Annotated in this window: 52 protein-coding genes (1 of these 52 running past the window's edge); 17 read left to right on the top strand and 35 right to left on the bottom strand. The window is 65.5% G+C overall.

The window, feature by feature from the left end; translation table 11 throughout:
- Positions 1–310 precede the first annotated feature (310 nt).
- Together AC25Y4_RS13310 and AC25Y4_RS13315 are read right to left on the bottom strand one after the other, a co-directional pair.
- Positions 311–1294, bottom strand: coding sequence for an alpha/beta hydrolase (locus AC25Y4_RS13310; RefSeq protein ID WP_488120909.1), 984 nt, complete (start codon positions 1292–1294; stop codon positions 311–313).
- Between the two features lie 220 nt (positions 1295–1514).
- A complete protein-coding gene (locus tag AC25Y4_RS13315) occupies positions 1515–2063 on the bottom strand; it encodes a YbhB/YbcL family Raf kinase inhibitor-like protein (RefSeq protein WP_488120910.1) in 549 nt (182 codons plus the stop codon).
- A gap of 100 nt (positions 2064–2163) precedes the next feature.
- On the opposite strand from AC25Y4_RS13315, the gene trhO reads away from it, so the two are divergent.
- Positions 2164–3075, top strand: a complete 912-nt coding sequence (gene trhO / locus AC25Y4_RS13320; protein ID WP_488120911.1) for an oxygen-dependent tRNA uridine(34) hydroxylase TrhO — start codon at positions 2164–2166, stop codon at positions 3073–3075.
- On the opposite strand, the gene AC25Y4_RS13325 is transcribed toward trhO, so the two are convergent.
- Positions 3048–4481: an LssY C-terminal domain-containing protein gene (locus AC25Y4_RS13325; RefSeq protein WP_488120912.1), complete on the bottom strand. Its 1434-nt coding sequence runs from the start codon at positions 4479–4481 to the stop codon at positions 3048–3050. The two genes, trhO and AC25Y4_RS13325, sit on opposite strands and share 28 nt — an antisense overlap.
- 53 nt (positions 4482–4534) lie before the next feature.
- Here AC25Y4_RS13325 and AC25Y4_RS13330 point away from each other — a divergent pair, with 53 nt between their 5' ends.
- Genes AC25Y4_RS13330 through AC25Y4_RS13340 form a run of 3 tightly spaced genes read left to right on the top strand, consistent with a single transcriptional unit; the run spans position 4535 to position 7562 of the window.
- Positions 4535–5800, top strand: a complete 1266-nt coding sequence (locus AC25Y4_RS13330; RefSeq protein ID WP_488120913.1) for a cysteine desulfurase-like protein — start codon at positions 4535–4537, stop codon at positions 5798–5800.
- Between the two features lie 29 nt (positions 5801–5829).
- The gene (locus tag AC25Y4_RS13335; RefSeq protein ID WP_488120914.1) at positions 5830–6732 is read left to right on the top strand and encodes an ATP-binding cassette domain-containing protein; all 903 of its coding nucleotides are present in this window, start codon (positions 5830–5832) and stop codon (positions 6730–6732) included.
- Positions 6729–7562 carry an ABC transporter permease gene (locus tag AC25Y4_RS13340; protein ID WP_488120915.1) on the top strand — a complete coding sequence of 278 codons (834 nt, stop codon included), beginning with the start codon at positions 6729–6731 and terminating at the stop codon, positions 7560–7562. Before AC25Y4_RS13335 ends, AC25Y4_RS13340 begins: the two co-directional genes overlap by 4 nt.
- Before the next feature lie 98 nt (positions 7563–7660).
- On the opposite strand, the gene AC25Y4_RS13345 is transcribed toward AC25Y4_RS13340, so the two are convergent.
- A complete protein-coding gene (locus tag AC25Y4_RS13345) occupies positions 7661–8755 on the bottom strand; it encodes a S1C family serine protease (protein ID WP_488120916.1) in 1095 nt (364 codons plus the stop codon).
- 406 nt (positions 8756–9161) lie between these two features.
- On the opposite strand from AC25Y4_RS13345, the gene AC25Y4_RS13350 reads away from it, so the two are divergent.
- Complete coding sequence (locus AC25Y4_RS13350; protein ID WP_488120917.1) at positions 9162–10181, top strand: MDR family oxidoreductase; 1020 nt, start codon at positions 9162–9164, stop codon at positions 10179–10181.
- A gap of 50 nt (positions 10182–10231) precedes the next feature.
- Here the strand turns inward: AC25Y4_RS13350 and AC25Y4_RS13355 are convergent, their stop codons facing one another.
- The 12 genes from AC25Y4_RS13355 to hemE all read right to left on the bottom strand — a co-directional run bounded on the left by AC25Y4_RS13355 (position 10232) and on the right by hemE (position 21549).
- A complete protein-coding gene (locus AC25Y4_RS13355) occupies positions 10232–11164 on the bottom strand; it encodes a hypothetical protein (RefSeq protein WP_488120918.1) in 933 nt (310 codons plus the stop codon).
- A 112-nt stretch (positions 11165–11276) separates the two neighbouring features.
- Positions 11277–12599: a glutamate-1-semialdehyde 2,1-aminomutase gene (hemL, locus tag AC25Y4_RS13360; RefSeq protein WP_488120919.1), complete on the bottom strand. Its 1323-nt coding sequence runs from the start codon at positions 12597–12599 to the stop codon at positions 11277–11279.
- Positions 12596–13585 (bottom strand): porphobilinogen synthase, encoded by a 990-nt coding sequence (hemB, locus tag AC25Y4_RS13365; protein ID WP_488120920.1) that lies wholly within the window; start codon positions 13583–13585, stop codon positions 12596–12598. Before hemB ends, hemL begins: the two co-directional genes overlap by 4 nt.
- A 34-nt stretch (positions 13586–13619) precedes the next feature.
- Positions 13620–14399 carry a uroporphyrinogen-III synthase gene (locus AC25Y4_RS13370; protein WP_488120921.1) on the bottom strand — a complete coding sequence of 260 codons (780 nt, stop codon included), beginning with the start codon at positions 14397–14399 and terminating at the stop codon, positions 13620–13622.
- Positions 14396–15304, bottom strand: a complete 909-nt coding sequence (gene hemC, locus AC25Y4_RS13375) for a hydroxymethylbilane synthase (RefSeq protein WP_488121251.1) — start codon at positions 15302–15304, stop codon at positions 14396–14398. Before hemC ends, AC25Y4_RS13370 begins: the two co-directional genes overlap by 4 nt.
- Positions 15305–15351: 47 nt before the next feature.
- Positions 15352–16467, bottom strand: coding sequence for a ferrochelatase (locus tag AC25Y4_RS13380; RefSeq protein WP_488120922.1), 1116 nt, complete (start codon positions 16465–16467; stop codon positions 15352–15354).
- Positions 16467–17225 carry a hydrogen peroxide-dependent heme synthase gene (gene hemQ / locus AC25Y4_RS13385; RefSeq protein WP_488120923.1) on the bottom strand — a complete coding sequence of 253 codons (759 nt, stop codon included), beginning with the start codon at positions 17223–17225 and terminating at the stop codon, positions 16467–16469. Before hemQ ends, AC25Y4_RS13380 begins: the two co-directional genes overlap by 1 nt.
- A 169-nt stretch (positions 17226–17394) precedes the next feature.
- Positions 17395–17826 carry a hypothetical protein gene (locus AC25Y4_RS13390; protein ID WP_488120924.1) on the bottom strand — a complete coding sequence of 144 codons (432 nt, stop codon included), beginning with the start codon at positions 17824–17826 and terminating at the stop codon, positions 17395–17397.
- Positions 17816–18232, bottom strand: coding sequence for a phage holin family protein (locus AC25Y4_RS13395; RefSeq protein WP_488120925.1), 417 nt, complete (start codon positions 18230–18232; stop codon positions 17816–17818). Before AC25Y4_RS13395 ends, AC25Y4_RS13390 begins: the two co-directional genes overlap by 11 nt.
- A 39-nt stretch (positions 18233–18271) precedes the next feature.
- Complete coding sequence (locus AC25Y4_RS13400; protein ID WP_488120926.1) at positions 18272–18772, bottom strand: hypothetical protein; 501 nt, start codon at positions 18770–18772, stop codon at positions 18272–18274.
- 108 nt (positions 18773–18880) lie between these two features.
- Positions 18881–20386, bottom strand: coding sequence for a protoporphyrinogen oxidase (hemG, locus tag AC25Y4_RS13405; protein ID WP_488120927.1), 1506 nt, complete (start codon positions 20384–20386; stop codon positions 18881–18883).
- Positions 20386–21549 carry a uroporphyrinogen decarboxylase gene (gene hemE / locus AC25Y4_RS13410; protein ID WP_488120928.1) on the bottom strand — a complete coding sequence of 388 codons (1164 nt, stop codon included), beginning with the start codon at positions 21547–21549 and terminating at the stop codon, positions 20386–20388. The genes hemG and hemE overlap by 1 nt, the downstream gene beginning before the upstream one ends.
- A 134-nt stretch (positions 21550–21683) precedes the next feature.
- On the opposite strand from hemE, the gene AC25Y4_RS13415 reads away from it, so the two are divergent.
- From AC25Y4_RS13415 to AC25Y4_RS13430, 4 genes are all read left to right on the top strand, one after another.
- Positions 21684–23300: a glutamyl-tRNA reductase gene (locus AC25Y4_RS13415; RefSeq protein ID WP_488120929.1), complete on the top strand. Its 1617-nt coding sequence runs from the start codon at positions 21684–21686 to the stop codon at positions 23298–23300.
- Positions 23297–23920, top strand: coding sequence for a GNAT family N-acetyltransferase (locus AC25Y4_RS13420; RefSeq protein WP_488120930.1), 624 nt, complete (start codon positions 23297–23299; stop codon positions 23918–23920). The genes AC25Y4_RS13415 and AC25Y4_RS13420 overlap by 4 nt, the downstream gene beginning before the upstream one ends.
- Positions 23921–24147: 227 nt before the next feature.
- The gene (locus AC25Y4_RS13425; RefSeq protein ID WP_488120931.1) at positions 24148–25599 is read left to right on the top strand and encodes an HNH endonuclease signature motif containing protein; all 1452 of its coding nucleotides are present in this window, start codon (positions 24148–24150) and stop codon (positions 25597–25599) included.
- Positions 25600–25647: 48 nt separating this feature from the next.
- A complete protein-coding gene (locus tag AC25Y4_RS13430) occupies positions 25648–26694 on the top strand; it encodes a zinc-dependent alcohol dehydrogenase family protein (RefSeq protein WP_488120932.1) in 1047 nt (348 codons plus the stop codon).
- Positions 26695–26825: 131 nt separating this feature from the next.
- On the opposite strand, the gene AC25Y4_RS13435 is transcribed toward AC25Y4_RS13430, so the two are convergent.
- Positions 26826–27740 (bottom strand): serine hydrolase, encoded by a 915-nt coding sequence (locus tag AC25Y4_RS13435; protein ID WP_488120933.1) that lies wholly within the window; start codon positions 27738–27740, stop codon positions 26826–26828.
- Positions 27741–27853: 113 nt separating this feature from the next.
- Positions 27854–29818, bottom strand: coding sequence for a M13 family metallopeptidase (locus AC25Y4_RS13440; protein WP_488120934.1), 1965 nt, complete (start codon positions 29816–29818; stop codon positions 27854–27856).
- A gap of 70 nt (positions 29819–29888) precedes the next feature.
- Between AC25Y4_RS13440 and AC25Y4_RS13445 the strand changes: the two genes are divergently transcribed.
- Together AC25Y4_RS13445 and AC25Y4_RS13450 are read left to right on the top strand one after the other, a co-directional pair.
- Entirely contained in the window at positions 29889–30284 is a 396-nt protein-coding gene (locus AC25Y4_RS13445; RefSeq protein ID WP_488121252.1) for a YccF domain-containing protein, read from the top strand.
- Positions 30285–30459: 175 nt separating this feature from the next.
- Positions 30460–31740, top strand: coding sequence for an MATE family efflux transporter (locus tag AC25Y4_RS13450; RefSeq protein WP_488120935.1), 1281 nt, complete (start codon positions 30460–30462; stop codon positions 31738–31740).
- Positions 31741–31757: 17 nt separating this feature from the next.
- Here AC25Y4_RS13450 and AC25Y4_RS13455 read toward each other — a convergent pair whose 3' ends face one another.
- Positions 31758–32894 carry a LacI family DNA-binding transcriptional regulator gene (locus AC25Y4_RS13455; protein WP_488120936.1) on the bottom strand — a complete coding sequence of 379 codons (1137 nt, stop codon included), beginning with the start codon at positions 32892–32894 and terminating at the stop codon, positions 31758–31760.
- 101 nt (positions 32895–32995) lie between these two features.
- On the opposite strand from AC25Y4_RS13455, the gene AC25Y4_RS13460 reads away from it, so the two are divergent.
- The 3 genes from AC25Y4_RS13460 to AC25Y4_RS13470 all read left to right on the top strand — a co-directional run bounded on the left by AC25Y4_RS13460 (position 32996) and on the right by AC25Y4_RS13470 (position 35888).
- Positions 32996–34354, top strand: coding sequence for an MFS transporter (locus tag AC25Y4_RS13460; RefSeq protein ID WP_488120937.1), 1359 nt, complete (start codon positions 32996–32998; stop codon positions 34352–34354).
- A 77-nt stretch (positions 34355–34431) separates the two neighbouring features.
- Entirely contained in the window at positions 34432–35127 is a 696-nt protein-coding gene (nucS, locus tag AC25Y4_RS13465) for an endonuclease NucS (protein WP_488120938.1), read from the top strand.
- Positions 35128–35219: 92 nt separating this feature from the next.
- Positions 35220–35888: an HAD hydrolase-like protein gene (locus AC25Y4_RS13470; RefSeq protein ID WP_488120939.1), complete on the top strand. Its 669-nt coding sequence runs from the start codon at positions 35220–35222 to the stop codon at positions 35886–35888.
- Between the two features lie 81 nt (positions 35889–35969).
- Here AC25Y4_RS13470 and AC25Y4_RS13475 read toward each other — a convergent pair whose 3' ends face one another.
- On the bottom strand, positions 35970–36317 hold the full coding sequence (locus AC25Y4_RS13475) for a hypothetical protein (protein ID WP_488120940.1): 348 nt from the start codon (positions 36315–36317) through the stop codon (positions 35970–35972).
- Between the two features lie 268 nt (positions 36318–36585).
- Here AC25Y4_RS13475 and AC25Y4_RS13480 point away from each other — a divergent pair, with 268 nt between their 5' ends.
- Positions 36586–37968: an FAD-binding oxidoreductase gene (locus AC25Y4_RS13480; protein WP_488120941.1), complete on the top strand. Its 1383-nt coding sequence runs from the start codon at positions 36586–36588 to the stop codon at positions 37966–37968.
- A gap of 51 nt (positions 37969–38019) precedes the next feature.
- Here the strand turns inward: AC25Y4_RS13480 and AC25Y4_RS13485 are convergent, their stop codons facing one another.
- The 6 genes from AC25Y4_RS13485 to AC25Y4_RS13510 all read right to left on the bottom strand — a co-directional run bounded on the left by AC25Y4_RS13485 (position 38020) and on the right by AC25Y4_RS13510 (position 44816).
- Positions 38020–39036 carry an N-acetylglucosamine kinase gene (locus tag AC25Y4_RS13485; protein ID WP_488120942.1) on the bottom strand — a complete coding sequence of 339 codons (1017 nt, stop codon included), beginning with the start codon at positions 39034–39036 and terminating at the stop codon, positions 38020–38022.
- Positions 39024–40298 carry a 6-phospho-beta-glucosidase gene (locus tag AC25Y4_RS13490; RefSeq protein WP_488120943.1) on the bottom strand — a complete coding sequence of 425 codons (1275 nt, stop codon included), beginning with the start codon at positions 40296–40298 and terminating at the stop codon, positions 39024–39026. Before AC25Y4_RS13490 ends, AC25Y4_RS13485 begins: the two co-directional genes overlap by 13 nt.
- Positions 40299–40302: 4 nt before the next feature.
- A complete protein-coding gene (locus AC25Y4_RS13495) occupies positions 40303–41127 on the bottom strand; it encodes a carbohydrate ABC transporter permease (protein ID WP_488120944.1) in 825 nt (274 codons plus the stop codon).
- Positions 41127–42203 (bottom strand): carbohydrate ABC transporter permease, encoded by a 1077-nt coding sequence (locus AC25Y4_RS13500; RefSeq protein WP_488120945.1) that lies wholly within the window; start codon positions 42201–42203, stop codon positions 41127–41129. Before AC25Y4_RS13500 ends, AC25Y4_RS13495 begins: the two co-directional genes overlap by 1 nt.
- Before the next feature lies 1 nt (position 42204).
- Positions 42205–43551: an extracellular solute-binding protein gene (locus AC25Y4_RS13505; protein WP_488120946.1), complete on the bottom strand. Its 1347-nt coding sequence runs from the start codon at positions 43549–43551 to the stop codon at positions 42205–42207.
- 62 nt (positions 43552–43613) lie between these two features.
- Positions 43614–44816 carry an ROK family transcriptional regulator gene (locus tag AC25Y4_RS13510; RefSeq protein WP_488120947.1) on the bottom strand — a complete coding sequence of 401 codons (1203 nt, stop codon included), beginning with the start codon at positions 44814–44816 and terminating at the stop codon, positions 43614–43616.
- A 140-nt stretch (positions 44817–44956) separates the two neighbouring features.
- Between AC25Y4_RS13510 and AC25Y4_RS13515 the strand changes: the two genes are divergently transcribed.
- On the top strand, positions 44957–45970 hold the full coding sequence (locus tag AC25Y4_RS13515; RefSeq protein ID WP_488120948.1) for a DUF2804 domain-containing protein: 1014 nt from the start codon (positions 44957–44959) through the stop codon (positions 45968–45970).
- A gap of 28 nt (positions 45971–45998) precedes the next feature.
- Here AC25Y4_RS13515 and AC25Y4_RS13520 read toward each other — a convergent pair whose 3' ends face one another.
- Positions 45999–47111, bottom strand: a complete 1113-nt coding sequence (locus AC25Y4_RS13520) for a serine hydrolase domain-containing protein (protein WP_488120949.1) — start codon at positions 47109–47111, stop codon at positions 45999–46001.
- Between the two features lie 89 nt (positions 47112–47200).
- Between AC25Y4_RS13520 and AC25Y4_RS13525 the strand changes: the two genes are divergently transcribed.
- Positions 47201–47857, top strand: a complete 657-nt coding sequence (locus AC25Y4_RS13525; RefSeq protein ID WP_488120950.1) for an NUDIX domain-containing protein — start codon at positions 47201–47203, stop codon at positions 47855–47857.
- Position 47858: 1 nt separating this feature from the next.
- Here the strand turns inward: AC25Y4_RS13525 and AC25Y4_RS13530 are convergent, their stop codons facing one another.
- The 8 genes from AC25Y4_RS13530 to AC25Y4_RS13565 all read right to left on the bottom strand — a co-directional run.
- A complete protein-coding gene (locus AC25Y4_RS13530; RefSeq protein WP_488120951.1) occupies positions 47859–49181 on the bottom strand; it encodes an FAD-binding protein in 1323 nt (440 codons plus the stop codon).
- Between the two features lie 107 nt (positions 49182–49288).
- Complete coding sequence (arfA, locus tag AC25Y4_RS13535; RefSeq protein ID WP_488120952.1) at positions 49289–50800, bottom strand: arabinosylfuranosidase ArfA; 1512 nt, start codon at positions 50798–50800, stop codon at positions 49289–49291.
- An 86-nt stretch (positions 50801–50886) separates the two neighbouring features.
- A complete protein-coding gene (locus tag AC25Y4_RS13540; protein WP_488120953.1) occupies positions 50887–51843 on the bottom strand; it encodes a carbohydrate ABC transporter permease in 957 nt (318 codons plus the stop codon).
- Positions 51843–52793, bottom strand: a complete 951-nt coding sequence (locus tag AC25Y4_RS13545; protein ID WP_488120954.1) for a carbohydrate ABC transporter permease — start codon at positions 52791–52793, stop codon at positions 51843–51845. Before AC25Y4_RS13545 ends, AC25Y4_RS13540 begins: the two co-directional genes overlap by 1 nt.
- 82 nt (positions 52794–52875) lie before the next feature.
- A complete protein-coding gene (locus AC25Y4_RS13550; RefSeq protein WP_488120955.1) occupies positions 52876–54213 on the bottom strand; it encodes an ABC transporter substrate-binding protein in 1338 nt (445 codons plus the stop codon).
- Between the two features lie 320 nt (positions 54214–54533).
- Entirely contained in the window at positions 54534–55547 is a 1014-nt protein-coding gene (locus tag AC25Y4_RS13555) for a LacI family DNA-binding transcriptional regulator (protein ID WP_488120956.1), read from the bottom strand.
- A gap of 179 nt (positions 55548–55726) precedes the next feature.
- Complete coding sequence (araA, locus tag AC25Y4_RS13560) at positions 55727–57244, bottom strand: L-arabinose isomerase (protein ID WP_488120957.1); 1518 nt, start codon at positions 57242–57244, stop codon at positions 55727–55729.
- Positions 57244–57671, bottom strand: partial view of an L-ribulose-5-phosphate 4-epimerase gene (locus tag AC25Y4_RS13565; protein WP_488120958.1) — the 3' portion only. Its footprint extends 301 nt past the window's final position; the window shows 428 of its 729 coding nt (coding positions 302–729); the start codon falls outside the window, past its right edge; the stop codon is at positions 57244–57246. Before AC25Y4_RS13565 ends, araA begins: the two co-directional genes overlap by 1 nt.

The following is a 57671-nucleotide window of genomic DNA, read 5'->3' on the forward strand; positions in this document are numbered from 1 at the left end:
CGCCGTTACAACGGCGACTCTCGGCACAAACGGCGACTCTCGGCGGTGGGGACGCGATAGTTCCCCCTCGTGGGCGAATTCCCGCATTGAGTTCAGCTGGGCGCGCGGAAACGCCCCTGGCGCGCAATTTATCACGCGCCAGGGGCGTTTTCCCGCGCCAGAACCCGAGCGAACGAGCGAGAAGGAAAGACACCAGCCGACCTGGCGCGATGGGCCAGGTGCCTGACGAATGGCCGACGCGCCGGAATGGTCCCGCTACGCGGCGACGCCAGCGGCAGCGGCAGCGGCAGCGGCAGCGGCAGCGGTCGTACTACGCGGCGGCTGCAACGGGGCGGTGCACCCCGGCGACGGCGCCGACGAACGCGCCCAGACGACGGTAGACCTCGCGTGACTCAGGATGCTTGGCATCCTGCTGCCAGGTGTGCCTGGCGTTCGCGTTCGTGCGGTCGTAGATCAGCGTCTCGACGTGAATCGAACGCTTCCTGAGCGCCTGGATGAAGTTCAGATTCGACCCGTAGAAGTAGTCACGCTCCGACGTCGTCACGAAGACGGGCGGGAAGCCGTTGTCCAGCCACTCAATCGGCGAGATGAAACGCGCCGCGGCGCGCAGCAGGGCTTTGTCGCCGCGCTCCGGCAGCAGCATCCGCAAGAAATTGATGCCCAGGATGAACCCACGGTCGAACATCACGGAAAAGTCGGGGAAGCTGCAGTGCTGCACCAGACCACGCAGGCTGCCAGGTTCGACCGCAGGGGTGAGGCCGTGGTGCTCGGCCAGGTCGGGGTCGAAAGCGGATGCCGTGAGCAATGCCGCGATATGGCCGCCGGCCGAGTCGCCACCCAACACGATGCGGGAGGCATCACCGCCGAACTCGGCGGCGTGCGTCGCCACCCACTCGAGCACAGCGTTGCCGTCTTCGAGCATGTCGGTGGCGTGGAACTTGGTGGCCATCCGGTAGTTGGCGTTGACCACGATCATGCCGCCCTCGGCCGCCTGCAACGCGCAGTATTTGGTGAGGGGGGCCTTGTCGCCGGAGGTCCAGCCGCCGCCGTGGAAGTAGATGTAGACCGGAAGCTTCTCGTCTGCGTCGCGCGGCACGATGATGTCGAGCATGTGGGCGCGGGTGCCGTCACCCACGTAGTCGATGTCGCGGTAGTACTCGACAGAGTCGACGGAACCCTCGTTGAATTTCAGCTGCTCACGCGGGGCGATCGCCCCCATCAACGCGCGCCACATCCACACGGGAACTCGAGTGAGCGGGGTGGGCCGGGGAGGCGTGGCCGCGGGCTTGGTCATGGGTGCATTAGCAGTTAAAACGGTGGTCATGTTGAGATTTACTCTACTTTGGGCACCCGGGACGGCACTGAGAGGTCGCCATGCGCAGCCTGTGTGTCAACCCCCTTGCACCGTCAAATGCCCGCTCAGCAGGCTTTAAGGAATTGCACATTCTTTTGCAGCTGTGCAGCACTGCGACGGTACAGAACTGCATCGGTGCAGAACTGCACCCGTGCAAGACCTAGCCGGCGCCGCCGAACACGCCGGTCGACTCGATGATGGCCCGCCCGAGCACGTGACGGTGGAGGTTGCTGCCCAAGATTGCCGGCGTTGACTCTGGGTCAAGGGTGAGCGATGGCACATCCACCGCATGCACGATGAACTGGTAGCGATGCGTACCTGACCCTTCTGGCGGAGCCGCACCGGTGAACTCCGGCTGGCGAGCCTCGTTTGGCAGCGTCCGCGCCTCAGCCGGCAGCAGTCGGCCGCCCAGCGCACCCGCCCCCGCGGGCAGCGAGGTAACGGATGCCGGCAGGTTGTAGACAGCCCAATGCCAGAACCCGGAACCGGTCGGCGCGTCAGGGTCGTACGCGGTGACAGCAAAGCTGCGGGTCGACGACGGAAAGCCCGACCACTCCAGCTGCGGAGAGACACCCTGGCCGCCTGCACCCGTGCTGTACTGGGCCGGCTTCAACGGCTGCCCGTCCTGCATGTCCGTGCTGGTGAGCCGGAACAGCGGCACCTTCCCGAAACGGGCGAGCGGATCTCTGGACGAATCGTTCTGTGCCATCGACGTTCCCTCCTTCGCGATTCCGTCAGCCTGACACGATTGAGGTCCACCGGCGAGGGGCTCACGCCCAAGGCCCAGCCACGCCGCCTAAAATGAGGCAGTGGCTATTCCGAAGGTCCTCCTCTACTACGTGTTCACCCCGCTCGCCGACCCCGAAGCCATCCGGCTCTGGCAACGCGACCTCTGCGAGGGGCTCGGCATTCGCGGTCGCATCCTCATCTCCAAGGACGGCCTGAACGGCACGGTCGGCGGCGACATGGCCGCCCTCAAGCGTTACCTGCGAAAGACCCGCGACTACGCACCATTCAAAGACATTGACTTCAAGTGGAGCGAGGGCACCGGTCTCGACGCCGACGGCCAGAGCCTCGACTTCCCGCGGCTCGTTGTGAAGGTGCGCGACGAGATCGTCAGTTTCGGCGCTCCCGGCGAATTGCAAGTGGATGCCGCCGGCGTGATCGATGGCGGCACCAAGCTCGCACCGGCTGAACTCCACGAACTCGTCGCCGAACGTGGCGACGACGTGGTCTTCTTCGACGGTCGCAATGCGTTCGAGGCGGCGATCGGCCGGTTCAAGGACGCCATCGTTCCCGATGTCGCCACGACCCGCGATTTCGTCGCCGAGCTCGACAGCGGCAAATACGACCACCTCAAGGACAAGCCCGTCGTCACGTACTGCACTGGCGGCATCCGCTGTGAGGTGCTCAGTGGACTGATGAAGTCACGCGGTTTCGGCGAGGTCTACCAGCTCGACGGTGGCGTGGTGCGCTACGGAGAGGCGTTCGGCGACGACGGCCTGTGGGACGGCTCGCTCTACGTCTTCGACCAGCGGATGTCGGTCGACTTCAGCGATCACACCGCGGTGATCGGCCACTGCACCGTGTGCGGAACGGCGACCAAGCACATGCAGAACTGCCGTGACCTGTCATGCCGTGAGCAGCTGGTTGTCTGCCAGGAGTGCGCGGCCACCCAGCCGAGCTGTGCGCTTCACGGTGTCGCAGAGGGCATTTCCTGAGTCGGTGACGCCGACCCGGACGCGGACCCAGACGGCGACCCAGACGGGGACCCAGACGACCTCGGCGCAGACCCGGACGCTGCTCGCGACCGGCGAGAGACCCGCGGGCGCCTGGCGTATGTGCTGGCGGCGGTACTCGACAGCGCCAGCAGCACCAGGATGTCGAGGGCCAGGCTGACGAGCGTTGTCCGCAGGGTGATCTCCTCGTTGCCTCGCCAGTATCCGACGAAGGCCACAACGATGCTGAAAGTGGCCCCGGCCATGGCAACGATCCGAGCCCAGTTCCTGCCCTTCCAGATGAAGAACACGAGCACGAGGTAGAGGACCAGGGCCACCCCGTAGAGGGAGAGCAGAACGGCGAGCACGGCATCCGCTTGGTCGGTGGACAGGCTTCGGCCATTCTCGTCGGTGAGCAACAGGTCGTTCCGGAATTCGGCCCACTGCGCGAGAGCAACAGCGATGAGGATGAACCCCGACAGCGTCCTGGCCGCCATCATGATCGCCCCAATGCCAATGGCCCTCGGCGCGCTGGTGGCGACCGACGCCGCCACAACGTCAGGGACGGCATCCTGCGCAACACGCACGTCTGTGACGTCGATGATCGGCATGTTGCCATCGGTCTGGATGCTGTCACCGCCGCCATTTCGCGAGTGATAGCCGGTCGAGAAGTCACGGAGCACGCGCACGCCAGCGCTGCTGTTTCCCGCCAGCACGCTCTGGACGATGTGATCGCGCTCGATATCGGTGTTGGCGTCGATCTTGTGCGTGACCTGCAGGGTGAACAGCGAGAAGCCCACCGCCCTGTCGAAGGTGCCTGCGGCCAGCCAGCCGACACGGTGGCCGCCGGGCAACAGCCATCCGTCAGGGCATTTCCAGAACCGCACGTGGTGTCGCTTGGCCGGGTTGTTCAGGACCTCCTGTTGGTACGCGAAGTCCTGCTTGCGGCCGAACAGGTAGAGCGGGCTCACCGGGGCTTCGTTGTAGCTGCGGCGCAGTATCGTGGCCAGCACGATCCGCCAGCTTGAGGCCAGCGAGAGATCGTCGGCCCTCGTCCACCCAGCGGCGAGCATGGCCTCGTGAATCTGAGCCTCATCGCCATCGACAGCCAGGTTGACCGGGTCGCCGAGCAGGCCGTCGCTCGTTCGCGTGCGCCCGAAGAAGTAGTCAGGCACGTAGATGTTGGTGAGGATCCTGTGCAGCCGTGGCAGGACGAGATACGCCAGCAGCAGCCAGAAGATGATGCCAATCCAGATGGCGCCCCAGCCAAATGCAAAGCTCTCGTCGAAGACCAGCACGGCGAGCCAGATTGCCGCGAGTCCGGCGAAAACAAAGAAGAAGGAGTCGAGAGCCGCGTTGAACGAGCCCCGCGTGCGCACGGCAGCGACTTTGTCCGGCACCTCAGGCATGCCCCCATGGTATTCGCCGACCGCTGGCGATGGCGATGTGATTTGATTCATGCATGAGCTACGACACGAGCTATGGAGCGAGTTATGACGTCAATCACGTCAGGTCGCATTTTCCCTCATTGGCCAGCGGAATCGCCCATTTCGACGGTCCAGGCGGAACCCAGACTCCGCTCATGGTCGGGCATGCGATCTCGAACACGCTCACCGGCCCGCTGTCGAACCGTGGTGTTGGCGTCGTGTCTGAACGAAACGCTGACGAGGTCGTCGGGCACTTTCGTGTCGCGATGGCCGACCTGCTCGGTGCAGACCCCCGCGGCATCGTCTACGGCCGAAGCGCCACCCAGCTGACCTACGATTTCTCACGGCACCTGTCGAAAACCTGGGGACCCGGCGATGAGATCGTGGTGACCAGGCTCGACCACGACTCGAACATCCGGCCCTGGGTGCAGGCGGCGGAGCGGGTTGGCGCGACGGTGCGCTGGGCAGAGTTCGATCCAGCCACCGGCGAGCTTCCGGCCGCTGCGATTGCCGCCGTGCTCAGTGATCGCACCCGACTGGTAGCCGTCACAGCCGCCTCCAACCTGATCGGCACCATGCCGTCGGTGCGGGAGATCGCCGATCTGGCACACGCGGTGGGCGCGCTCGTCTACGTCGACGGTGTGCACTACACGGCGCACGCCTCTGTCGATGTCACGGAGCTCGGCGCCGATTTCTTCACCTGCTCCCCCTATAAGTTCCTGGGCCCGCACTGCGGCGTCCTCGCCGCAGATCCAGAGGTGCTCGCCCTCCTCACGCCAGACAAACTGGTGCCGTCAACGGATGCCGTCCCAGAGCGGTTCGAGTTCGGCACCCTGCCGTACGAGATCATGGCCGGCGTCACGGCCGCCGTGAACTTCCTGGCCACACTCGGCGACAGCGGGGCAAGCGGCGTCGGCCTCGGCTACGACGACCCGCGCACGCGACGCGAGCGTCTGGTCGACTCCTCGCTGGCTCTCGAGCAACACGAGAACGCCTTGCGCGCGGTTCTCGATGCCGGTGTCGCCGCGCTGCCAGGGGTCACCATCTACTCTCGGGCCGCCGAGCGCACGCCGACGCTCCTCGTCACTTTCGACGGGATCGATTCGCAAGATGTGTCGCGCTTCCTGGCCGCACGCCATATCTCCGCACCCTCCAGCTCGTTCTACGCACTGGAGGCATCCATCGCACTGGGTCTTGGCGAAGCCGGCGGCTTGCGCATCGGTCTCGCGCCGTACAACTCATTCGACGACATCGGCCGGTTACTGAGTGGCCTCACCGAGTTCGTTGCCGGGGGGCAATAGGCTGGGCCCGAGTCGAAGAGGGGTTGCGAATGCCAACGGGCGCGGTAATCGAATTCCATAACATCACGAAGCAGTTCGGGCACGTCGCGGCAGTCGACGACCTCTCGTTCGCTGTCGAACCTGGCCGGGTGACCGGATTCCTCGGCCCCAACGGCGCAGGCAAGACCACGACGCTGCGGATGCTGCTTGGCCTGGTGACACCGACGCGTGGCACAGCCACATTCGACGGTGTTCGCTATCACGACCTGCCGAAACCCCTGTCGATGGTGGGTGCGGCGCTCGAAGCCGCTAGCTTCCACCCAGGACGCACCGCGAACGACCACCTCGGCATCTACGCGCGCGCTGCGGGCATTCCCCTCACCCGCATCCCAGAGGTGCTGCAGACCGTTGGCCTGGCCGAATACGGAACGCGCAGGGTCGGCGGCTATTCCCTCGGCATGCGCCAGCGCCTCGGTCTCGCATACACAATGCTCGGCGACCCTGGCGTGCTGGTGCTCGACGAACCCATCAACGGTCTCGACCCTGAGGGCATCAAGTGGATCCGCGGATTCCTGCGGGCGATGGCCGCCGAAGGCCGCACCGTGCTGGTGAGCTCTCACCTGCTCTCCGAGGTGCAGCAGAGCGTCGACGACGTCGTCATCATCGCCAAGGGCAAGCTCGTGCACCGCGGCCCGCTCTCCAGCCTCGACACGGACACCGCTCCCCAGGTAATCGTGGACTCCCCCGATCGCGAGGCGCTCACCACTGCCTTGACGGATGCCGGCATCCCGTTCTCCATCGGACGCACCGGCATACTCGCTGCCGAACCCGACCCTGGCCGGATCGGCCATCTCGCGTTTACCGCCGGCATCGAGCTGAGCGTGCTGCACAGACAGAAATCCGGGTTGGAAGAATCGTTCCTCTCGCTCGTGGGCGGAGGCGACTCACTGTGACCATCTTCATGCGCGCCATCAACGCCGAATTCGCGAAGCTGTTCACCACGCGCATGTGGTGGATCCTCGCCCTCATCCTGTTCATCTACATCGCCATCCTGGCCGGAGGCCTGGCCTGGCTGTTCGGCGGTATCCAGAGCGGTGAGATCACGCCGAACGCGGCCGGTGGCGGCGGCGGGGGCGCGCCTGAACTCGACAACCTGCCGGCGCTCATCTACAGCTTTGCGTCATCCGTTGGCTATGTGTTCCCCGTGCTCCTCGGCGCGTTGGCGACCACGGGCGAATTCCGCCACCAGACGCTGACACCGACTTTCCTGGCCAACCCGCGCAGGGCCAGCGTTCTCGGCGCCAAGACCATCTCGATGCTCATTGTCGGAGCTGTCCTCGGCATCGTCGGCCTGCTCGCCTCCATGGGTGTCGGTGCGCTGGTGCTGAATGCATTCGGCGTCGACCCGGCACTCGGCGACCTCGACACGTGGGCACTGGCCGGACGCTCGATCCTGGCCATGGCGCTCTGGGCGACGATCGGCGTCGGCCTCGGCGTGCTCGTTCCGAGCCAGGTGGCCTCGATCGTGATCGTGCTCGCGTTCACGCAGTTCGTCGAGCCGCTGCTCAGGCTGGCCTCGTCGTTCATCGAGGCGACAGCGAACATCGGCAAGTTCCTGCCGGGGGCCGCGTCCGATGCGCTGGTCGGCGCGAGCTTCTTCACGATTTCGAGCCCAGCGTCGGCCGTCCTCGACTGGTGGCAGGGTGGGCTCGTGCTCGTTGCCTACGCGGTCGTCGCAACCGTGGCCGGGTACTTCAGCAGCTGGAAGAAAGACGTCACCTAGCCGCTTTTCGTTGGTTGAGGAGCGAGCGCCAGCGAGCGTCTTGAAATCAGCCGGTGGTTTCGAGACGGCCTGGCCTCCTCAACCAACGAGTTGCGCTACTACGGAGCCGTTCCGAGCGTCACGTCTGTCGTCTTCTCAGTTCCGTCCCTCAGGTAGGTGACCGAGATGACGTCGCCCACCTTCTTGGTCAGCTGGATGCGAGTGATCACCGTCGTACTGGTGGCGGGCTGGCCGTCGATCTCCGTGATGATGTCGCCCGCCTGCAGGCCGGCCTCCGCCGCAGGGCTGCCGCTCACGACCCCGTCGACGAACAAGCCCTGCGGAGTGCCGAACTGTTCGGCGGCATCCGCTGAGATCAGAACCACGGCGATGCCGATGTACGGGTAGATCACCGTGCCGTTGTCGATGAGCTGCTCAACGATCGATTCAGCGAGACTGATCGGAACCGCGAAGCCGATTCCCACGCTGCCGCTGGCCTCAGAGCTGACCGTCGCGATGGCCGTGTTCACGCCGACCTGTGCTCCGGAGCAGTCCACGAGGGCGCCACCGGAGTTGCCGGGGTTGATGGCGGCATCCGTTTGGATGGCGCCGGCGAGCAGCGCCGTCCCGCCGTCGTCACTCGGCACGGTCACGTCGCGCCCGAGGGCGCTGACGATGCCAGTGGTCACCGTGCTGGACAGACCGAGGGGCGCTCCGAGGGCAACGACAGGCTGGCCGACGATGAGGGAGTCCGAGTTTCCGATCTTGATCGCGGGAAGCGTGGTCGTCGAATCGACCTTCACCACCGCGATGTCGGCCTTCGGATCGCGGCCGACGAGCTGGGCCGTCTCACTCTCCCCATTGCTGAACAGCACAGTGATGGTGCCCTCTGTTGCCGCCGCTGAAATTACGTGGTTGTTTGTGAGGATGTAGCCGTCCTCGCGAATGATCGATCCGCTGCCGACCCCACTGCCGTCTGAGGCCTCAACGGCGATAGTCACGATAGAGGGCAGTACGGTATCGGCGACCTGTGAGGCGTCGCACACGATCTGAGAGAGTTCGGTCGCTGCATCGGTGGAATCAACCGGCGCGGTGCCGGCGCTCGTGCTCGACGCGTTGTCACTGCGCTGTCCGGCGGCGCCACCGGCGAACCCGCCGATGAGCCCACCGAGCAGGCCGAGCACGAGCGCGGCAGCGAGCACAACCCAGGTCACGCCGCCTGCTCGCTTCGGTTCCGACGGTGGTGGCGCGCCTGCGCCCGATGCTGACGGGGGCGGGCTGCTCGGGGGTGGCGTGCTGGGTGGCGGTGTGCTCGGGGGCGGGCTGCTCGGGGGTGGCGTGCTGGGGGGTGGCGTGCTGGGCGGCGGTGTGCTCTGGGGTGGGGTGCTGGGCGGTGTCGCCGACGATGGCGTGGCCGGCTGGGCCGCCGGTGGAACGCTGGGCTGGCGCGGAGCGTCGGATCCCTGTCGGGCGTCGGTTGGTTTGTCCTGCTCAGAATCCATGTCAGCAACTCCACTCACGAAATCGGCCTTCACGGCGGAGTCTATGTGAAACCTGCCAGATGGGGCCGATTCCTTCAGGATTGCTCCCATCAACGGCCCGCGTCCGTAGGCTGGGCACATGAGCGCCACTTCGAACTTCAGGGCCGTCGTCATTGAGCGGTCGGCATCGGCTGACGGCACCAGCATCGTGCGTTCAGGCGTCACCTCCCTGGGCGACGATGCGCTCATGCCGGGGTCTGTCACGCTCGATGTCTTGTACTCCAGCATCAATTTCAAGGACGGACTGGCCATTTCGGGTCGCCCTGGAGTAGCCAGAACCTGGCCCCTGATCGCGGGCATCGACGCTGTCGGCGTGGTCTCTGCAAGCACCGATCCGCGGTGGAGTCCGGGCGACGAGGTCATTCTGAACGGTGCCGGCCTCGGCGAAACCCACCACGGCGGACTCGCTGAAGTGGCGCGGGTCGACGGGGATTCCCTGGTTCGGCTTCCGGCCGGCTTGAGCGCACGGCAGGCTGCGGCCATCGGCACCGCGGGATTCACGGCCATGCTCTCCGTGCTGGCACTCGAGCGGGGCCAGGTCACACCAGAGTCCGGCGACATCCTGGTCACCGGTGCGGCCGGCGGCGTTGGATCCATCGCGATCGCCCTGCTGGCCGCGGCCGGCTACCGGGTTGTCGCGTCCACCGGCCGGGTAGATGAGCTGGGTGACTACCTCCGGTCGCTCGGAGCGGCGGACATCATCGATCGCCGCAGCCTCGGTGAGAGTGTGGGCAAACCGCTGCAGGAGCAGCGCTGGGCAGGAGCAATCGATTCGGTGGGCAGCGTGACGCTCGCGAATGTGCTCGCGCAGGTTCACTACGCCGGCGTGGTCGCCAGCTGTGGGCTCGCACAGGGCTCAGACCTGCCGACAACCGTGATGCCGTTCATCCTGAGGGCGGTGAGTCTCGCCGGCATCAACTCGGTCAACGCGCCGCTCGCACTGCGGGAAGAGGCGTGGTCTCGACTTGCATCCGACCTGGATCTCGAACTGCTCGACAGCCTGACGCAGGTCATCCCGTTGGAGGAATCACTCGCGGCTGCGGAGGCCATCCTGGCCGGATCCCTGCACGGGCGAACGGTCGTCGACGTTCGCGCGTAGTTCCGGGCAGCGCTGGCTGCAGGTCAGTGCCGGACGCCGCTCGCGGTCGGTTACGACTCTGGGGTCTCCGCGCTGGCGGTCTGGGAGCTGGCCTGACGCGCCTTCGTCGTGCGTTTCGCTGGGGTCTTCCCGGCGGCGCCTGTCGTTGACGTCGCTGCTGAGTTCACCGTGGACGTCGCTGCGGATTTCACGGTGGACTTCGCTGCGGCCTTAACGGTGGCCTTCGCCCGCGGCGCGCGCTGAGGCGCTGGCGTTGATGCCGGCTTGGGCGACACCGGCTTGGTTGCTGCGGCCTTGGGGGTTGCGCGCTTGGACGCGGCACGCTTGGGCGCCGCCGCCGTCGTCTTCGCTGTGGCGTCAGGCGCCGTGGCGTCGGGCGCTTCGGCCGTGGACTCCGGCGCAGGCTCTACTGCCTTGGCCGTTGCCGCCTTGGCCGTTGCTGCCTTGGCCGCTGCACGCTTGGCTGACACCGCGGGCGCCGCCTTGGGCTTGGCCGGGGCCTTTGGCCTGGCCCGTGGCTTCGTCTTTGGGCGTGACTCTGGGGCCTCTGGGTCGCCTTCGCCTCGATCTGTGGCATCCGTCTCAGACGTCGTCCCCGGCTTACCAGCAGCGTCGGACTGGGCGTCCAACTCCTCGCCTGTCAGCTTGAGTGACGCGATGAGGTCTGGCGCGTGCTGGCTCGTCAGAATGACGCGGGAGAACTCTTCGTCAATCAGGTCGATCACCACGGCCTGACGCTTGCTCTTGACAGCCAGGAAGTCCTTGCCACCGTGGAACTTCCACGTTCCGACCGCCAGTACGAGCGGCACAATCGTTCCGGGAGCCCTGATGCCGCGGATCCAGATCCACGGATCGTCGGTGATCGCCACAGACCGGATGTTCTCGCGCTGCACGACAATATCGTCGCGTCGTCGTGAAAGGGTTTTCTCTGCGGTCGACAGACTGATCTCGAGTCGGTCGGTGTGCACGCGAAGAGAAGCCATACTTCTAGTCTGCCCGGTCATCCTGCGAATCGGCTTGTGCGAATCTCACAAAGGCGTAACTACTCCATTGCCGCTCCACTACACCAGGGCCAACGCTCGGTCTACGGGGCGCCTAGTCGGTCGCTCCAGCGGATGCCGCCGCACGCGCAGCCGCTGGCAACGCCTCGAGAATGCGGTCGATGGCAGCGTCGTCATGCGCGGCCGAAACGAACCAGGCCTCGAAGACCGACGGCGGCAGCGAGACGCCCGAGCTCAGCATCGAGTGGAAGAACGGCGCGTAACGGAACGCCTCCTGCTCTGCCACTTGTTCGTAGTTGCGCGGTGGGCGAGCGGCTGCTGCAGCACCGAAGACGAAGCTGAACAGGTTGCCGGCACGCTGCACGCTGTGCTCGACGCCCTCGGCAGCGAACGCGGCCGACACGGCCTCTGAAATGATCTCGGCGTTCGCATCCAGCCGGGTGTAGACCGAGGCGCCGGCGGCTTCGAGGGTTGCGATACCGGCAGCGACGGCGACGGGGTTCCCCGACAGGGTGCCTGCCTGGTAGACCGGGCCGAGCGGTGCGAGATAGTCCATGACGTCGGCGCGTCCACCGAGCGCTGCGACGGGCAGCCCGCCGCCGATGACCTTGCCGAACGTGAAGAGGTCTGGCTGGTAGCGCTCCCCCGCAGCGTGCTGGAGACCCCAGTAGCCGGCGGGGCCGACACGGAAGCCGGTCAGCACCTCGTCGAGGATGAGCAGTGCGCCGTTCTCGTGAACGAGGTCGGCCAGCGCGGCGTTGAATCCGGGATCCGGTGCCACGACGCCCATATTCGCGGCGGCGGCTTCGGTGATCACTGCGGCGATGCGGCCGGGGTGGGCTGCGAATGCTTCACGCACGGCGTCGAGGTCGTTGTACGGCAGCACGAGGGTCTGGGCAGCGGTAGCCGCGGTGACCCCGGCTGATCCTGGCATGGCGAGCGTGGCCAGACCGGAGCCGGCCTCGGCCAGCAGTCCGTCTGAGTGGCCGTGGTAGTGCCCGGCAAACTTCACCAGCAGGTCGCGGTTGGTGTACCCGCGAGCGAGCCGGATGGCCGTCATGGTGGCTTCGGTTCCCGTCGACACGAGGCGCAGCTTCTCGACAGCGCTCACGCGACTCTTGACCAGTTCGGCCAACACCGTCTCAGTCGGTGTCGAGGCTCCGAACGAGAGACCGCGAGCGGCGGCATCCTGAACGGCCTTCACGACGAGCGGATGCGCGTGGCCGAGAATGGCAGGACCCCACGAGCTCACGAGGTCGACGTACTCGCGACCGTCGGAGTCTGTGACGTATGGGCCAGACGCTGAGACCAGGAACAGCGGGGTGCCACCCACGGAACGGAAGGCGCGAACGGGTGAGTTCACGCCGCCGGGGATCGACTGCTGTGCGCGGTCGAAGAGCTCGTCATTGTGGGTCATCGGGCATCTCTTTCGTTCATCCAGGTGGCAAGTTCAGTGGCCCAGTAGGTGAGCACGGCATCGGCGCCGGCACGACGGATGCTGAGGACAGACTCTTCAATCGATCGCTTGCGGTCGATCCAGCCCTGGGCTGCAGCGGCTTCGATCATGGCGTATTCGCCGGAGACTTGATATGCCCACACCGGAATACTGCTCATGGCTGCGACGTCGGCGAGCACGTCGAGGTATCCGCCGGCCGGCTTGACCATGACGACATCCGCTCCCTCAGCAATGTCGAGTTCAGCCTCGCGCACGCCTTCCCTGCGGTTGCCTGGGTCGAGCTGGTACGTGCGACGATCGCCTTCGAGCGTCGACTCGACAGCGTCTCTGAATGGCCCGTAGAACGCCGACGCGTACTTGGCCGAGTAGGCCAGCACTGCGGTGTCTTCGAAGCCGGCGGCGTCGAGAGTCTGCCTGACGGCGGCGACCTGGCCGTCCATCATCCCGCTCAGGCCGAGCAGCTGGGATCCGGCCGTCGCCTGCGCCAGCGCCATGTCGTTGTAGCGGATGAGCGTCGCATCGTTGTCGACGCGACCGTCTGCGGCGAGCACGCCACAGTGACCGTGATCGGTGAATTCGTCGAGGCACAGGTCGGTCTGCACGACGAGGGCGTCGCCGATCTCATCGACGATGGCGCGCGTGGCGACGTTCAGGATGCCGTTTGGGTCCGTGGCCCCAGATCCAACAGCGTCGCGCACAGTGGGAACGCCGAACAGCATGACGCCGCCGACTCCGGCCGCTGCCGCCTCTGCGACGGCGCGCTTTGCACCGTCGATGCTGTGCTGCATGACACCCGGCATTGAGACGATCGGCACCGATTCGGTGATTCCCTCACGCACGAAAAGTGGGAGGACAAGCTCGGCGGGGTGCAGGCGGGTTTCGCTGGCCAGGCGTCGTAGCGCGGGGGTGGCGCGCAGGCGACGTGGCCGAATGATGGGTGTAGTCACCAGATAAGCCTACGACTCCGTGATGAACGCCAGCTCAGCGTGCCTCGGCCACCTCGACCAAGGCGTCGATGAGGGATTCTGCGGTGCGGTCTGCGGCGATGACGTCGACGTCGAGTCCGATCGCGGCAGCATCCTTGGCCGTCTGCGGGCCGATGCAGGCGACGAGCGTGCCTGCTGGGATGGGTCCCAGCTGTTCCTGAACCTGCTGGGCCACGCTTCCAGAGGTGACGAGGACGGCCTGGACGAGCCCGGCGGCAACATCGGACACGACCTTGTCGCTGACAGGGACGCCGATGGTGCGGTAGGCGACGACCGACTCAACGTCGTGGCCGACGCGGCGCAGGCCCTCGGTGAGGAGAGGCTTGGCGATCTCGCTGCGCAGTGTCAGCACCTTGAGCGGGATGACGCCGTTCGTGGCGGCTTCCCAGATCTCGAGCAGGCCGCGAGCAGAGTTGTCTTCAGACGGCACGATGTCGACCGTGTAGCCGGCCGCGGTCAGCGCCGCAGCCGTGGTCTCGCCGACAGCGGCGACGCGCGTGTTGGCCGGAATGACGGCGCGGTGCGATGACAGCACGTCGACCGTCGTGGCACTCGTGACGGTGATCCAGTCGAATTCGCCGGCTGCCAGACGGGCCAGCGCGGCTTCCAGCGTTGCGGCGTCGTCTGTCGGTGCGAAGTTGATCATGGGCGCCACGATGGGCTGCGCGCCCTTCGACCGCAGGTTCGCGGCCACCTGGTCGCCCCACGGGCCACCGCGCGGCACGAGGACCCGCCAGCCCGCCAGCGGTTTCGCTGTCTCCGTCTTCGTCGTCACGATGTCACACCCAAGGGCGCGAGCGTGGCGGCGCCACCGGCCAGCAGTTCAGCGGCGACGCGCTCCGCGATGTCCTCTGCAGCCTCGATGAGGTGGTGGAGGGCGTGTGACTCCGGCGTCGCAGCGTGCGAGCTGGTGATGCTGTCGGTGCCGTCGGGGCTGTAGACGGTCGCGGTGAGGAAGATCAGGTCGTCGATGACGGCCGTCGCCCCGATCGGAGCCGAGCAGCCGGCCTCCAGCCTGGCCAGGACCAGGCGTTCGGCGATGGTGATTGCCTGGGTCGACGCGTGGTTGATCGCTTGCAGCGCAACGGCCAGCTTGCGGTCCTGCGGACCATCCCGCACCTCGAGCGCGAGTGCACCCTGGCCGGGAGCGGTTGGCCACTCAGAGAGTTCGAGGTACTCAGTCGCGACCGCGTCGAGGCGCCCGAGCCGGCCGAGGCCTGCCGCAGACAGGATCACGGCGTCGAGGACGCCATCCGCTACAAAAGCCAGGCGTGTGTCGACATTGCCACGAATGTCGACGACCTCGAGCTCAGGGCGTCGGGCGCGCAGCTGTGCAGCGCGACGGGGCGAGCCGGTGCCAACCTTGGCGCCGTCTGGAAGCGAATCGAGGGTGAGTCCGTCGCGGGCGCACACGACGTCGCGGGCATCCGCTCGCTTGGGCGTCGCGCCGATCAGCAGGCCAGGGTGCGCGGCCGTCGGCAGGTCCTTGAGCGAGTGCACGATGACGTCGCACTCGTTCGCCAGCAGGGCCTCGCGCAGCGCGCTGGCGAACACCCCTGTGCCGCCCATGCTCGCGAGCGAGTCACGTGACGTGTCACCGTGGGTGGTGATCGGGATGATCTCGACCTCGACGCCAGCGGTTGCCGCAATGCGGTTCGCGACCGTCGTGGTCTGCGCCATGGCAAGCGCGCTGCCGCGGGTGCCGACCCTGATTACTGTGGATGCGCTCACGGTGCTTCTCCTGCCAGCGCCGGCTTGAAGCCAAGGCGCACATTTTCGCAGCAACCTGGGCGACAGACGTCGTACCAGGGGCCCAGCTCTGTGAGTGCAGGGCGCTCATCGACGGGCGTGTCATTGACCCGCTCCATGACGAGGTCGACCAGGCCGCTGACGTATGCCGGGTTCGTGCCGGGCGTTGGAACGCGAACCGAGAACAGGCCGTTCTCCTTGGCGGTCTCCGTGGCCTCGTTGTCGAGGTCCCAGAGCACCTCCATGTGGTCGGAGACGAAACCAAGCGGAACGATGACGACGGCACGGATGCCACGTGCGGGCAATTCCGCGATGACATCGTTGATGTCGGGCTCCAGCCACGGCATGCTCGGGGGGCCACTGCGCGACTGGTAGACAAGCTGCCAGCTGAGGCCCTCGGACGAGTCTGCGGGGGAAGCCGCAGCGATGACGACCTCTGCGACCGCCTTGTGCTGGGCCGCGTATGCGCCACCCTCGCCGAAGCCACGCTCTGCTGGTCCGCTCTTGGCGGCATCCGTTGAAGGAATCGAGTGCGTCGCGAACAGCACCTCGACCTCGGTGTGCAGGTTGATGCCGGGGTTCGCCGCCGCGACATCGGCCAGGCCCTGGCGCACACCCTCGATGAAGGGCAGCACGAAGCCGGGGTGATCGAAGAACTGGCGCACCTTGTCGATGTGCACGACGCCTTCGAGGCCGGTGGAGGTGAGTGCAGCCGCGAAGTCTTCACGGTACTGGCGGCAGCTGGAGTACGAGCTGTATGCGCTGGTCGCAATGGCGATCAGGCGATCCTGGCCGTTCTCGTGCGCCTCGGTGATGATGTCGGCCAGGTAGGGGTCCCAGTTGCGGTTGCCCCAGATGACGGGCAGGTCAACGCCACGGAACTTCAGTTCGGCCTCGAGGGCCGCCCTGAGCGCGCGGTTCTGGCTGTTGATCGGGCTGACACCGCCGAAGTGGCGGTAGTGGTGGGCGACCTCTTCGAGGCGCTCCTCAGGGATGCCGCGCCCACGCGTGACATTCCGCAGGAAGGGGATGACGTCGTCCTGACCCTCTGGTCCGCCGAAGCCAGCCAAAAGAATTGCGTCGTACTTCGTCACTACTGCAGCACCTCCACGAGTTCAGCCAACGTAATTCTGCGGCCCGTGTAGAACGGGACTTCCTCGCGCACGTGGCGACGGGCATCCGTTGCCCGCAGGTCGCGCATGAGGTCGACGAGTTCGGTGAGCTCATCCGATTCGATCGGGAGCAGCCACTCATAGTCACCGAGGGCGAATGCTGAGACGGTGTTGGCCAGCGCGCCGCGGAATGCAGCGCCCTTGCGGCCATGGTCGGCGAGCATCTTGCTGCGCTCTGCCTCTGGCAGGAGGTACCACTCGTAGCTGCGCACGAACGGGTACACCGTGAGCCAGCCGCGCGCGGGGATTCCGCGCAGGAAGCCGGGGACGTGGCTCTTGTTGAACTCTGCGTCGCGGTGAACGCCCATGGCGTTCCAGGTGGGAAGCAGGCTCTTGAGCAGCCGGGTGCGTCGAAGTTCGCGGTGCGCCCACTGCAGCGACTCTGCGTCGTCGGCGTGCGTCCAGATCATGACGTCTGCATCAGCCCTGAGACCAGAGACGTCGTAGAATCCGCGAACCGTCACGCCCTCTTTCTCGACGAGGGCAACAACGTCATCCAGTTCATTGACGGCATGCTCAACGTCGCGTCCGTCAAGGTCGTCCGGGTTAGCCGGATCCCTCCGCAAAACTGCGAACAAAGTGAAGCCCTGGGGCGATGCTTCGGGTTCACTCAGTGAAGAATCGGGGTGAGTTGCGGGCTGGGTGCTGTTTACTGCCTCTCCGGCAGCCGGGTGAGTCATGCCTCTAGTCTCCACTGCTTTGCCACCAGAGCCAAAAACGAGGCTCGGCAACACGCGGGCTCAGCAACACGGCGGCTCAGTAACACGGCGGCTCAACAACACAGCGGCTCAACAACACAGCGGCTCAGCAACACAGGCACGGCGGCCTGGTAGCTGGACACTCACCGCATCAGCGGCGTTGGAAAGCCCTGACTCCCAGCCATACGGCTGTACCGACAATTGTGGCGGCACCGAGGGCGATGCCCAACAGGGCCGGAGGGCTGTCCTCGCCGAGGCGCTTCAATGCGTCGTTCGCGTGCTGCGTCTTGAGCTTCACCTGCTTGGGCACGTTGAACTTGAATTCAATGGCGTCGAGCGTGCTCGCGAGGTCTGCCCTGGCATCCTGCGCTGTTCGACGCAGCTCAGCTTTCGACGGATGCCCGGTTGACTCGCTCTTCGACGAGTCGCTCTTTGACGAGTCGGGCTTGCTGGTGGCATCGTGCGACGAGTGAGCGGATGCCGACTTCGCCCGCGACGCGGTGTGCGACGCGGTCTGCGCCGCCTGCTTTGCCATGCGTTCAGCGGCCTTGCGTGCGTCCTGTGCGTTCGACTCAGCGGTCATATTCGCCAACCCCCTTGATTGCATCGACGTCGTTGCGCAGGCTCTGGCCGAGTCCGTCCGGATCCTGTTTGGTTGCAGCCTTCACCCGGTTGAGACCGATGAGCGCGAGGATCACGGCGATCAGCAGCAGCGCGACGCCCACGATGAGCGCAGAAAGCCAAAGCGGCAGCGCTAGTGCAATGGCGATGATCGCCAAGGCGATGAACACGCCGACCGCGAAGTACAGGAATACTGCGGCACCCACGAATAGCCCGATGCCGATGCCAAAGCTTTTCGCCTTGCCGGCCATTTCGGCCTTGAAGGCGTTCAGTTCGGCTTTCACCAAGGCGCTGAGCTGACCCGGTAACTCCGAAATCAGCGTGATCAGCGATTTTTTGGTTTTTGGATTGAATCTGTTGTCAGTCACAGAACTGGCTCCCCGCTGTTGTGTGCGTTGAACGTCGCCTTATTTATCGTCAGCGGACGTGTCGGCAGCGTCGTCCGACGTCGTCGACTCTGCAGCGCTCGTCCCGACGGGGCCGGGCTTCGCTTCCGTTGCGGACTTCGTCGAGTTCTTGGCCGCGGACTGTGCGGCGCGTGCCGTGGCCTGGACTGCGTCTGCCGCTGCTGCCTTGGCCTGGGCCGCCGCATCCGCTGCAGCCTTGGCCGTTTCGTCTGCCTTCGCCTGGGCCGTCTTGGCAGCGGATGCCGCAGACTTGCTTCCGGACTGGGCTGACTTCTGCACTGCGGCGACGATCTTCTTTCCGGTCTCGAACAGGGTGGCTGGCGTGTCGCCAACCTTGCCGAGGGCGAAATCGCGCACCTCGTGCACGGTGCGCTGGACCGGTTCCGTCTGCCAGAAGTTGCTGGCCGCCGAGGCAATCTGGTCGTAACGCTTACGACCGGCGCGAGCGCCGAGTACGTAGCCGACCAGTCCGCCGGTTATAAAAAGGATCTTTCCGCGCATTGTGACTCCATTCGCCGAGCTTCACGTGTCCCCAGAGTATCCCGCCCGGCGCATGTAGCGCGCGTCTGTGTCACCAGAGGTGCACAAATGCGGTTGTGCGTGGGAGGGCTACAGGCCGAGCGACGCCTGCCTGATCCTGCCGGCCGCGTCGACGGCATCCGGAATGACGGCGGCCAGGCCGGTTCCAGACAGCCACGCACCGGTCATTTCGAGCCTTGGCACCGTGGCGACAGCTTCGCGCACCTCGTGCACTCGCTCCCTGGCGCCCAGCGTTGCCGGAGAGAGCGCGTTTCGCCACACCGTGCGGGCGAATCCCCGAACCGTGTCCTTCGACAGTGGAACACCGAGGATGACGGATGCATCGTGCAGCGCCAGCTCCTGGAACTCGTCGTCGGTGAGGGCTTCAGTGAGGTTCGGGTCGCCTGCGCGACCATACGAGAGCCGGATGACGTGGCGTCCAGGTCCTGCGGAAGCAGCCACCCATTCCCACTTTGCGCTCACGTGCGTGAGCGCTTTCGCGGTGACGCCGGGCGCGTTGGCTGCCACAAGAACCCCTGTGCCACGCGGATGCGCGTCGAGGGTCGGCTCGTCGAGAACGAGCGTGGCCAGTTCGACGACCGTCGGCTCCGGCCAGTCCAGGTCGGCGATCGCGGCGAATTCAGGGCTGAGTCCGCGCACGAGATCGATCGCCTGCGCGCCAGGGGATGCAACGATGACGAAGCGGGCATCAACGGTGTCTGTGATGGGCGACGCGGCGGGTGCATCGGCTGGCAGCGAAGAGGCATCGGCTGCGGCATCCGTTTCAGCCGCGCGCTCAACGTCGACCGACCAGAACTGCTCCTCGCCGGCCTCGCGCTGCGTGAGCGCTGTGACGGTTGCCCCGGTCACGATCGTGACGTCGTAGGCGGCCAGGTCGGCGCGGATGGCGTCGATCATGGTCGACATTCCGCCGCGCAGTCCACCGACCATGGCGCCGGCCGGCGCCTGCGAACGGAGGGAGAGCACGGCGCCAGACAGCGAACCGGCGACGGTGAGCGCGCTGTTCAGTCCCGGCGCGACGACGTCGATTTCCAGGTCTTTCGCGGCGGCGGAGTACACGCCACCGGCGACCGGCTCGACCAGGCGCTCAAGGACACGGGCGCCCATCCGCTTCTCGACGAGCTCGCCGAGGCTGTGCTCCCTGCCGATCTTCAACACGGGCATGATGCGGTCGACCCAGGCGCGCCAGGCGCCCGCCGTGCCGATCGCACGGCGAACGTCGTCGGCCAGTGGTGAACCTGGAATGCCGAGAACGCCGGTCTTCGGCAGTGGAACGCTCACGGCGTCACCGCCCGGCTTGAGGGGCGGCAGGTAGAGCCAGGCGCCCTGGGGATTCGGGGCGACGACCGAATCGGTCAGCTTCAGGCTGTCGATGAAGTCGGCGACCGTGCCCTTCCGCACCGCGAAGCTCTCCGCGCCGCGGTCAAGGGTGAGCCCAGCGACCTCGTGGCCGGCGACAGCGCCGCCGACGGCATCCGTTGTCTCGTAGACCGTGACCTTCAACCCGATGTGCGCGCACTGGCGGGCCGCAACGAGGCCGGCGATACCGCCACCGACGACGATGACGTCTTTCATCAGGCGCCGTTCAGCTGGGCGGATGCCTCGTGCACGAGAGAAACCACACGCGTGAGTACGGCAGGGTCGGTCTCCGGCGGAACACCGTGTCCGAGGTTCAGCACGTGCGACGGCGCGGTGCGCCCGCGCTCAAGCACGTCGAGGACGTGCGCTTCGAGCACCGGCCACGGCGCAGCCAGCAGCGCAGGGTCAACGTTGCCCTGCACGGGGACCGTGCCGCCGAGGCGACGGTTGGCCTCGTCGAGTTCAACGCGGTAGTCGACGCCAACCACATCGGCCCCGATATCGTGCATTGCCTTCAGGAGCTCGCCGGTGCCAACGCCGAAGTGCACGATAGGCACGTTCGTGCGCACAGACTCAGGGTCGGCGGCCGCGTCGCTTGAGCGGGTTTCGTAGGTGAGGTCCTGCACGTGCGAGATGGCCAGAGCGGATGCCGGCGCGACGTACTTCGTGTAGTCGGCGAGCGAGAGCGCCCCTGCCCAGGAATCGAACAGCTGGGCCGCGCTGGCGCCGGCGAGCACCTGGGCGCGCAGGAAGCGACCGGTGACCTCGGCGGTCCAGGCCATGAGCGCCGCCCAGGCCTCAGGCTCTGAGTGCATGAGGGTGCGGGCGTGGATGTGGTCCTTCGACGGACCGCCCTCGACGAGATATGCCGCGAGCGTGAATGGTGCGCCGGCGAACCCGATCAGCGGGGTGGTTCCGAGCTCGTCGGTGGTGCGGGTGACCGCCTCGCGGATGGGGGCGAGGGCGGCGTCGAGAACGCTCGGGTCAAGGGCGGTCAACTCACGGACATCCGCTGCCGTGCGCACGGCCTTGCCGAGCACAGGACCCTTGCCTGCGACGATCGAGACGTCGACACCCACGAGCTTCAGGGGAACAACGATGTCGCTGAAGAAGATGCCGGCGTCGACACCGTGACGACGCACCGGCTGCAGGGTGATCTCACTGGCCAGTTCGGGGTTGAGGCAGGCCTCGAGCATCTGGGTGCCGACCCGCAACTCGCGGTATTCGGGCAGGGATCGACCGGCCTGGCGCATGAACCAGACCGGGGTGACATCCGGCCGGGTGCCCTGGTAGGCGGTGATGAGTCGAGAGTCCGCGGTCAGTCCGGCGGAGAGTGGGTGTTGCGCGTCGAGGTTCACGCCCTGAATTCTGTCAAACATCGCTGACCGATGCACGATGGGCGCCGACGCTGGGTGATCGCTGAGAGTTCGGCTCCCTCTCTCCCAGCAACGGGAAGTATGCTCAATCAGTGCTGATTTGTCTTTCCGCCAGCCACAAGAACTCCAGTTTTGAAGTGCTGGAGAAACTTTCTGTGGGCGCCACCACCGTTGCGAGTGGCATGCTCGAGCGCCACAACGCCTTGAGCGGAGCCGTTGTCGTCGCCACCTGCAACCGCTTTGAGGCCTATCTGGACCTCGACGAGCCGTTCGGCGTCTCCCCGCTTCCTGCCGTGTACTCGGCCATCGATGCCGTGAGCGAGAGCACCGGCGTTGATGCGGGAGTCCTCCGCGACACCCTCGACTTCGTGCACGGCAACAGCGTGCCAGAACACCTCTTCGCCGTGACCAGCGGCCTCGAATCCGTCGTCGTCGGCGAGGGCGAGATTGCCGGCCAGGTGCGCAGGTCGCTGGAGCAGGCTCGCGAATCGGGCACCACCAGCCCAGAGCTTGAGCGGTTGTTCCAGCGGGCATCCCGCACCTCACGCGGTATCAAGAACCGCACAGGCATCGGCACAGTCGGCCGTTCGCTCGTGCGCCTCTCGCTCGAACTCGCTGAAACGCGTATCGAAGACTGGTCATCCACCCGGGTGCTGCTAATCGGAACCGGTCGCTACGCCGGTGCATCGCTGGCCGCCCTGCGCGATCGCGGCGCCGAGAACGTGAGGGTCTACTCGCCCTCAGGTCGCGCCGAGAAGTTCGCACTCTCCCACGACATCGAGGCCGTCACTGAAGCGGGCTTCAGCCAGGCCGTCGGTGACGCAGAACTGATCGTCACGTGCACCACGGTCGATCACCACGTGATCACCGCAGCGGTGCTGCACGCCGGCAGGGCTGTCGACGCTGCGGCTGTTGCCGTGGCGGCTGCCGCCGCGGCCGCGGCTTCTGCTTCTGCTTCGGCTTCTGCTTCGGCTTCCGCTTCCGCTTCGGCTTCGGCTTCGGCTTCGGCTTCGGCTTCGGCTTCGGCTTCCCTTGCTTCCGCACTGGTCGCGAGCGATCCCATGGCGATCAAGACCTGCCCGGTCACCGGCCAATCAGGCACGGTGACGGCCATCAACACCGTCAGCGAACTGAGCGCAGCGACCGCGGACGGTGCCGACCTCGATTCGGGTACCGCTGCAGCGGCATCCGCTGTCGTGACGGAGCTCGGAACCCTGACCGCGCCTCCCGCAGAGGCAGCTCCTGTCGAGCCGGTCGAACGACGCCAGCTCATCATCGACCTTGGTCTCCCCCGCAACGTCGACCCCGATGTCGTGCACGTTGAGGGCGTCGAGCTGCTCGACCTTGAAACCATCCGCCTGCACGCGCCGATCGAAGAGCTGAATGCCACGAGCGACGCCCGCAAGCTGGTGACCCAGGCTGCGCGCAAGTTCACCACGGTCTCCAAGGAGCAGAGCCTCGCGCCCGCGGTTGTCGCCCTGCGCTCGCACGTGTTCGACATCCTCGAGGCTGAAATCGAACGCGCCCGCAAGCGCGGCGACGACTCTGAGCAGACCGAGTCTGCGCTTCGCCACCTGGCCGGCGTGCTGCTGCACACCCCCATGGTGCGTTCAAGGGAACTGGCCGGCGCCGGCGAGCACGACGCCTTCCTCGGCGGTTTGAACGCCCTGTTCGGCCTTGACGTCGAGCTCACTTCTGACCTCACCTCCGACCTCGACTCCGGACTCTCGCGAGGCGAGGGCGCCGCGTCGTGAGCCACGTCGCGCCGACCGGCCTGACCACGCTGCCGTACTACGCGCATGCCACCCGCACCGAGAGGTTGCTGCTGCGACCACTCACTGAAGCGGATGCCGACGACGTCTTTGAATACCAGTCACGTCCCGACGTGGTGCGCTACCTTCCCTGGCCCGTTCGTGACAGGGATGAGTCGCTCGAGCACACCCGCACACGCGCCGGCTTCACCCGGCTCGAGGACGACAACGACGCCATGATTCTGGCCGCGGAGCTGGTCGGTGAGCCTGGTGATTCGGGTGAGGCTGGTGAGCGTGGTCGCGTCATCGGCGACCTGAGCGTGTTCCTCACCAGTGGCGCCAACGCCCAGATTGAAATCGGGTGGGTCTTCCACCCCGACTTCCGGGGCAAGGGCTACGCGACGGAGGCGGCCAAGGCCCTGCTCGAGCTCGCGTTCACCGAGATTGGCGCACACCGGGTCTCGGCCAGGCTCGACCCGCTGAATACGGCATCCGTTGCCCTGTGCCGCCGACTCGGCATGCGCCAGGAGGCGCATTTCGTGGAGGGCGAGATCTTCAAGGGCGAGTGGGGCGACCTGGCCGTTTGGGCGATCCTCGACCGCGAGTGGGCAGCGACCCGCTAGCTGTGGCGCGCGTGTGGCCTCCGCCCGCTTCTTAGTTCCGTTGATTGAGGAGCGAGCGCCAGTGAGTGTCTCGAAATCCAGCGACCCAATCCGTGGAACCGTAGCGTCTACCGAGTGCCGGCATGCGCAACACTGAACTCTGTGGTGGCTCTCGGCATCAAAAACAAATGTTCGAACACCTATGAGAAAGTCTCGCTTTAATGTTCGAACAGCAGTACTATTGAAACATGCTCACCATCGAGGATGCCCGCACAGCTCTAGACATGCTGCAGACATTCACCGAAGAGTATGCCGAGATGCGCCCATGTGCCGGCGTCCCCGGTCTGAGTGAAGACGATGTTGTGGCATTGGCGGTTGTGGCGGAGCGTGCCGGCCGGTGTGTTGATGCCCTTCGCATCGCGGTAACCACCGATATTGATGAGCGGTCCCGACCGACGCTGGAGGTATCGGAGCGACTCTCCTCCAAGCGCGGGTGCCGTAATTCGATTGAATTGTTGGAGCGGTTGACGTTGGTGTCGCCGAAGACGATCGCGAAGCGGATTCGGTTGGGCAGGCAGGTGCGCACCCAGTACGGGTTGGATGGCATGGCGTTCCCGCCGAAGTTCCCCGCTGTCGCTGCCGGCCTGGCCGGTGGCCAGCTCGGCCTGGACAGTGCCGAGGTGATCGTGGGCACGTTGGCTCCCTTGCTTGGTCGCATCGAGGTTTCTGCGGTGCAGGAGGCAGAGGCGGCGTTGGTTGCCGCGGCGACCGGGGTCCCGATCGAGTCGGGCGCCGAACCGACAACCCCGGAGTCTGCGGGTCTGATCGAGGTGCACGCGCTGGTGTGGAAGTCGTTCATCGACCCAGACGGTGTGGAACCCGATGAGAAGCGGGCGATGCATAACCGGGCGTTCCGGATGGGGCAGGTGCGAGATGGTCTGGTGCCGGTGTCTGGCGGGTTGATGCCGGAGGTCGCCGGGAAGGTGCAGCGGCTGATGGACGCGTATATGTCCCCGCGGACCGCGCAGGTGAAGTTTCTCACCGAGGAGGAACAGGACCGACAAATCGACCAAGACTCGTTGGAGCGTGATGACCGCACCCGAGACCAGCTTGGCCACGACCTGCTGGCCATGGTCGTTGACAGTGCGGCTCGGAGCGCCGAGGCGCCGACGATCGGCGGTGCGTCCCCGACGGTGATGGTCAGTGTGCGACAGGAAGACCTCCTCGCAGGCACGGGCGCCGGCCACATTGACGGGCAGTTGGCCCCCATCTCGATCCTCGCCACCGAGCAGATGATCTGCACCGGAGGTGTGCAGCCAGTGACGATCAACGCGAAGGGCAAGATCATCGAACTCGGGGTCACCGACCGGTGCTTCACCTCGCAGCAGCGCCGGGCAATCACCCTCCGCGACGGCGGCTGCATCATCCCGGGCTGTCAAAGCCCCGCCGCCTGGGCGGAAATCCACCACGTCATCCCCGCCGCACTCGGCGGGCCAACCGATGTCAGCAACGGCGTAACCCTGTGCTGGTTCCACCACCGCACGATTCACCGGTCGGGGTGGCAGATCCGAATGGTCGACGGCGTCCCAGAGGTCAAGGCACCGGTGTGGCTCGACGGGCATCAGCGATGGCATGTCGCTACGAAATCTCCCACCAGGTTGGCCGATCAACTCGCCGACCAGCACCGACGAACAGGCTAGGCCGCTGCACCCCGAGACAGCAGCGGCGCGGTTTGAGACCATTGATCTATGCGCGCTGTCTATTTCGATGAGTTCGGTGTTCTTCCCGTCGTGCGGGAGGTCCCGGACCCGGCACCGAGCGACGCCGGCGTTGTCGTACGCGTTGAAGCGACCGGGCTGTGCCGCAGCGACTGGCATGGCTGGCTCGGGCATGACAGCGACATCCATTTGCCGCACGTTCCTGGCCACGAACTCGTCGGCGTGATTGAGTCCGTCGGGCCCGCTGTGCAGAACTTCCGCGTTGGCGACCGGGTGACCGTGCCCTTCGTCTGCGCCTGCGGCGAATGCCCGGAGTGCCGGAGCGGCAACGGCCAGGTCTGCCGCAACCAGACCCAGCCCGGCTTCACGCACTGGGGCTCATACGCAGACCTCGTTGCCCTGCACAACGCCGACGTCAACCTAATCAGGGTGCCTGACTCCCTCGACGCAGGGGCAGCGGCGCTGCTCGGCTGCCGTTTCGCCACCTCGTATCGCGGACTCGTGCACCAGGCGCAGCTGCAGGACGGCGAGACCCTCGTGGTCGTCGGCTGTGGTGGCGTCGGCCTCAGCGCCGTCATGATCGGGCGGGCACTCGGCGCCCGCGTGATCGCCGTCGACATCAGCCAGGAGGCCCTCGACACCGCCACCCGCGTTGGCGCCGATGCCACCCTCAACTCAGGTGGGCTGAGCGACGATGAGGTCGTTGCCCGGCTGCATGAGCTCACGGATGGGGGCGCGCAGGTTTCGCTCGAGGCCCTCGGCCGGGAAAACACGGTGGCCATCGCCATCCGCTCCCTGGCCACCCGCGGGCGCCACGTGCAGATCGGGCTGCTGCCAGAAGACCCACGCCTGCCGCTCGGTCTCGTGATCGCGAAGGAGCTGGCGATTCTCGGCAGCCACGGGATGCCGGCATCCGCGTACCCCGAATTGCTCGACCTGGTGACGTCGGGTCGTTTGCACCCTGAGCAGCTCATCGGCCGGCGCATCTCGCTCGACGAGGCGCCCGCCGCGCTGGCAGAGATGTCGGCGGCCAGCCCGGCCGCCGGCGTGACCCTGATCGAGGTCGCTCCGTTCTAATGCCCGCTGATTGAGGAGCGCCCGAGGCACGAGGACGCGTCTCGAAATCTCCGCGAGCGACGCCACTGAGAAGGAGAAGGGCCTCGAGACGGCCCTGGCTGGCCTTCTCGACCACCGGGCTAGTGCACTAGCTAGTGCACGTACTCCAGCAGGTCGAGGCCGACGGCCCGCATACCATCGAGCACGGCGAGGCGTGAGGCCAGCCGCGTGTCGGCGAACGACATCGACACCGCGTACACAACACCGGCACGGGGGCCGCGCAGCACGCCGACTTCACTCCGCACACCGGCATCCGTTCCGGTCTTGTTGACCAGCAGGATGCCGTGATCGCTTTCGCGGTGCGCCAGCGGGTCGAGGCCGAACGCGCTGGCAACCATGGAGAGGTCGGTGTTCAGCGACAGCCAGGCGAGCACGCGTTCGCTGGCATCTGCATCGACGATCTCGCCGCGAGCGAGCGCGGTGAACAACCAGGTGAGCTCTTTCGCGCTGCCGACGGAAATCTGGGGTGCGTCATCCGGGCCACGCTTGTCGCGCACCAGGTCGAGCAGTGCCGTCTGGGTCAGGCCGATCTCCTCCGTGCGCGCACGCACGGCGTCGAGGCCGACGGCGCGGATGAGCACGTTGGTGGCCAGGTTGTCGCTCGAGGAGCCGACGAGGGCGGCCAAGTCGGCGACCGGCAGCGACGGCGCCTGGAGGTGTTGCCAGATGCCGGCGTCTGCGACGGCATCCGTTTTCGTGCGATCAAGGATCGTGTATGCCCCGAAGTCGGCATCACGCAGGCGCGCGGCGACCTCGACGAGGAGCAGGACCTTGCCGATGCTCGCTGTCGGCATCACGACGTGGTCGTCGACGGAGAGCAGCACACGCCCTGTTGCGAGGTCGGTCGCGCGCGCGGAGACCTGGACACCGTTCATGGCGAGTTCGCCCAACGCTTCAAATCCGCGGGCGAAATTCTCGTTGGCGACAGCGCCCATGTGCTTGCCAACACGTTCTGACGAATGGCGTGCGCGTCTGGACGCTTCCTGGCTTGGAGTGACCTCTGTCAACGGGTCCTTCTACTGGTGGTGAAGTGGGTGATTTCGGATGTGATTTGCCCCCAAAACACCCTAACTCACGCGGAGACGGAGTCCTCCCCCAGTGCGGGGATCGCGGGCATCTTTTACCAAATGGTGACGCGTTTGGCCGGGTCGAGCCAGAGGGCGTCGCCGGGGGCCACGTTGTACGTGTCGTAGAAGGCGTCGATGTTGCGCACGATCTGGTTGCAGCGGAACTCGTTCGGCGAGTGCGGGTCGATGGCCAGCAGGCGAATCGCCTCCTCATCGCGCAACTTCATCTGCCAGGCCTGCGCCCACGACAGGAAGAAACGCTCTGCCCCGGTGAGACCGTCGACCACCGGCGGTTCAGCCCCCTCCAGCGACAGCAGGTATGCCTTCCACGCGATCGACAGGCCGCCGAGGTCGCCGATGTTCTCGCCAATGGTGAGTGCGCCGTTGACATGGTGGTCCGGCACCTGCGCGGGGACCAGTGCGTCGTACTGCTCGATGAGTGAGGCCGTGCGCTCCTCGAACGCCGCCCTGTCTGCCTCTGTCCACCAGTCGGTGAGGCGTCCGTCGCCGTCGTACTTCGAGCCCTGGTCATCGAACCCGTGCCCGATTTCGTGCCCGATCACGGCGCCGATCGCGCCGTAGTTGGCGGCGGCATCCCGATTCTCGTCGAAGAACGGGAACTGCAGGATGGCAGCGGGGAACACGATCTCGTTGAAACCCGGGTTGTAGTACGCGTTGATGGTCTGCGGGGTCATGAACCACTCGTCGCGGTCGAGCGGCTTGCCGATCTTGCCGAGTTCGCGCTGGAATTCGAACTCGTTCGCGGCGCGCACATTGGCGATGAGGTCGCCGGGCGTGATCGACAGGCTGGAGTAGTCGCGCCACTTCACCGGGTAGCCGATCTTGGGCGTGAACTTCTCGAGCTTCTCCAGCGCACGCTCGCGGGTCTCTGCCGTCATCCAGTCCAGGGCACTGATGCTCTGGCGGTACGCCTCGACCAGGTGGCCGACGAGCACGTCCATGCTCTCCTTGGCGGCTGGCTTGAAGTGGCGCTCGACGTAGACGTGGCCGACGGCTTCCCCCAGCGCGCCCTCAACGAGCGAGACGCCACGCTTCCAGCGCTCGCGCAGCTGCGGCGTGCCGCTCAGCGTGCGGCCGTAGAAGTCGAAGCTCGCCTCAACGAAATCGGTCGAGAGGTACGACGCAGACGAGCGGATGACCTGCCAGCGCAGCCAGTCGCGCCACGCGTCGAGACGGGGCTGGGTGAGCATCGCGGCGAGCCCGGTGATGAAGCTCGGCTGGCGCACGACGACCTCGGTGAAGGCCTCGGCGGGAGCGTCGAGGCCACTCAACCAGCGGTCGAGGTCGGCGCCGGCTGCGAGGGCGGAGAGCTGCCCCCAGCTCTTCAGGTTGTAAGTCTTCTCGCTGTCGCGGGAGGCCACCTTGTCCCAGTGGTGGGCGGCCAGGTCAGTCTCGAGGTCGAAGACCCGCGCGGCGCGGGCTGGAGCGTCGGAGAAACCGGCGAGGGTGAACATCCGCTGCACGAATTCGCGGTACGCCGTGCGAACCGACTCGAACTTCTCTTCGCGGTAGTACGACTCATCCGGCAGGCCGAGTCCGGCCTGGCTGACGAAGACGAGGTAGCGCTCAGGGTCTCCTGGATCGTTGTCGACGTAGAGGCCGAATGCGCCAGGGACGCCTGCTCGCTCAAGCTGGCCGAGCGTGGTGAGGAACGCGGGGATCGACGTGACGCCGTCGATGGTCGCGAGGTCTGAGGCGAGCGGCGCCCGGCCGAGCTTCTCGATGCGCTCCTCGTCGAGGAAGCTGGCGTAGAGGTCGCCGACCTTCCGCTGCTCTGTGCCAGGCTCTGCGTCCTGCGACTCGATGATGATGTCGCGCACGGCCTTCTCCGCCTCTTCGGCGAGCTCGGAGAATGAGCCCCAGCGCGACTTGTCGGCCGGAATCTCGGTGCGTTCAATCCAGGGCCCGTTCACGTGGCGATACAGGTCGTCCTGCGGCCGAATGTTCGGGTCGAAGTCGGCGATGTTGATTCCGGATGCGAGAGGCGCGTCAGTCATGCGGCCCAGCCTATTAGGTGGCCAGCTTCTCCGACTGGACAGGAGGTGGGTGTGCTTGGATGGCACGACTATGAACACCGTGCTGAACATCATCTGGTTAGTGCTCTCCGGCTTCTGGCTGTTTCTCAGCTATATGCTCGCCGGCATCATCTGCTGCATCCTGATTGTCACCATCCCGTTCGGCATCGCGTCGTTCCGCATCGGGTTCTACGCGCTCTGGCCGTTCGGCCGCCGCGTGGTGAACAAGCCGGAGGCCGGGGTCTTCTCGTTCATCGGCAACGTGATCTGGGTGATCGTCGCCGGCATCTGGATCGCGATCGAGCACATCCTGAGCGGCATCGCCCTCTGCATCACGATCATCGGGATTCCGCTCGGCATCGCAAACTTCAAGATGGTGCCGATCGCGCTGATGCCGCTCGGCAAGGAGATTGTCGACACGAACGACCAGATGGAGTTCGCGCACTAGCACTGCGGCTTCGTCGCGCCCGTTGCGGTGGCTCGCGCCCGCTGTAGCGGGCGCGGCTGCCCAGAACGGGCGCGGTGGTGGGCTGGTAGGAGCCGGCGCGACCAGCCAAAAGTAGAATCGACGCATCAGACTCTTCAGACGCCTTCCCATCGACCGCGACATCCTGCGGCTGGCCGTGCCGGCCCTCGGCGCGCTCATCGCCGAACCCCTCTTCCTGCTGGCCGACTCTGCGATGGTCGGCCACCTCGGTGAGACGCCGTTAGCTGGGCTGGGACTCGCCAGCGCCGTGCTGCAGACCATCATTGGCCTCATGGTGTTCCTGGCGTATACGACGACACCCGCCGTTGCCCGCTGGCTCGGCCTCGGCGACGAGAAACGCGCCGTCTCTGTCGGAATTGACGGCCTGTGGCTGGCCGCGGCCCTCGGTGTCGTGCTTGCCGTCGCCGGCTGGTTCACGACTCCCCTTCTCATTGGCGCCTTCGGGGCGACGGATGCCGTCACAGCCGAAGCCGAGATCTACCTCAGCATCTCCATGCTCGGCATCCCCGCCATGCTGCTGGTCTTCGCAGCGACAGGATTGCTGCGCGGCCTGCAGGACACCAAGACGCCGCTGTACGTGGCCGGGTTCGGCTTCGGCGCGAACATCGTGCTGAACCTGGTGTTCATCTACGGCCTGGGCCTCGGCATCGCCGGCTCTGCGCTCGGCACCGTCATCGCCCAGTGGGGCATGGTGCTGGTCTACCTCGTCGTGGTCGTGCGGCACGCTCGCGCCGCCGGTGCTCCGCTTCGGCCGCATCGGGCTGGAATGCTGGTGGGGGCGACATCCGGTGGGTGGCTGTTCCTCCGCACGGTCAGCTTGCGCGCCGCCATGCTGCTCGCCGTGTTCGCCGCAACGAGGCTCGGTTCGCCAGAACTCGCGGCCTTCCAAATCGTGATGACCCTGTTCGCGACGCTCGCCTTCGCCCTCGACGCGCTGGCCATCGCGGCCCAGGCCCTCGTTGGTCGCGGCCTCGGCGCCAGCGACGTCGCGACCGTGCGGGCCGTGCTGCGACGCACGCTGGAGTGGGGTGTGCTCTGCGGGAGCGGGCTGGGGCTCATCGTCATCGCGACGAGCGGCGTGCTCGGCGCCCTGTTCACGTCGGCCCCGGAGGTCATCGCCATCCTCCAGCCGTCCCTGGTCGTGCTCGGGCTGTCCGTGCCGCTCGGCGGCGTGGTCTTCGTGCTCGACGGCGTGCTCATCGGCGCAGGCGACGCCCGCTACCTCGCGTTGACCGGACTCGTGAACCTCGCCGTCTTCATACCGTTCGCGGTCGCCGTCATGCTCTGGGCGCCAGGCGGAGCGCTCGGCCTGGCCCTGCTGATGCTGGCCTTCATGTTCGGGTACCTCGGCGCGCGCGCGGTGACCCTTGGCCTGCGCGAGCGGTCATCGGCGTGGCTGGTGACCGGCATCCGCTAGCCAGGTCGCCGCACTGATCAGTGCTGGCGGGGCGGAGCAGTGGTCGTGCCGCGGTGAAACTCGCTGGTGAACGAGGCTGGGTCAGCCGGCTCACCGGCCAGCAGGCGGATGATCACCTCGCCGGCGGCCCGCCCCTTGGCCGCGGCGGGCTGCACCAGGGTCGTGAGGTCGTATGGGCCGAGGCCATCGACGTGCACGCCGTCGAAACCGACAACGCTGAGGTCGTCCGGCACTCGAATGCCCGCCTCTTCTGCGGCACGGATGACGCCGGCGGCAAGCAGGTCGCTCTGGGCCATGATCGCCTGTGGTCGATGTGCGCCCTCGCGCGCCAGCAGGGCACGCCCGGCGTCCAGCCCTGCCTCGATGGAGCTCTCAGGGGCGATCATGCCGAACAGCTTGGGGAAGACGTCGCGCGCACCATCCAGCCGGTCAGTGGCGGTTTCTGAGGTGCTGGCGGCCTCTGCGGATGCGGTGAGCGGCCCCGCGGTGCGATCGGCATCGAGTGGCAGACTCACCATCGCGACATTCGTGTGCCCGAGGTCGGCCAGGTGCTGTGCGGCCAGTCGGGTCGCCTCCCGGTTGTCGAGCGAGATGCGCGGGACACCGTCGCCGGTTGCTCCCTCAATCGACACCATCGGGATGCCGCGTTGGCGGAGCGCAGCAATGGAGCGACCGAGGCGCGGGCTGCAGCCAATCAGCACGACAGCGTCGACAGGGGCGTTCTCAACGCTCACCGTCGCCTCGCCAGCGGCAACCGCGCCGGCAGTGCTCGAGCTCGTGCTCGTTCTCGTTCTCGTGCTCGTGCTGCCGTCGGTATCGGTCAGAAGCAGCAGCGCAGCGCCGAGCGGGGCGATGCCCTCTGCAACACCGTCGAGCATGGCGATCTTGATGGGATCGCGAAACGCTTCGCGCAGGCGCTCTTCAACGACCACGCCGACGATGCCGGAGCGCCCTCTGCGCAGCGACCTGGCCCTCGGGTCAGGTCCCGCGTAACCGAGCTCTGCGGCCGCGGCCAGCACCCTGGTTCTGGTGGACGTCGAGACGGGGCCGGATCCGCTGAAGGCCAGGGAGGCCGTTGAGGGCGACACTCCGGCCCGCGCGGCGACGGCTGCGAGCGTCGGGCGGTCGGGAAGGTCAGGGGCGTTAGGCGTCATGGGGGGCATCACGGTCCTTGCAGAGAAAGCGTGTGTCGGCTAGTTTAGTCGAATCGATTCGATCGAATCGATTCGACCGCCGTAACGATTCGGACGCCCCTGTGTCACAGCCCACGAACGCCACCGAGCCCACCCCTGATCCCGCCGCCGGCATCAGCACGGCCGGGTCCAGCACGTCAGGTACGTCAAGCACCCTGGCTCCGGAGGCCACACGGCGGATGCTCATCGGCTGGCGCAACGCGGTCTTCGCCATCTTCTTCATCGGTGGGTTGAGCTCAGCCTCGTGGGTCACCCGCGTGCCGGCGGTGCGCGACGAACTTCACCTGAGCGTGGGGGATGTCGGCCTCATCATCTTCGGGCTGTCGGCAGGATCCGTGCTCGGGCTCATCGCGTCCACCTGGCTGCTCGCCCGCCTCGGCGCACGCAGCGGCATGGTGCTCGGTGTTGCCGTGTCGTCAGCGGGCCTGGTCCTCGTCGGAATCGGCGGCACCCTGCTCCCGTCTGCCGCGATCGTGTTCGTGGGCTTGGCCGCGCTCGGTTTCGGCATGGGATCCGTCGACGTCATGATGAACGTCGAAGGCGCCGCCGCCGAACGCCAGATCGGCAAGACGCTCATGCCGCTCATGCACGCCTGCTTCAGCCTCGGTACCGTCGTGGGCGCGTTGCTCGGCGCCGCGGCATCCGCTGTGCACCTCTCGGTGTTCTGGCACCTGTCGATTGCCGCCGTCGTGATCCTCGTGACAGCCATCATCTCCGTGCGCTTCGTGCCGCTGCGTCCAGAGCTCGGCGATGACCTCGCCCACGGCGAACACGGTCACAGCGCAACGGACCGCGTGGCGGTGAAGGCCAGCTGGAAGGCGCGCCTCCGCCAGAACCTGGCCGTCTGGCGCGACATGAAAGTGTTGCTCATCGGGCTGATCGTGCTCGGCATGACCTTCGCGGAGGGCGGCGCGAACGACTGGCTCGCCCTCGCCACCGTCGACGGCCACGGCCTCAGCAATACGAACGGCGCCGTCATCTTCGGCATCTTCGTCGCCGCCATGACCGTTGGCCGTGTCTCCGGCGGCCCGGTCATCGATCGCTTCGGACGCGTGCTCGTGCTCCGCGGCTGCGCGGCCCTCGGTGTCGTCGGCCTGCTGATGTTCATCCTGGCGCCCAACATCTGGGTCGTCGTGATCGGGGTCATCCTCTGGGGCCTCGGCGCATCGCTCGGCTTCCCCGTCGGCATGTCGGCGGCTGCGGACGACCCTAAGAACGCCGCCGCCCGCGTGAGCGCCATCGCCATGATCGGCTACTGCGCATTCCTCGTCGGCCCGCCCCTGCTCGGACTGCTCGGCGACGCCATCGGCCTGCTGAACGCCCTGTACTTCATCGTCATCCTCATGGTCATTGCCGGCCTGGCAGCGCCGGCAGCCCGCGAAGTGACCCCGCCATCGGCAGCAGACTCCGCCACGTCCTAGCCCCAGGCCGGCCCCCGCGTGCCCAACACCGTGGCCCAGCGGAGATTTCCCCAGCAATGCTCGGTTAAGCTCGACGGGTGCGCCTCGTAATTGCTAAATGCTCCGTTGACTATGCCGGTCGCCTCAGTGCGCACCTTCCCCTTGCCACCCGGCTGCTGATGCTGAAGTCGGACGGCAGCATCCTGATCCACTCCGACGGCGGGTCATACAAGCCACTCAACTGGATGAGTCCCCCGTGCTCACTCAGTGAGCAGGCGCCCGATTCCGACCAAGCGGATGCCGGCATCACGGCCCTCTGGACCGTCACCCACGCGAAGACAGCCGATCAGCTCATCGTCAGCATCTACGACGTGCTGCACGACTCTGCCCACGAACTCGGCATCGACCCAGGCCTCATCAAGGAGGGCGTCGAAGCCCACCTGCAGAAGCTGCTGGCCGACAACATCCACCTGCTGGGCGACGGGCACACCCTGGTGCGCCGTGAATATATGACGGCCATCGGCCCCGTCGACATCCTGGCCCGCGATGCGTCCGGTGGGTCCGTCGCCGTCGAGCTGAAGCGCCGCGGCGACATCGATGGCGTCGAGCAGCTCACCCGCTACCTCGAGCTGATGAACCGCGATCCGCACCTCGCGCCCGTTCAGGGTGTATTCGCAGCCCAGGAAATCAAGCCGCAGGCCAGGACGCTGGCCGAGGATCGCGGCATCCGCTGCCTGCTGCTGGACTACGACGCCATGCGGGGCCTCGACGACACGCAGTCGCGCCTCTTCTAGGACGCGCAGCCGCAGGCTCCCCGCGCCCCCAACCGGGGCCGGACACGCCAAATGCACGGGTCCGCACAGGATCCACCCCTAACATTGGGCAAGTGAATCCCACTTTGACACGCACGTGGAGTGCGATCCTCTTCGATCTTGACGGAACGATTACGGACTCCGCTCCCGGCATCACGAACTCCCTGACAAACACTTTCACGACCCTTGGTCGTGCGGTTCCCTCCCAAGCAGAGCTGATGGCCTACGTCGGCCCGCCACTGGTCGCAGCCTTCCGCGAATACGCCGGCATGACCATGGATGAGGCCTTCGCCGCCGTCAAGGTCTACCGCGCCCACTATTCGGGTGACGCATCACTCGACACTGCCGTGTACCCAGGGGTCGCCGGCCTGCTCGAGCGCATCTACGAGTCGGGCATCCCGCTCGCCCTTGCAACGAGCAAGCCAGAACTGAACGCCATCCGCATTCTGGAGCACTTCGACCTGGCCAAGTACTTCACGGTCATCGTCGGCGCCTCAGAAGATGAGACCCGCAGCGCCAAGGCCGACGTCGTCGCCGAAGCCCTGCGCCGCCTCGACGCGAAGGGTGTTGACCTCAGCGCCCCCGTCATGGTTGGCGATCGCATCTACGACGCAGAAGGCGCAGCCGCAAACGGTGTGCCCGCCATTTTGGTGGAGTGGGGCTACGGCTCTCCAGCCGAAGCCGCAGACGCCACCGCCGTCGTGCACTCGGCCGACCAGCTTGGAAAGCTGCTGCTCGGCTAACGGATGCCTGACACCGCAGGCTGACGCCCGCACCTGAGATAGCCCAGCCGACTTATCGGCTGGGCTATTTCTGTGCGTCGGCTATTTCTGCGTGTCAGCGGAGTCACCGTCGGCTTGAGCAGTGTCCTCAGATTCTGGCTCTGGCTCTGGCGGCAGTTCGTCCGCCATTTTCGCCCACATCTGAATCGTGGTTGGCGACGCATGCCCGAGCGCTGCCTGCAGTGCCTTGAACTGGATGCCGAGGCCCCTGGCATCCTGCGTTGCCCGGGGAAGCTCCTCCTTGACCACTGCATCGCGCAGGTCGCGCAGCACGACGAGCCTGGCCATGGCGAGGTCACTCTGCGTCGGCCGGCCTGTGGACAGCTCGCGGGCGCGGCGCTTGGTCAAGGCATCGAGCACCTTGTCGAACTCTGGTTCAATGCGTGTCATGTGGTCTCCCTGTGTACCGTGTCATAGTATCCGCTTCACTTCGTTGACGCTTGTCACCGGCGGGTCTAATCTCGATGGCGGAGCCAGTCGCACTGGTTCCTCACCGGGTCGATCATGCGATCATCCGAAGCCGCGACCATCGGTATCTCCGCCGTCACGACACACCCATTCGCAGAAGCCACCACCGCCTGATTCCCGGCAGGGTCGGGTTCTCCGCCCAGAACCGAGGCGTCGAATCCTTGTGATTCACACACGGACGGATATCGTCATGAGCATCGTCGAAACCCTGCGTGAGCAGGTGCGGGGCCAGGTCATTGCCCCCGAAGACCCCGAGTACGACGCGGCACGAGCCGTGTTCAATGGCATGGTCGACAAACACCCCGCCGCCATACTTCGTGTCGCCCAGGTCGCTGACGTCATCACAGGCGTCAACGTCGCCAGGGACAGCGGCTTGCCGCTGGCAATCAGGGGCGGCGGTCACAGCGCCCCAGGCTTCGGCACCTGTGACAACGGAATCGTCATCGACTTCGTCAACCGCTCCGGCGTCCGCGTCGACCCGGCCACCTCGACGGCCAGGGCAGAGGGCGGCGCAACCTGGGCCGACTTCAACTATGCGACCCATGCGTTCGGGCTGGCCACGACAGGCGGCATCATCGGCTCGACCGGCGTCGCCGGCCTGACGCTCGGCGGCGGCATCGGATACCTGTCGCGCAAGTACGGGTTGTCGTGCGACAACCTGTTGTCAGCGGATGTCGTCCTCGCCGATGGCCGCTTCGTCACGGCCAGCGCCACAGAGAATGACGACCTGTTCTGGGCTCTCCGTGGCGGCGGCGGCAACTTCGGGGCCGTCACGTCACTGGAGTTTGACCTGCACCCTGTCGCCGACATCTACGGCGGTGTCGTTATATTCCAAGCAGAGCATACGGATGCGGTCGCGCGGGCATACCGAGAGTTCATCGCGGACGCCCCCGAGGAATTCGGTGTCTTCCTTGGCTTCCACCAGGGGCCACCCGTTCCCTTCCTGCCGGAGCAGTTTCACGGGCAGCCGGTCGTGGTGCTTGGCGGCGCCTGGGCCGGGTCGCTCGACGAGGGACAAAGCCGCTGGGATCCGCTGCTGGGATTCGCGCCGGTTGCAGGTTCCTTCCTGGCCAGGATCCCGTACCCGGCGTTGAACACCATGTTCGACGCGTTGAACCCGAAAGGCATGCTGGGGTACTGGAAGGCGGATTTCCTCCCCGCCATCACCGATGACGTCGTGAAAGTCATGGACGAGTTCGGGCGCACAATCCCGAGCCTCCAAACGGCCAATCACTACTACCCCATCGATGGCGCCGTGCAGAGGATCGGCGCCGCCGACACCGCGTTCCCCTACCGCGACGTGGACTTCTCGCCAACGGTCGCGTGCCAGTGGACCGACCCGGCCGACACCGAGGCCAACATCGCCTGGACCAGGGCGTACTGGAACGCACTTCACTCCTACGCGTCCCCCGGCGGCTACATCAACTTCATGGACAGCGATGACCAGGGCCGCATCGCGGAAAACTACCGCGGCAACTACGCCCGTCTCACCCAGGTGAAGGCGGCATACGACCCAGGCAACCTCTTCCACCTGAACCAGAACATCAAGCCGGCCGGACCAGACCCCGCCTGACCAGACCCAAACCCAAACCCAGCCCCAGCCCCAGCCCGCGCAGGCGGCTCCTCACGCCAGGTCGTGTGCTGCGGCGTGCGCGCCAACGCTTTCGAGTGCCAGCATGGCGGCGCCCGTGATGGGTGCAGCCGTGACCAACCGAATGTGCGCCTGCGGTGCGCGCTGGGCCAGGCCGCGTGCGATCGCCCCCAACAGCCGGCTGTCTTCCGCGGCGAGAACCCCGCCCCCAAGCACGACCGGAACGGATGTCTCCAGCAGATCCAGCCGGGTGAGTGCCGCCGTCACCATGAGCACAATCTCCTCCGCCTGGCGATCGACGACCCCCATGGCCACCTCGTCACCAGCGGATGCCGCAGCGAACAGCGTCGGACTGAGGCTGGCCAGGTCGCCAGACGCCAGTCGACCGAAGTGCAGCGCCTCCGTCACCTCTGCGATGGAGCCAAGCCCGAACGCATCGGGCACGGTTTCCACCAGGACAGTGTCTGGGCCACGTCCGTCGACCGCCCGTGCCGCATGCCACAGCGCCCGCTCCCCCAGGAACCATCCGCCGCCCCAGTCCCCGGAGATCGCACCGAGGGCCGCGAACCGCACCTGCTCGCCATCCGCTCGAACGCCGATGCAGTTGATGCCGGTGCCGCAAATCAGCGCTACGGCGTCTGGCTCATCCGCGCCGACACGGAGGAGCGCGAAGAGATCGTTCTCGACGATGGCGGGGCGACCTGTCGCTCCCGTCGCCCAGCTCCGCGACGCGATGGCCGCTCGGAACGTCTGGATCTCCAGCGGCAGGTCCAGCCCAGAGAGATAGACCGCCGTCTGCAGGATCGGGCGTTCCCCGACCGTGCGCATCACCTGACCGATCAGATCGTCGATGAGCTCGATGACGGGTTCCACCCCGCTCAACTGGGGATTGGATCCCACACCGCGCGCCGTCGCAGCAATCGAACCGTCGAGTTCAAGCGCCCAGACATCGGTCTTGGAACCGCCTCCGTCGATGGCGATCACGATGGCGCCCGATGACGCAGTCACCACGGTCACTGCCTCGCCCTGTGCATTCATCAGCGTGCCCATGCCAGGTGCCTGCTGTTCTCAGCGAGCAACAGATCGGTCAGCTTCTCCGCACGGTCGAACTGCCCAACCAGCGGATGCGCCATCATGGCGCGCAACACCCGGTCACGTCCGCCGTGAATCGCGGCGTCGAGGGCGAGGCGCTCGTAGCCGGCCACGTGCGAAATGAGCCCACGTATGTCGTCATCGACGGGGGCGATCGGCAGGGCGCGCACGCCGTCGGCACCAACCGTCGCCGACACCTCGATGACGTGGTCATCCGGCAGGAATGAAAGCGACCCATTGTTCTGCAGGTTCACAACCTGCACATCCCCGCGGTCGCCCGTGAGAGAGGCGATCAGGTCGACGGCGGCCTCTGAGTAAAACGCACCGCCGCGCTGGCTCAGGATCTCCGGTTTGGTGTTCATGCTTGAATCGGCATAGATCTCGAGCAGCGCTTTCTCAACGTCGAGAACCGCCTCTGCCCTGCTGGGCGCGCCTTGCTGTTCGCGGAACACCTCATCGTGCGCGTAGTAATAGCGCAGGTAGTACGACGGCACATTCCCCAAGAGGGATATAAGCGACGCCGGCAGCTCGATCTCCTCGGCAAGTGCAGGGAGGTGCCGTCCGATGAGTTCTGGAAGCGCGTCACGTTCTGCTCCTGCGCCGTCCCTCACCCACACGGAGCGCTCCCAGGTCAGGTGATTGAGCCCGACATGATCGAGTCGTACCGCACGATGATCGACACCGAGCAAATGGGCAAACCGTCGCTGGAAGCCGATCGCCACGTTGCACAGTCCCACCGCACGATGGCCCTCGTTCAACAGCGCCCGCGTCACGATACCGACGGGGTTGGTGAAGTCCACGATCCACGCGTCGGGCTTGGCGTGCCTGCGCACCGCATCGGCCACGTTCAGCACGACCGGAACCGTGCGCAGTGCCTTGGCGAATCCGCCTGGCCCCGTCGTCTCCTGTCCGATGCAGCAGGCCGCGTGGGGGAACGTCTCATCACCGTGCCTGGCGGCCTGCCCACCGACGCGCAGCTGGATGAGGACCGCATCGGCATCAGAGACGCCCGCAACGAGGTCAAGCGTCGGAATGACCCTGCCGGGGTGTCCGGCGGCAGCGAACATCCGCTGGGCCATCCCTGCCACCAGGGCGAGCCGATCTGGATCGGTGTCAACCAGCCACAGCTCTTCGATGGGCAGTGATGACGCCAGCCGGGCGAACCCATCGATGAGTTCCGGGGTGTACGTGGAACCGCCACCAACAACACTGAGTTTCATTGAACTATCCCTTTACGCCGGTCAGAGTGATGCCCTCAACGAAAACGCGTTGGGCGAAGAAGAAGATGAGCACGACGGGAACCATCACCAGCATGGTCATCGCCATTGTCAGGCCCCAGTCCGTGCCGTGAATACCCCTGAAGGAGGCAAGCCCGTATGCCACCGGCCACCACGCCTGGTTCTCAGACGTATAGAGGAGCGGTCCGTAGTAGTCATTCCACGAATGGAAGAACATGAAAATGCCGGTTGCCGCGATACCCGGCTTCGACATCGGGATGATGACCCTGGTCAGCACCCCGAACTCCCCGCAGCCGTCGATGCGCGCGGCATCCGCGTACTCCTTCGGAATGGTGAGGAAGAACTGCCTGAGCAGGAAGATCGAGAACGCATCGCCGAGCAGGTTGGGCAGAATGAGCGGCCAGAGTGTGCCGGTGAGTCCGAGGTTCGACCACATCACGTACACAGGGATCGCCGTCACCTGGGGCGGCAACAGCATGGCGACGATGATCGCCGTAAAGAGCACGTTGGCGCCCCGAAACTTGATCTTCGCGAGCACATACGCCGCAGGAACGCTGGAGACGAGCATGAACGCGGTCGCCAGGATCGCGTACATTGCCGAGTTGCCGAACCACTGCATCAGCGGCACCTGCGTGAAGACCTCTGTGTAGTTGCTCCACTGGAACGGATCCGGCCAGAGCGACGCCGTGAGCGTCTGCTTGCTCGACATGAGCGAGGTGAGCGCCACGAAGATGATGGGCGCGATGAACAGCACGCCCAGCATGACGAGCAACGCATGCTCGGCTATCCAGTAAAAACCACGTCTGGTCATCAGGAAGCGCCTTCCGGGGTGAATGCCTTGAACCGGCGGAGCAGCAGCACGAGCACAACACTCGACACGATGAACAGCAGCACGGCCAACGCCGAGGCGTAGCCCAATTGGTATTGGCTGAATCCGCGCACGTACAGCCATTCCGTATAGGTGAGCAGCGAGTTGCCCGGATACCCAAGGTTGTTGCCCGTTCCCTCACCGACCACCGCCTTGCCGGAGGCGACGCCAGAGGCGACAGCCGCTTCGGTGAAGTACTGCAAGGCGGCGATCACGCCGGTAACCGCCGCGAACAACAGCACGGGGGTGATGTTCGGGAACGTCACGTAACGCAGTTGCTGCACGCCGTTCGCCCCGTCGAGGGACGCGGCCTCGTACTGGTCGCGCGGCACGTCAAGGAGGGCAGCCAGAAAGATGATCATGATGTCACCCATGACCCAGATCGCCAGCAGAAGCAGGGACGGCTTTGACCAGGCCGGGTCGTTGAACCAGAGCGGACCCTGGATGCCGAAGAAGCCCAGGATCTGGTTCACCGGCCCCGTCCCAGGGTTGAACAGGAACACGAACGCGACAACGGATGCCACGGGCGGCACCAGCGCCGGCAGGTAGAACAGCGTGCGCCAGCCCCCAGACGCCGTGCGCGCCCGAACCAGCAAGCCAGCAATCAGCAGCGCGAACGCGATCTTCACCGGCACCATGATCACGACGAACCAACCGGTGTTCAGCGCCGCGATCCAGACCTTTGGGTCCTTCGTGAACAGGTACTCGTAGTTGCGCAGTCCAATCCACTCCGGCGGCGACACCAGGTCGTAGCGCGTGAAGGAATAGAAAACGGATGCGATGAGCGGGTACACAAAGAAGATCACGAGTCCGAGCAGGGCTGGGCTGAGCAGCGCCAGGGTGACCAGCTTCTTGCGCCTGGCATAGTGCGGGGTGCGCGTGCCGCTGGTGACGGTGCTGCCCGCGCCCGTCGCGCGCTTGCCTGTCGAGTCTGGGCGGGTACCGCTCGCGACGACTTCGGCGTCGGCAGGGCGAACGGTCGTTGCCGCCCGCCCCGCGTCCGCGCTGGGGCTCGTCATGTTACGGACCGCTGACGAGCGCGAGGGAATCGTTGATCTGCGCGTCGACATCCGTCAGTGCAGCACCCAGGTCACCTGACGGGTCTGACTGGTAGATGTTCCACCAGTCCTGGAATGACTGCTGGTAGCCGGCGCCGAGCGGACTCGGCGGGGTGGTCGTCGTGTTCGGGCTCTCGGCGATGTCGAGGAAGGTCTGGAACTGCGTCGAGACCTCCAGATCTGACGAGGTGAGCGCATCGTGGGTGGTCGGCACGTTCTTCAGTCCGTTGGACAGCTTGACGATGGCATCCGTGTCTGTGGTCAGGTACTTCAAGAGCGCCCAGGCCAGCTCTGGGTTCTTCGACCCCTTGGAGATACCGGCTATGTTGCCCGTGATGTATCCGCCGCCATAGAGGTCATCGTGGCCGTCGGCAGTTGGGAATGGCGCTGTGCCGTATGAGAGGTCCGGCGTCTGGTCGTCAATGAACGCCGTGCGGTACTCGCCGTCCATGTTCATCGCGACCTGCCCGGTCTGGAATGCGTTGTCTGCCGAGAATTCCTGGCCGAGCCCCGCTGTGAACGCATTGAGCTTGTCCCAGCCGATCTTCTGCACGAACTCGGTCTGCCAGGTGATCAGCTCCGGCCATGCCTCGCTTGAGCCGATGGCAGAGGTGCCGTCGGCGTTCAACCATTCGGCTCCGGCCGCAGGGCCAATGTGCGCGGGGGTGTTCTCGTACCAGCCCATCGTGGGGTTGAACCCCAGTGTCTTGATGGAGCCGTCCGCGTTGTAGGTCGTGAGCGCATCCGCCATGGCCTCGAGCTCTGAGAGCGTCTTGGGCGGTTCGGTGTAGCCGGCCGCCGCCAACAGGTCTTTGTTGTAGTACAGGCCATAGACATCCGCGAGAACCGGCATCGAACAGCGGGTGCCATCGAACTCCGTGTAGCTCTTGACGGTGTCTGTGAACTGACTCATGTCGATGTCGTCGCGCGTGATGACGTCGCCAAGGTCGCGGAATGCGCCGGTCGAACAGAAGTTGCCGACGATGTCGGTGGAGTACGACAGGCCGAGATCGACGGTGTCTCCCGTCGAGATCGCCTTGCGGAGTTTCTCGTCATCCTGCCCAGAGTGCACATTGACCGTGACGTCGGGGTTGGCCGCGGTAAAGTCGTCGACCACCGACTGGATGACATCCGCCTCACGATCTGAGAAGAAGTGCCAGAACGACACGGTCCCTGACAGATCGGTGGGCGTGGTGGTATCGAAGTCGCTGCCGCTTGCACCTGCCGTGCAGCCGGAGAGGCCAAGCGTCGCAGTCGTTGCCAGCGCCGCCACGGCCATCAGTTGAAATCTGACAGTTCGCTTGTTCATTTCTCTACCCTTTGCTTAAGGCCGCACCGTCACATCAGTCGATGACGCATGCGGCGCGGAATTTACTGGGGTGTTACGAGACGCGTGTGATCGTGCAGGGCGTCACCGAGCAAGGTGTTGCGTACTTCGGTCATGAGAACTTCGCGGGCACCGCGGAGTACCGGGTTCGTCTTGACAGCGGATGCCACAATGCGCGGCGACCACCGAGAGGCCCGCCTGATGTTTGCCTGCACCAGTTCGGCGAGGCGATCGCCACCCGCGATGCCGGTCGGGCCGCCGAGAACGACGACCTCAGGGTCGAGGACAGCGAGAACGGGGATGACGCCGAGCGCAATGCGCGGCGCCAATGCGGCGAGGAGCGCCTCGCGCCCTCTCGCCGTTTCGATGTGGTCGAGCATGGTCGGGTAGTTCCTGGCCCGCAGCCCAGCCTCGCGCGCGAGCCGCACAACCGCTGGCCCCCCGATGAGGTCCTGCAGGTCATCGGCCTCTGGGTCGAGTGCCGTCGCCGCCTTGGGCACTGGCAGGTAACCGATCTCCCCAGCTCCTCCTGCGGCACCCTTGTGCACCGCGCCTCCGAGGTCGACGGCGAGGCCGAGGCCGGCACCCATCCAGAGCAGCGCGAATCCCGACGCACCGGCACCCCGCCCGCTGTGGCGTTCAGCGACGGCGGCCAGGTTGACGTCGTTGTCGATGATGACGGTACAGCCGAGTTCATCTTCAAGATGCTGGTGCACACCCTTGCGCGGCCAGCCGGGCAATGTGTCGGTGAAGCTCAGCTCATCGGTGCGGGGATCGATGGATGCCTGCACGCCGATACACACCAAGTGAACGGATGCCGGATCGGTTCCGCTCGCGTCGCAGGCGGCCTCGATCGCACCCCGCACGTCGCTGATCGCAGACCGCTCCTTCGAGGAGGCAGAGAGCATCCGCTCCACGACAGGGTGCTCGCGTCCTGACGCATCGACCAAGGTTGACCTGATGAGTGACCCGTTGATGTCGATGGCGACGCCGAGCACTCGATCGAGTCGAACACTGTAGCTGGCGGCGTTCGGGCCGCGGCCACCGGACACTTCTCCTGCGGAGTGGATCAGCCCGGCGTCTTCGAGCCTGGATACCATTTGGGATGCCGTCGGCTTCGACAGCCCCGACAGTTCACCGATGCGATTGCGGGTGAGCGGCCCGTGCTCCAGGAGCAGGGCAAGAGCGGTGCGATCGTTCGTGGCGCGAAGCCACGACGGTGTGCCTCTGACTGTCTTCGTTGGCATTGCTAGCTCCGTGTGACGTTCATCCGCAGTGAGAATTCGGTGGTGTCAGGCAATGTAACAGGAAAGTTTCCTAACAGTAAAGGGGACGACACGACTTACACCTCGGAAACCAAACCGTTACCCGGCCTTAAGGTGTGAAGATGCAGAACGTCGTCGAACACGAGATCATTGCCCCCGTTGATCTCAGCCTGGGTTCCGGAAAGCTGAACAAGATGGCCGTTGGCTGGTCTCGGCATCCCTGGCACAACACCGATCAGATCGGTCGCGGATTCTTCGGCTGGGGCCGAAACAAGCGCTGGGAGTACTGGGGCATCATCACCCCAACCCACCTGATCGGCATCACGGCGTCCACGCTCGACTACGCCACCCTCAGTGAGGTGTGGGTCCGCGACAGGGCAACCGGCCTCGAGGTCGACCGCGTCGTGATCGCTCCGCTCTCCCGCGGCGTGAAACTGCCAGGCACCCTGCGCGGCGGCCCGGCCACCGTGCGCGCCACAGACCTCACGATCGACATCGACGAGGTCGACGGCGGCACCAGCCTCAAGGTGTCAACCGATCGCATCACGCTCGACATCGTGGTGGAGCGCCCCCGAAACCACGAGGCACTCGGCGTGGTCGTGCCATGGTCGTGGCGCCTTTTCCAGTACACCGTGAAGGATGTCGCGCTGCGGGCACGCGGCAGCATCACTGTCGACGGCACCGAGTTCGACATCCCGCTCCGCGAGTCGTGGGCCGTTCTTGACCACGGGCGCGGCCGCTGGCCATACTCCATGACCTGGAACTGGGGTGCAGGATCCGGCGAGGTCGACGGCCGTGTGATCGGTCTGCAGATCGGCGGCAAGTGGACCGTCGGGTCTGGCTCGACAGAGAACTCCATCGTCATCGACGGCCACCTGCACAAGATCAGCGAAGAACTTGACTGGGCATACGACCAGGCCGATTTCATGAAGCCGTGGCGTATCACCGGTGAGAGCGTTGACGTCACCTTCACGCCATTCTTCGAGCGGAAGGCGGCCACTAACGCAGTCGTCATCGCCTCGAATACCCACCAGTGCTTCGGGCACTACACCGGCACCATCACCCTTGACGACGACACCGTCGTGAGCGTTGACGGCCTGGTCGGCTGGGCAGAACACGTCGAGAACCGCTGGTAACCAGCCAGCGGTCTATGCGGCATCCGTTTCAGCGGGCGAGAGCGGCCTCGACCGCATCGGCGAGCTCGTCGACCCTGGCGTGATCGCCAAGCCCTCGAGTGACATAGGCCATCGAATAGTCGTACGTCTGGGAGTACCAGCCGGCACTTCCGCCGAGGCCACCCATGCCGTATTCGCCGCCGTCGACGCGCATCCCCAGTGACCACGCCACGTCGTCACGAACGAATGCATCGAACCCAACGGCTTGGGCCGCTCTGAATTCGTGAAACAGTCCGTCGCCGAGCATCGATTGCACGATGCCGTCCGCGTGCCCGATGTCATCGTAGAACTGCGCCAGTGAGCGGGCGTCCGTGTGCAATCCGATGGCCGGAAACGAGCTACGGCGCCACGCTTCGGAATTCAGGAACTGCGGATCCTGCAGGTGCGCTGGGCGATCAAGCGCGCGGGCGCCGAGGTCGTGCTGCCGGTACCCGTCCGTCCAGCCGGGCAGGACAACTTCAAGTTCTGCGACCTGCTCGCACTCATCGGCGTCCAGCCCGAACCGAAGCTGGATGCCAAGGCGATCAGCCAGTGTGCGGTTGAAGGCTGCGATATCAGGTGCACCCACCGCCGCGAGCACGCCATCGATCAGGTGTCCGTACGTCTGTGCGTGTTCGGCGATCACAACCCCTGGTACAGACTCTGGAGCCGCACTCGCCAGCGCCTTGATCAATGCCATCTTGTCCACAGGAGGGATGTGCGCGGCATCCGCTGGAAATGCCGGCTGCCCTGCCCGATGGCTGAGCACATCGCGCAGAGTCGTTGCATGCTTTCCGGCGACACCGTACTCCGGCCACCAGGTGCAGAGGGGATCGTCAAGGGTGAGGAGCCCCGCGTGTACCGCCGACAGCGCTGCGAGGGCCGCGAACGGCTTGCCGGTTGAATAGACCTGGACCAGCGTCCGTTCTGTCCAGGGGAGGCCACCAGCCACATCAATGGTTCCGCCGGTCAGCTGCACCACAGGCGCGCCCCTCTGCCAGACCTCGACGTGCCCGCCAGGCTCGGCTCCGCTGGCGACCAGGCGTGTGAATGCACGTTCGACCGCTTCAAATCCCGGAGCCGTCCGGCCCGCAACCTGTTTCACGTCGATGTCATTACTCACGACCGCTCCCCCGATGTCAGACTTCCAGAGAACGATAGCGAATTCCGAGCGCACGGTTACAGCTCCAGACGAAAGAGAGCCCCAGCCCCATGACCCAGGGAATCGACGAACCGGATGCCCGTGGCCGGACAGGCCTGCACCTCACGGGCCGTGACCTGGCTGGCAATGCCAACGTCGTCGTTCGCGATGTGACCCTGCTCTCCGCCAACTGGTACGTGCTGCGCTCGACCACGTTCGACTATCGGCACCGAAGCGGCCGCTGGAGTACGGAGCGACGCGAGACCTATGACAGGGGCGACGGCGCCACCATCCTGCTCTACGACCTCGAGCACGAGAGCGTCATCCTCACGCGGCAGTTCAGGTTCCCGGCGTACGTCAACGGTCACCCAGATGGGAACCTGCTCGAGACGGCCGCCGGGCTGCTCGATGATGACGCGCCGGAGGAAGCGATTCGGCGCGAGGCCATTGAGGAGACCGGCCACGAGGTCGGAACAGTCGAGCACGTTTTCGACGTATTCATGAGCCCTGGATCCGTTACCGAGAAGCTGCATTTCTACGCGGCGCCATACAGCGCGGCAACCCGAGCCGGTGACGGTGGTGGACTCGCCGACGAGGGCGAAGACATCGAAGTGGTCGAGTTGCCCTTCAGCGAGGCCCTCGCCGCCATCGGAACCGACATCGTCGACGCGAAGACGATCATGCTGCTGCAGTGGGCAGCACTGTCAGGACCGTTCTCTGGTCGATGACCTACCGGCCAAGCACCCGGTCCAGATAGGCGTTCCCGAAGACACCGGCCGGGTCGTAGCTGGCAACGAGCTCCCGGAAATCGCTGTGGCGCGGGTACAGCGCGGCCAGTTCTCCGGCCTCGAGCGTGAAGAGCTTTCCCCAGTGCGGTCGTGCTGCGAACGGTGCGAGCGCCCGCTCGATCACGGGCAGCAGCGCTTCGACCTCCGGCTGGTGCGCCAGCCAGGTGAAGTGGATGCCGAGCACGTCGGTGCCGTACGACGAACTCAGCCACAGGTCATCCGCTGCAACGGTGCGCAGCTCCGTCACCTGCAGCTCGGGGCGGATGAGATCGGCCAGTTCTCGCAGGGCGGTGATGGCGGCCGCCGCATGCCTGCGCGGAATGAGGTATTCGCTCTGCAACTCAGACCCGTTGCTCGGCGTGAAGGCGAGGCGGAAGTGCGCCAGGCGATCGAGCCAGGCCCCGGCGACGCCCAGCTGCGGCGTGCAACTGTCGGCTGACACGCCTGGCAGCGGATGCAGCGAGACGGTCGCCGCTGCTGCGTCGAGGAGCGTGTCGGACGCGGCTCCGCTATCGGCCGAGTCGGCCGCATCCACGCGACGCTTGACCCAAACCTGGTCGACGGCCTCGCCCCACCGGGTGAACACGCTGACGCTGTATCCGGCAGAGGTGATGGCGTCGAAGTTGCCGAGGAGGGCATCCCAGCTCAGGTTTTGGTAGACGGTTTGGGCGACCTGAAAGCTCGGCTCAACCGACAGGGTGACCTGCGTGACGATGCCGAGGGCGCCGAGCGCCACCACGGCGCCGGCGAAATCCGGGTGGGTGCGGTCGAGGTGGCGCACCTCTCCTGTGCCGTCAACGAGTTGCAGGGCCACAACGGATGCCGCGAGCGATCCAACGCCATCACCCGAACCGTGCGTTCCGGTTGCGATCGCGCCCCCGACGGAGATGTGCGGCAGGGAGGCCAGGTTGGCGAGGGCGAGTCCGCGTTCTTCCAGCCACAGGGCGAGCTCGCCGTACCGGATGCCGGCGCCAACCGTGACGGTGCCCGCATCGCCGGCCGCGGCGGAAGCCGAGAGGCTGATGGGCCCGGTGAGCAGCCGGGTGGAGATCTGGATGCCATCGGTGTCTGCGATGTCGTTGAATGAGTGCCGGGTGCCCAGCGCGCGAACGGTGGTGCCGGCCTGGGACGCGGTCAACACCAGATGCCGCACCTCGTCGACGGTGGTCGGTTCTTCGACCCCCGCGGCGCGATACTGCAGGTTCCCTGCCCAGTTCTGCACTGGCGTGGAAACCGAGGTTGCCTCTGGGTATGTCACGTTCATCCGCCGTTCTGTCTTGTCTGTGCGCGAGATCACACGCCGACACCAGCCGGGCGAGTACCGTCAATCACGCTACACGCGATCGACCACTCGCCCGGTCGAGCCTGGCCTTAGCCGAGTTCGAGCGCCGTCCACGACACGGCCGGCAGCGTCACCGTGATGCTGCCATCGCCGATAACCGGAGAGTCGTTGACGTGCAGGCCGACCCGTTCGGGGTCATCCAGCGTGTTCTTTGCGTTGACGTCTGCGTCAGACAGCGTCTGCGCCTCGAACACAGACACAGCGCCGAGAGCCGAGATGTCGATGGTGACGGTCGCCTCCTCGGTCTGGCTGCGGTTCACCAGGAACACGGCCGTCTTGCCGGTCTCCGCGTCGTGGGTCGCGACGGCGTCGACGAGGGCAGCCTCGCCGTAGACCTCTGTCGTGTACGTGTCGGATTCCAGTTTCACACTGAGCGCGGTGCCCTGCGCCAGGCGGGAGGTGAGCGCGAACGGGAAGAAGGTGGTCTGGCGCCAGGCCGGTCCGTTCGGTTCGGTCATGATGGGGGCGATCACGTTGACGAGCTGGGCCAGCGAGGCGCTGGTCACGCGGTCGGCGTGCTTTAGCAACGAGATCATCAGGTTGCCGAAGACCACGGCGTCGGCCACTGAGTAGATGTCCTCGAGCAGGCGCGGGGCCACCGGCCAGTTGTCGATGCCCTCGATCTTGTCGACGTCGTGGTAGCGGTCCAGGTACCAGACGTTCCATTCGTCGAACGAGATGTTGATCGTCTTGTCGCTGCCATTGACGGCCTTGACGTGGTCTGCCGTCGCGACGACCGACTCGATGAAGCGGTCCATGTCCACAGCGGATGCGAGGAAGCTGCCGAGGTCGCCGTTCTTCTCCTCGTAGTACGCGTGGCAGGAGATGTAGTCGACATCCTCGTAGGTGTGGGTGAGCACGACGCGCTCCCACTCACCGAACGTCGGCATGTGTGCGCTCGACGAGCCACAGACGACCAGCTCAACTGACGGGTCAACCATCCGCATCGCTTTCGCCGTCTGCGACGCGAGCTTGCCGTAGTCCTCCGCCGAGCGGTGGCCGACCTGCCACGGGCCGTCCATCTCGTTGCCGAGGCACCACATCGTGATGCCAAAGGCATCCGTCTTGCCGTTTGCCACCCGCTGGTCGGACAGGGCGGTGCCAGAGCGGATGTTGCTGTACTCCAGCAGGTCGAGTGCTTCCATCGTGCCGCGCGTGCCGAGGTTGACGGCCAGCATCAGCTCGCTCTCAACCTTCTCCAGCCAGGAGGAGAACTCGTGCAGGCCGACCTCGTTGGTCTCCGTCGAGTGCCAGGCGAGGTCGAGGCGCTTGGGCCGCTCTGCCTTCGGTCCGACGCTGTCTTCCCAGCGGAAGCCAGACACGAAGTTGCCGCCTGGATAGCGAATGGCAGAGACGCCGAGCTCCTTGACGAGGTCGATGACGTCCTGGCGGAACCCCTCGCTGTCTGCGCTGGCGTGGCCAGGTTCGTAAATGCCGTCATAGACACAGCGACCAAGGTGCTCGACGAACGATCCGAACAGGCGGCGGTTGATGGACCCGACCGTGAAGTGTGGGTCGAGGGTGAGGCGTGCGGTAGGCATAGTGAGCTTTCTGGTTCGTATTCGAAATGTGGAATATGTGCGTGAAACTAGCGGATGCCGGGCCGGTGCGCCAGCATCGCGACGGATTACTTGATGCTGCCGAGCGAGAGGCCGCCCTGCCAGTAGCGCTGCAGGAAGAGGAACGAGAGCACCAGCGGCAGGATGGAGATGAACGAGCCCGTCGTAATGAGGTTCCAGACCTGTTCTCCGCCGGAGCCCGCGTTGGACAGTGCCGTCCAACGGTTGAGTCCGAGAGTGACCGGGAGCAGGTTCGGGTCGCTCAGCACGGCAAGGGGCAGGAAGAAGTTGTTCCACGTGCCGACGACCGAGAGCAGCAGCACCGTCACCAGCGCTGGGCGTAGCAGTGGCAGTGCCACCTGGAAGAAGATGCGGATCTCGCCGGCGCCGTCGACCCTGGCCGCATCGAGCATCTCGTCCGGCACGGCGTCCTGTGTGTAGACACGCATGAGGTAGACACCGAATGGGCTGAGCAGTGAGGGCAGGATGACCGCCCACATCGTGTTGATCAGGCCGAACTGGCTGAGCAGCATGAAGGTGGGGATCACCAGGGCGGTAAGCGGAACCATCACGGAGCCAAGCAGCACGGTGAAGAACGCACCGCGACCGCGGAAGCGGTACTTGGCGAACCCATACCCGGCCATCACCGACAGGATGGTGGCGCCCAGTCCCCCGGCGAATGCGTAGAGAAACGAGTTGCCGAGCCAGCGCCAGTAGATGCCGCCCTGGTGGTTGAACAGTCCGGCGATGTTGTCGAAGAATGCGAAGTTGTCGTCGAACCAGAGCGCTCCACCGCTGCCGGCGAAGAGCCCCGAGTTGCTCTTGGTGCTGGCAACGATGAGCCACCACAGCGGAGTGATGAAGTAGATCACCAGGATGATCAGCAGCACATGCGAGCCGATGCGACGGCCGCCATTGCGCCCCTGTGTCGATTTTCCGCCACGACCTGAGCGGATGCGCCGGGCAGAGGTGGTCGTCGACGTGTCGGATGCCGTCGGAGCCGGGGCCGAGGTTATGAGCGCCATTACTTGAGTCCGCTCTGCTTGCGCGTGAGGAAGAGGAAGATGAACGAGCCGATGAACACCACGATGCCGAGCGAGAACGCGATAGCAGACGCGTAGTTGAACTGGCTGTATGAGAACGCGAGGGTGTACGCGTACATGTTCGGCGTGTACGAGACAGGGATCGCGCCCTGGGCGATGCTGCGGAGCACCTGCGGCTCTGTAAAGAACTGCAGTGTTCCGATGAGCGCGAAGATCAGCACCATGACCATCGACGAGCTGATCATCGGCACCTTGATGCGGGTGGCTGTCTGCCATCCGTTCGCGCCGTCGATGCGGGCGGCCTCATAGATAGAGGGATCAATTCCGCGCAGCGCCGAGTAGATGATGATCATGTAGTAGCCGGCCCACTGCCAGGTCACGATGTTGACGAGGCTGCCGAAGATTGCGCTCTGGCTGAGGAAGTCGGGGGCGGTGAGGCCGACCAGCGAGAACAGGTCGGCTGCCGGCCCGAAGCGCGGGCTGTAGAGGAAGCCCCACATGAGCGCACCGATGACCACGGGAATCGAGTACGGCACGAAGATCATCAGGCGAGAGAACTTGGAGAGCGCGGTCGTCAGGTTGTCGAGCACGAGCGCCGCGATGAGTGCGACCAGCATCTGTGCCGGGATCATGATGAACGCGAACGACGCCACCCGGCCCAGACCCTCAAGGAAGATCGGGTCTGTGAATGCCTTGACGTAGTTGGCGAACCAGGTGAACTGTGTGCCGGTGGCCAGCGTCGAGGTCTGCAGGCTCATCCAGAATGCGTAACAGAGCGGGACGATGAGGAAGCAGAGGAAGACGAGGGCGAACGGCCCGACGAAGAGCCACCCCCAGCGCTGACGCTTGAGGTCGATCCTGCTTCCGCCGCCTGTGCCGGCAGTGCGGCGGGCGAAACGGGGTTTCGCTGCCTGCAGTGTGTGACTGGTCATGGATTTTCTTTCTGCTCTGAAAGGTAAAACGGTGCCCGGCCCATCGGACGATGGCTGACGGGCCGGGCACCCATGGTTCGAGCTACTTGACGGTGAAGCCCTGCTCCGTGGCGTACTTCACGAGGCTGTCCTGCAAGTCATCGAGTGCCTGCGCAGAGTCCTTCTCGCCCTGGACCATCGCGTACTGCTCTTCGGTCAGCTGATCGAATGCGTAGTTCTGGAACGGGCTGAACGTGAAGCCGGAGTAGCCGGCTGCGGCGTTCAGGAAGACATCCTTGTTGATCTGCTGTCCCCCGAAGAACGGGTACTCCAGGTTGGCGAAGTAGTCGGAGTCAAGAACCGGCTTGTACGTGGGGAACAGTCCGCTCTTCTCAACGCCGATCTTCCAGGCCTCTTCGGTGCCGAAGATCTCCTTGGCGACGATTGCGGCGGCTTCGGCATCCTTGGCCTGGCTGGTCACGACAAAGCTCGAGCCACCCCAGTTGGCCTGCACAGGAGCGGATGCGTCCCACTGCGGCAGCGGGGCAACGCGCCACTCGGCGTCGGCATCCGCGTCGGAGAGGCCTTGCAGGTAGCCGGGTCCCCAGGCAGCAGCGAGGTAGACGGCATATGTGCCGTCAACGAGGCTGGTGTTGTAGTCAGCGGTGAAGGCGTCGTCGGTCGTGACGAGGCCGTCCTTGATCAGGCCATCCCAGTAGGCGAGAACGCTCTTCGACGCGTCGTCGTTCACGTCGATGCTGACCTCGGTTGGCGTGGAGTTGTCGTAGACGTACGGCGTCGAACCGGCCTGTGCGAACAGGGCCTGGTTGAATGCGCGGCCGTTGGTCGGGTAGTTGACGAGAACGCCCCCGGAAGCTGAGCTCTTGAGCTGCGCCGCTGCCGTGGCGAACTCGGCCCACGTCGTCGGAACCGCGATGCCGTTGGCGTCGAAGATGTCCTTGCGGTAGAGCATGCCCATTGGCCCGCTGTCGACCGGGATCGCGTAGACGGAGTCGCCACTTGAGACGTCCTTCCAGGCACCCTCGGTGTAGTTGTCCTTCACGTCTGCCGCACCGTACTCGGAGATGTCGGCCAGTGCCTTGCGGATGCTGAAGCTCGAGATCACCTCGTTCTCCAGCTGGATGACGTCAGCGGCTCCAGAGCCGGCCTCGATGGTGGTGGAGAACTTGGTGTACTCATCGTTGCCCTGACCGGCGTTGGTCCAGCAGACCTGTACGTCGTCGTGCGTGTTGTTGAACAGGTCGACGACCTGCTCGAACTCGGGGTACCAGGCCCACACGGTGACCTGCTTGGCGTCGGCATTGACAATCTTGTTGGTGCACGACGCGGCTTCTGCGGAGCCGCCGGATGCACAGCCGGTGAGTGCCGCTGCTGCGACGGCGAATACGCCGGCTGCTGCGATGATCTTGGATGACTTCATGGTGTGGATTTTTTCCTCTCGCGGTGGAATGGACACCGTTGTCTGGTTGCGATTGCGGATACTGAAGTGCTTAGCCGGGCAGCGCCACGTGGAGCGCGAAATGAGGGTCCAGAGTCGAGGAAGCGTGCGAAACCGTGCGGGTGGTCTGCATGGTGCGAATCCTCCTTGATTCGGTCTGGTTCATTCGACTGGATGCCGCGTGACGAGGAATTGTTCCTCGGTCGCGTCCCGTTTACAACGTTGTAAGTAAACGTTGTAATGACATTTTGCTGAGGGATTCGCGTGCTGTCAAGCCGCCAGGGAAACTTGGCGCAATCGAGCTAGACCGCCACAGACGATTCCCTGACGACCACGGAGAAGTCGGCCAGGAACTCGCGTGGAGCCTGGTCAACGCGCGTTCCGCTGATCCGTTCGAGCAGCACACGCACCGCCGTCTCCGCGATCTCCGTGCGCCCCGGATCAATGGTGGACAGGGCTGGAAGGGTATATCGGGCCTCGTCCAGGTCGTCGAAACCGATCACGGCGACATCCGCTGGGATCGTCAAACCCGACTCCTGGAGCACGCGCATTGAACCGAGAGCCAGCGTGTCATTCAGTGCGAAGACCGCATCGAATGCCACCCCAGACGCCAGTAGCTCGCGCATTGCCGTTGCCCCGTTCGCCCGGTGCCAGAGCGTCGTGTGCACGATGAGCGCTGGGTCGAACTCGATGCCGGCGGCGTCCAGCGCTTCGCGGTAGCCGGCCAGGCGAAGGCCGGCTGAGCCGATGACCTCGCCCTCGTGTGCGCCGACAACGGCGATGCGGCGCCGGCCCTGTGCGATGAGGTGCTCCGTCGCAGCGCGCGCGGCGCGCACGTTCTGCATCGTGACGTGATCGACCGGTCCGCCGAAAATGCGCTCACCAAGCAGCACGAGCGGATACGAGACGTTCAGAGCCGCCACGTCCTCACTCCCCATGCCGAGAGGGCTGAAGAGCACGCCATCGGAAAACTGCACCCGTGGGCTGGTCAACGCTTCGAGTTCCCGTGCGCGATCGCCATTGGTCTGTTCGACCAGCACGACCTGGCCTTGGCGCTCTGCGGCCTTGATCACGGCATCCGTCAGCTCGGCAAAATAGCTGAGCCGCAGTTCGGGCACAATCAGGCCGATGACCCCGGTTCGGCCGGACCGCAAGCTCCTGGCCGACAGGTTCGGCCGGTAGCCGAGTTCGTTGATTGCCTCGAGCACCTTGGTCCTGGTGGTCGCACGCACATGCGGGAAGTCGTTGATCACGTTGGAGACGGTCTTGATCGAGACCCCGGCAACGCGAGCGACGTCGTGAAGGGTGGCTGCCACGCGGTTATCCCCTGCCTGCTTCACGCCTGATGCTGTGACGTACAGCGCCGGGATACTCCATCCCGGCGTCCCCCGACCATACAACCTCCGGAATGCGTAGCCGCGCAGGCCGGATCGCACGACCTGCGCGGCGCTCTGGCGCCAGCCAGGCTCGATCCGGCCTGACGACCTCCCGCTCCTTACAAGCCCTGCGCGAGGCGGTAATAGGCCTGGTTCCAGCGCACCTCGCGCCCGAACTCGCGCAGAGTGGTGCTCTCGTCGATCACGAGCAGCTCAGTGCGGGCGATCTCGGCGAAGTCCTGGAAGACCTCGATGCCAACGGCCGTCGACATGACGGTGTGGTGAGCGGCACCGGCGGTGAGCCAGGCGGCAGCGGATGTCGCAAAGTCAGGTGCTGGCTTCCACACGGCGCGACCAACGGGCAGGTTGGGCAGCGGGGCCGTCGGCTCGACGACCTCGACGACGTTGGCCACCAGGCGGAAACGGTCACGCATGTCGGAGAGTGCGACGACAACGGCCGGGCCCGGGTCGGCGTTGAACACCAGGCGAACCGGGTCTTCCTTGCCGCCGATGCCAAGCGGGTGGATCTCGAGCGTCGGCTTCTTCGTGGTCAGCGACGGGCTCACCTCGAGCATGTGCGCGCCCAGGATGAGTTCGCTGCCAGGAGTGAGGTCGTAGGTGTAGTCCTCCATGAGGGAGGCGCCGCCTGGCAGGCCGGCCCCCATCACGTTGGCGACGCGCACGAGGATGGCAGTCTTCCAGTCGCCCTCTGCACCGAAGCCGTAGCCCTCTGCCATGAGACGCTGCACAGCGAGGCCGGGCAGCTGGCGGAGGGACCCCAGGTCTTCGAAGCTGGTGGTGAAGGCGCCGAAGCCACCCTCTTCGAGGAAGGTGCGGAGGCCGATCTCGATCGCGGCGCCGTAGCGAAGCGAGTCGTGGCGGTCGCCGCCCTTTCGCAGCTCTGGCACGACGTCGTAGAGCTCTTCGTATTCGGCAACGAGCGCGTCGATCTGGGCGTCGGTTGCCGCGTGCACCGCGTCGGCCAGGTCGTTGACGCCCCAGGTGTTGACCTGCACTCCGAAGCGCAACTCTGCCTCTGTCTTGTCACCCTCGGTGACGGCCACATAACGCATGTTGTCGCCGAAGCGGGCGAGCTTCAGCGAGCGGGATGCCGCCCAGCCGGCGGCTGCACGCTGCCACGTGGCGATCTGGCCGGTAACGATCGGGTTGGTGGCGTGGCCGACGACCGTCTTCCGCACGACGCCGAGGCGCGTCTGGATGTAGCCGAACTCCCGGTCGCCGTGGGCGGCCTGGTTGAGGTTCATGAAGTCGAAGTCGATCTCAGACCACGGCAGTTCGACGTTGGCCTGCGTGTGCAGGTGCAGCAGCGGCTTGGTCAGGGCGTCGAGGCCGTGAATCCACATCTTCGCCGGGGAGAACGTGTGCATCCAGGCCATGACGCCGATCACGTTGTCTGCAGCATTCACCTCGAGGGCGAGGCGGCGGATCGAGTCTGAGTCCTTGAGGACGGGCTTCCAGACGATCTTGACCGGGATGTTGCCTGCCGCGTCGAGCGTGCGGGCGATCTCCTGTGACTGCTCCGCGACCTGTCGCAGGGTTTCCTCGCCGTAGAGGTTCTGGCTGCCGGTGAGGAACCAGACTTCGTAGTGGTCAAGGGTTGAGGTGAGGGAAGGCATTACTTCAGTGCTCCTTGGGGTGCTTGTCCGTAGACGTTCTGGTAACGATCAAAAAGTGAGTCAATGGCGCTCTGCGGCAGCGGAACGAGCTCGCCGCCCTGCCGGGCGATGTGCACCGTGCGGGCGACGTCTTCGACCATGACGGCGGCCTTCACCGCGTCTTTGGCGTCCTTGCCGATGGTGAACGGGCCATGGTTGGCCATCAACACTGCACGCGAGCGGTGGCCGGTCAACGTCTCCACGATGCCGCGGCCAATGGAGTCATCGCCGATGATCGCGAACGGGCCGACCGGGATCTCCCCGCCGAACTCATCGGCCATCGCCGTGATCACACACGGGATCGCCTCAGCCCGCGCCGCCCACGCCGTGGCATACGTGGAGTGCGTGTGCACCACTCCGCCGACCTCCGGCATGTTCCGGTACACAT

The sequence above is a fragment of the Leifsonia sp. Y878 genome (assembly GCF_057669685.1).

Excerpts from the sequence above, each read along its gene's own strand:
- AC25Y4_RS13495 (WP_488120944.1), bottom strand. The coding sequence starts at position 41,127 with ATGACCAGACGTGGTTTTTACTGGATAGCCGAGCATGCGTTGCTCGTC.
- AC25Y4_RS13310 (WP_488120909.1), bottom strand. The coding sequence starts at position 1,294 with ATGACCAAGCCCGCGGCCACGCCTCCCCGGCCCACCCCGCTCACTCGA.
- AC25Y4_RS13355 (WP_488120918.1), bottom strand. The coding sequence starts at position 11,164 with ATGGCTTCTCTTCGCGTGCACACCGACCGACTCGAGATCAGTCTGTCG.
- AC25Y4_RS13485 (WP_488120942.1), bottom strand. The coding sequence starts at position 39,036 with ATGGGCACGCTGATGAATGCACAGGGCGAGGCAGTGACCGTGGTGACT.
- AC25Y4_RS13325 (WP_488120912.1), bottom strand. The coding sequence starts at position 4,481 with ATGCCTGAGGTGCCGGACAAAGTCGCTGCCGTGCGCACGCGGGGCTCG.
- AC25Y4_RS13490 (WP_488120943.1), bottom strand. The coding sequence starts at position 40,298 with ATGAAACTCAGTGTTGTTGGTGGCGGTTCCACGTACACCCCGGAACTC.
- AC25Y4_RS13390 (WP_488120924.1), bottom strand. The coding sequence starts at position 17,826 with ATGACCGCTGAGTCGAACGCACAGGACGCACGCAAGGCCGCTGAACGC.
- AC25Y4_RS13445 (WP_488121252.1), top strand. The coding sequence starts at position 29,889 with ATGAACACCGTGCTGAACATCATCTGGTTAGTGCTCTCCGGCTTCTGG.
- AC25Y4_RS13350 (WP_488120917.1), top strand. The coding sequence starts at position 9,162 with ATGAGCGCCACTTCGAACTTCAGGGCCGTCGTCATTGAGCGGTCGGCA.
- AC25Y4_RS13475 (WP_488120940.1), bottom strand. The coding sequence starts at position 36,317 with ATGACACGCATTGAACCAGAGTTCGACAAGGTGCTCGATGCCTTGACC.
- AC25Y4_RS13335 (WP_488120914.1), top strand. The coding sequence starts at position 5,830 with ATGCCAACGGGCGCGGTAATCGAATTCCATAACATCACGAAGCAGTTC.
- AC25Y4_RS13315 (WP_488120910.1), bottom strand. The coding sequence starts at position 2,063 with ATGGCACAGAACGATTCGTCCAGAGATCCGCTCGCCCGTTTCGGGAAG.
- hemG (WP_488120927.1), bottom strand. The coding sequence starts at position 20,386 with ATGAAAGACGTCATCGTCGTCGGTGGCGGTATCGCCGGCCTCGTTGCG.
- hemL (WP_488120919.1), bottom strand. The coding sequence starts at position 12,599 with ATGACCCACAATGACGAGCTCTTCGACCGCGCACAGCAGTCGATCCCC.
- AC25Y4_RS13430 (WP_488120932.1), top strand. The coding sequence starts at position 25,648 with ATGCGCGCTGTCTATTTCGATGAGTTCGGTGTTCTTCCCGTCGTGCGG.
- hemC (WP_488121251.1), bottom strand. The coding sequence starts at position 15,304 with ATGGCGCAGACCACGACGGTCGCGAACCGCATTGCGGCAACCGCTGGC.
- AC25Y4_RS13330 (WP_488120913.1), top strand. The coding sequence starts at position 4,535 with ATGAGCTACGACACGAGCTATGGAGCGAGTTATGACGTCAATCACGTC.
- AC25Y4_RS13425 (WP_488120931.1), top strand. The coding sequence starts at position 24,148 with ATGCTCACCATCGAGGATGCCCGCACAGCTCTAGACATGCTGCAGACA.
- AC25Y4_RS13510 (WP_488120947.1), bottom strand. The coding sequence starts at position 44,816 with ATGCCAACGAAGACAGTCAGAGGCACACCGTCGTGGCTTCGCGCCACG.
- AC25Y4_RS13540 (WP_488120953.1), bottom strand. The coding sequence starts at position 51,843 with ATGGCGCTCATAACCTCGGCCCCGGCTCCGACGGCATCCGACACGTCG.
- araA (WP_488120957.1), bottom strand. The coding sequence starts at position 57,244 with ATGCCTTCCCTCACCTCAACCCTTGACCACTACGAAGTCTGGTTCCTC.
- AC25Y4_RS13515 (WP_488120948.1), top strand. The coding sequence starts at position 44,957 with ATGCAGAACGTCGTCGAACACGAGATCATTGCCCCCGTTGATCTCAGC.
- hemQ (WP_488120923.1), bottom strand. The coding sequence starts at position 17,225 with ATGACTCACCCGGCTGCCGGAGAGGCAGTAAACAGCACCCAGCCCGCA.
- AC25Y4_RS13440 (WP_488120934.1), bottom strand. The coding sequence starts at position 29,818 with ATGACTGACGCGCCTCTCGCATCCGGAATCAACATCGCCGACTTCGAC.
- AC25Y4_RS13505 (WP_488120946.1), bottom strand. The coding sequence starts at position 43,551 with ATGAACAAGCGAACTGTCAGATTTCAACTGATGGCCGTGGCGGCGCTG.
- AC25Y4_RS13500 (WP_488120945.1), bottom strand. The coding sequence starts at position 42,203 with ATGACGAGCCCCAGCGCGGACGCGGGGCGGGCGGCAACGACCGTTCGC.
- AC25Y4_RS13525 (WP_488120950.1), top strand. The coding sequence starts at position 47,201 with ATGACCCAGGGAATCGACGAACCGGATGCCCGTGGCCGGACAGGCCTG.
- AC25Y4_RS13400 (WP_488120926.1), bottom strand. The coding sequence starts at position 18,772 with ATGCGCGGAAAGATCCTTTTTATAACCGGCGGACTGGTCGGCTACGTA.
- arfA (WP_488120952.1), bottom strand. The coding sequence starts at position 50,800 with ATGCCTACCGCACGCCTCACCCTCGACCCACACTTCACGGTCGGGTCC.
- AC25Y4_RS13480 (WP_488120941.1), top strand. The coding sequence starts at position 36,586 with ATGAGCATCGTCGAAACCCTGCGTGAGCAGGTGCGGGGCCAGGTCATT.
- AC25Y4_RS13530 (WP_488120951.1), bottom strand. The coding sequence starts at position 49,181 with ATGAACGTGACATACCCAGAGGCAACCTCGGTTTCCACGCCAGTGCAG.
- AC25Y4_RS13455 (WP_488120936.1), bottom strand. The coding sequence starts at position 32,894 with ATGACGCCTAACGCCCCTGACCTTCCCGACCGCCCGACGCTCGCAGCC.
- AC25Y4_RS13550 (WP_488120955.1), bottom strand. The coding sequence starts at position 54,213 with ATGAAGTCATCCAAGATCATCGCAGCAGCCGGCGTATTCGCCGTCGCA.
- AC25Y4_RS13545 (WP_488120954.1), bottom strand. The coding sequence starts at position 52,793 with ATGACCAGTCACACACTGCAGGCAGCGAAACCCCGTTTCGCCCGCCGC.
- hemE (WP_488120928.1), bottom strand. The coding sequence starts at position 21,549 with ATGTTTGACAGAATTCAGGGCGTGAACCTCGACGCGCAACACCCACTC.